At 69.9% G+C, this 49,428-nt stretch carries 40 protein-coding genes and 1 pseudogene; 22 read left to right on the top strand and 19 right to left on the bottom strand.

Annotated features, from left to right (window positions below; translation table 11 throughout):
* Nucleotides 1-73: 73 nt before the first annotated feature.
* The 5 genes from ACLQ25_RS25340 to ACLQ25_RS25320 all read right to left on the bottom strand — a co-directional run bounded on the left by ACLQ25_RS25340 (nt 74) and on the right by ACLQ25_RS25320 (nt 6,690).
* Nucleotides 74-958: a carbohydrate ABC transporter permease gene (locus ACLQ25_RS25340; protein WP_425733292.1), complete on the bottom strand. Its 885-nt coding sequence runs from the start codon at nt 956-958 to the stop codon at nt 74-76.
* Nucleotides 959-1,900: a carbohydrate ABC transporter permease gene (locus ACLQ25_RS25335; RefSeq protein ID WP_425733291.1), complete on the bottom strand. Its 942-nt coding sequence runs from the start codon at nt 1,898-1,900 to the stop codon at nt 959-961.
* 80 nt (nt 1,901-1,980) lie between these two features.
* On the bottom strand, nt 1,981-3,321 hold the full coding sequence (locus tag ACLQ25_RS25330; protein WP_425733290.1) for an ABC transporter substrate-binding protein: 1,341 nt from the start codon (nt 3,319-3,321) through the stop codon (nt 1,981-1,983).
* A gap of 104 nt (nt 3,322-3,425) precedes the next feature.
* Complete coding sequence (locus ACLQ25_RS25325; RefSeq protein ID WP_425733289.1) at nt 3,426-5,585, bottom strand: alpha/beta hydrolase; 2,160 nt, start codon at nt 5,583-5,585, stop codon at nt 3,426-3,428.
* A 91-nt stretch (nt 5,586-5,676) separates the two neighbouring features.
* Entirely contained in the window at nt 5,677-6,690 is a 1,014-nt protein-coding gene (locus tag ACLQ25_RS25320; protein ID WP_425733288.1) for a LacI family DNA-binding transcriptional regulator, read from the bottom strand.
* 487 nt (nt 6,691-7,177) lie between these two features.
* Between ACLQ25_RS25320 and ACLQ25_RS25315 the strand changes: the two genes are divergently transcribed.
* Nucleotides 7,178-8,701, top strand: a complete 1,524-nt coding sequence (locus ACLQ25_RS25315) for an alpha-N-arabinofuranosidase (protein WP_425733287.1) — start codon at nt 7,178-7,180, stop codon at nt 8,699-8,701.
* 242 nt (nt 8,702-8,943) lie between these two features.
* Here the strand turns inward: ACLQ25_RS25315 and ACLQ25_RS25310 are convergent, their stop codons facing one another.
* Together ACLQ25_RS25310 and ACLQ25_RS25305 are read right to left on the bottom strand one after the other, a co-directional pair.
* Nucleotides 8,944-10,461 (bottom strand): aldehyde dehydrogenase family protein, encoded by a 1,518-nt coding sequence (locus tag ACLQ25_RS25310; RefSeq protein ID WP_425733286.1) that lies wholly within the window; start codon nt 10,459-10,461, stop codon nt 8,944-8,946.
* Nucleotides 10,458-11,669: a fumarylacetoacetate hydrolase family protein gene (locus ACLQ25_RS25305; protein ID WP_425733285.1), complete on the bottom strand. Its 1,212-nt coding sequence runs from the start codon at nt 11,667-11,669 to the stop codon at nt 10,458-10,460. The genes ACLQ25_RS25310 and ACLQ25_RS25305 overlap by 4 nt, the downstream gene beginning before the upstream one ends.
* Before the next feature lie 218 nt (nt 11,670-11,887).
* On the opposite strand from ACLQ25_RS25305, the gene ACLQ25_RS25300 reads away from it, so the two are divergent.
* Nucleotides 11,888-12,649: an IclR family transcriptional regulator gene (locus ACLQ25_RS25300; protein ID WP_425733284.1), complete on the top strand. Its 762-nt coding sequence runs from the start codon at nt 11,888-11,890 to the stop codon at nt 12,647-12,649.
* 44 nt (nt 12,650-12,693) lie between these two features.
* Here ACLQ25_RS25300 and ACLQ25_RS25295 read toward each other — a convergent pair whose 3' ends face one another.
* Nucleotides 12,694-13,317 (bottom strand): TetR/AcrR family transcriptional regulator, encoded by a 624-nt coding sequence (locus tag ACLQ25_RS25295; RefSeq protein WP_425733283.1) that lies wholly within the window; start codon nt 13,315-13,317, stop codon nt 12,694-12,696.
* 89 nt (nt 13,318-13,406) lie between these two features.
* Here ACLQ25_RS25295 and ACLQ25_RS25290 point away from each other — a divergent pair, with 89 nt between their 5' ends.
* Entirely contained in the window at nt 13,407-13,970 is a 564-nt protein-coding gene (locus ACLQ25_RS25290; RefSeq protein WP_425733282.1) for an ester cyclase, read from the top strand.
* 74 nt (nt 13,971-14,044) lie between these two features.
* On the opposite strand, the gene ACLQ25_RS25285 is transcribed toward ACLQ25_RS25290, so the two are convergent.
* Together ACLQ25_RS25285 and ACLQ25_RS25280 are read right to left on the bottom strand one after the other, a co-directional pair.
* Nucleotides 14,045-14,515: a MarR family winged helix-turn-helix transcriptional regulator gene (locus tag ACLQ25_RS25285; RefSeq protein ID WP_425733281.1), complete on the bottom strand. Its 471-nt coding sequence runs from the start codon at nt 14,513-14,515 to the stop codon at nt 14,045-14,047.
* An 8-nt stretch (nt 14,516-14,523) separates the two neighbouring features.
* Nucleotides 14,524-15,771, bottom strand: coding sequence for an FAD-dependent oxidoreductase (locus ACLQ25_RS25280; RefSeq protein WP_425733280.1), 1,248 nt, complete (start codon nt 15,769-15,771; stop codon nt 14,524-14,526).
* 99 nt (nt 15,772-15,870) lie between these two features.
* On the opposite strand from ACLQ25_RS25280, the gene ACLQ25_RS25275 reads away from it, so the two are divergent.
* The 10 genes from ACLQ25_RS25275 to ACLQ25_RS25230 all read left to right on the top strand — a co-directional run bounded on the left by ACLQ25_RS25275 (nt 15,871) and on the right by ACLQ25_RS25230 (nt 32,205).
* Entirely contained in the window at nt 15,871-18,825 is a 2,955-nt protein-coding gene (locus ACLQ25_RS25275; RefSeq protein ID WP_425733279.1) for an ATP-binding protein, read from the top strand.
* A gap of 98 nt (nt 18,826-18,923) precedes the next feature.
* Entirely contained in the window at nt 18,924-19,067 is a 144-nt protein-coding gene (locus tag ACLQ25_RS25270) for a hypothetical protein (protein WP_425733278.1), read from the top strand.
* A 13-nt stretch (nt 19,068-19,080) separates the two neighbouring features.
* Nucleotides 19,081-25,272, top strand: a complete 6,192-nt coding sequence (locus ACLQ25_RS25265; RefSeq protein ID WP_425733277.1) for a S8 family serine peptidase — start codon at nt 19,081-19,083, stop codon at nt 25,270-25,272.
* A gap of 120 nt (nt 25,273-25,392) precedes the next feature.
* Entirely contained in the window at nt 25,393-26,010 is a 618-nt protein-coding gene (locus ACLQ25_RS25260; protein ID WP_425733276.1) for a TetR/AcrR family transcriptional regulator, read from the top strand.
* Nucleotides 26,007-26,684, top strand: a complete 678-nt coding sequence (locus ACLQ25_RS25255; protein ID WP_425733275.1) for a VC0807 family protein — start codon at nt 26,007-26,009, stop codon at nt 26,682-26,684. The genes ACLQ25_RS25260 and ACLQ25_RS25255 overlap by 4 nt, the downstream gene beginning before the upstream one ends.
* Nucleotides 26,681-27,895 carry a nucleotide disphospho-sugar-binding domain-containing protein gene (locus ACLQ25_RS25250; protein WP_425733274.1) on the top strand — a complete coding sequence of 405 codons (1,215 nt, stop codon included), beginning with the start codon at nt 26,681-26,683 and terminating at the stop codon, nt 27,893-27,895. Before ACLQ25_RS25255 ends, ACLQ25_RS25250 begins: the two co-directional genes overlap by 4 nt.
* A gap of 302 nt (nt 27,896-28,197) precedes the next feature.
* Nucleotides 28,198-29,550 (top strand): ricin-type beta-trefoil lectin domain protein, encoded by a 1,353-nt coding sequence (locus tag ACLQ25_RS25245; protein ID WP_425733273.1) that lies wholly within the window; start codon nt 28,198-28,200, stop codon nt 29,548-29,550.
* 251 nt (nt 29,551-29,801) lie between these two features.
* Complete coding sequence (locus ACLQ25_RS25240) at nt 29,802-30,404, top strand: copper chaperone PCu(A)C (protein WP_425733272.1); 603 nt, start codon at nt 29,802-29,804, stop codon at nt 30,402-30,404.
* Complete coding sequence (locus ACLQ25_RS25235) at nt 30,401-31,633, top strand: Dyp-type peroxidase (RefSeq protein ID WP_425733271.1); 1,233 nt, start codon at nt 30,401-30,403, stop codon at nt 31,631-31,633. The genes ACLQ25_RS25240 and ACLQ25_RS25235 overlap by 4 nt, the downstream gene beginning before the upstream one ends.
* 23 nt (nt 31,634-31,656) lie before the next feature.
* Nucleotides 31,657-32,205 carry a copper resistance CopC family protein gene (locus ACLQ25_RS25230; protein WP_425733270.1) on the top strand — a complete coding sequence of 183 codons (549 nt, stop codon included), beginning with the start codon at nt 31,657-31,659 and terminating at the stop codon, nt 32,203-32,205.
* A 24-nt stretch (nt 32,206-32,229) separates the two neighbouring features.
* Here ACLQ25_RS25230 and ACLQ25_RS25225 read toward each other — a convergent pair whose 3' ends face one another.
* Both ACLQ25_RS25225 and ACLQ25_RS25220 read right to left on the bottom strand, forming a co-directional pair.
* Entirely contained in the window at nt 32,230-32,697 is a 468-nt protein-coding gene (locus ACLQ25_RS25225) for a response regulator transcription factor (RefSeq protein WP_425733269.1), read from the bottom strand.
* Between the two features lie 55 nt (nt 32,698-32,752).
* Nucleotides 32,753-35,620 carry a BTAD domain-containing putative transcriptional regulator gene (locus ACLQ25_RS25220; protein WP_425733293.1) on the bottom strand — a complete coding sequence of 956 codons (2,868 nt, stop codon included), beginning with the start codon at nt 35,618-35,620 and terminating at the stop codon, nt 32,753-32,755.
* A gap of 215 nt (nt 35,621-35,835) precedes the next feature.
* Here ACLQ25_RS25220 and ACLQ25_RS25215 point away from each other — a divergent pair, with 215 nt between their 5' ends.
* Both ACLQ25_RS25215 and ACLQ25_RS25210 read left to right on the top strand, forming a co-directional pair.
* Nucleotides 35,836-36,669 (top strand): alpha/beta fold hydrolase, encoded by an 834-nt coding sequence (locus tag ACLQ25_RS25215; protein ID WP_425733268.1) that lies wholly within the window; start codon nt 35,836-35,838, stop codon nt 36,667-36,669.
* A gap of 9 nt (nt 36,670-36,678) precedes the next feature.
* Nucleotides 36,679-37,527 carry an alpha/beta fold hydrolase gene (locus ACLQ25_RS25210; protein ID WP_425733267.1) on the top strand — a complete coding sequence of 283 codons (849 nt, stop codon included), beginning with the start codon at nt 36,679-36,681 and terminating at the stop codon, nt 37,525-37,527.
* A 114-nt stretch (nt 37,528-37,641) separates the two neighbouring features.
* Here ACLQ25_RS25210 and ACLQ25_RS25205 read toward each other — a convergent pair whose 3' ends face one another.
* A complete protein-coding gene (locus ACLQ25_RS25205; protein ID WP_425733266.1) occupies nt 37,642-38,508 on the bottom strand; it encodes an alpha/beta fold hydrolase in 867 nt (288 codons plus the stop codon).
* 376 nt (nt 38,509-38,884) lie between these two features.
* Here ACLQ25_RS25205 and ACLQ25_RS25200 point away from each other — a divergent pair, with 376 nt between their 5' ends.
* The 4 genes from ACLQ25_RS25200 to ACLQ25_RS25185 all read left to right on the top strand — a co-directional run bounded on the left by ACLQ25_RS25200 (nt 38,885) and on the right by ACLQ25_RS25185 (nt 41,596).
* Nucleotides 38,885-39,274 (top strand): GntR family transcriptional regulator, encoded by a 390-nt coding sequence (locus tag ACLQ25_RS25200; RefSeq protein ID WP_355047873.1) that lies wholly within the window; start codon nt 38,885-38,887, stop codon nt 39,272-39,274.
* Entirely contained in the window at nt 39,271-40,152 is an 882-nt protein-coding gene (locus tag ACLQ25_RS25195) for an ABC transporter ATP-binding protein (RefSeq protein WP_425733265.1), read from the top strand. Before ACLQ25_RS25200 ends, ACLQ25_RS25195 begins: the two co-directional genes overlap by 4 nt.
* Nucleotides 40,149-41,165, top strand: a complete 1,017-nt coding sequence (locus tag ACLQ25_RS25190) for an ABC transporter permease subunit (RefSeq protein WP_425733264.1) — start codon at nt 40,149-40,151, stop codon at nt 41,163-41,165. The genes ACLQ25_RS25195 and ACLQ25_RS25190 overlap by 4 nt, the downstream gene beginning before the upstream one ends.
* A 98-nt stretch (nt 41,166-41,263) precedes the next feature.
* A complete protein-coding gene (locus tag ACLQ25_RS25185) occupies nt 41,264-41,596 on the top strand; it encodes a cupin domain-containing protein (RefSeq protein ID WP_425733263.1) in 333 nt (110 codons plus the stop codon).
* A 60-nt stretch (nt 41,597-41,656) separates the two neighbouring features.
* On the opposite strand, the gene ACLQ25_RS25180 is transcribed toward ACLQ25_RS25185, so the two are convergent.
* Both ACLQ25_RS25180 and ACLQ25_RS25175 read right to left on the bottom strand, forming a co-directional pair.
* Nucleotides 41,657-42,430, bottom strand: a complete 774-nt coding sequence (locus ACLQ25_RS25180) for a hypothetical protein (RefSeq protein WP_425733262.1) — start codon at nt 42,428-42,430, stop codon at nt 41,657-41,659.
* Nucleotides 42,431-42,581: 151 nt separating this feature from the next.
* Nucleotides 42,582-44,016, bottom strand: a pseudogene (locus tag ACLQ25_RS25175) (endo-1,4-beta-xylanase).
* 398 nt (nt 44,017-44,414) lie between these two features.
* On the opposite strand from ACLQ25_RS25175, the gene ACLQ25_RS25170 reads away from it, so the two are divergent.
* The 3 genes from ACLQ25_RS25170 (at nt 44,415) to ACLQ25_RS25160 (ending at nt 46,520) form a co-directional block, all read left to right on the top strand.
* Entirely contained in the window at nt 44,415-45,659 is a 1,245-nt protein-coding gene (locus ACLQ25_RS25170; protein WP_425733261.1) for a PQQ-dependent sugar dehydrogenase, read from the top strand.
* Nucleotides 45,660-45,896: 237 nt separating this feature from the next.
* A complete protein-coding gene (locus ACLQ25_RS25165; protein ID WP_425733260.1) occupies nt 45,897-46,106 on the top strand; it encodes a hypothetical protein in 210 nt (69 codons plus the stop codon).
* Between the two features lie 162 nt (nt 46,107-46,268).
* A complete protein-coding gene (locus tag ACLQ25_RS25160) occupies nt 46,269-46,520 on the top strand; it encodes a potassium transporter TrkA (protein ID WP_421471831.1) in 252 nt (83 codons plus the stop codon).
* Nucleotides 46,521-46,567: 47 nt separating this feature from the next.
* Here the strand turns inward: ACLQ25_RS25160 and ACLQ25_RS25155 are convergent, their stop codons facing one another.
* From ACLQ25_RS25155 to ACLQ25_RS25140, 4 genes are all read right to left on the bottom strand, one after another.
* Entirely contained in the window at nt 46,568-46,897 is a 330-nt protein-coding gene (locus ACLQ25_RS25155) for a TraR/DksA family transcriptional regulator (RefSeq protein ID WP_425733259.1), read from the bottom strand.
* 345 nt (nt 46,898-47,242) lie between these two features.
* Entirely contained in the window at nt 47,243-47,470 is a 228-nt protein-coding gene (locus tag ACLQ25_RS25150) for a ferredoxin (protein WP_425733258.1), read from the bottom strand.
* Nucleotides 47,467-48,696, bottom strand: coding sequence for a cytochrome P450 (locus tag ACLQ25_RS25145; RefSeq protein WP_425733257.1), 1,230 nt, complete (start codon nt 48,694-48,696; stop codon nt 47,467-47,469). Before ACLQ25_RS25145 ends, ACLQ25_RS25150 begins: the two co-directional genes overlap by 4 nt.
* 279 nt (nt 48,697-48,975) lie before the next feature.
* The gene (locus tag ACLQ25_RS25140; RefSeq protein ID WP_425733256.1) at nt 48,976-49,290 is read right to left on the bottom strand and encodes a hypothetical protein; all 315 of its coding nucleotides are present in this window, start codon (nt 49,288-49,290) and stop codon (nt 48,976-48,978) included.
* Nucleotides 49,291-49,428: the final 138 nt, after the last annotated feature.

Raw genomic sequence — 49,428 nt, 5'->3', positions numbered from 1 at the left:
CAACTGGCACACCGGCCAACCGGTCATGCGATCCCTGACCGCCTACGACCACTGACCCCTTGGAATCGATCATCTAGCGAAGGCCGCCGACGGACAGGCCGCCGCGCCAGTGCCGTTGGAGGCTGAAGAACGCGATGACCAGTGGGATCACGGACACCAGTGAGCCCAGGATGATGAGGCTCCACAGCGAGGTGCCGCCCGAGTTGTTCGCCGAGGCGATCCCCTGCCAGAGGCCGAGACCGACGGTCACCGGAAACAGCCGGTTGTCCGAGAGCATGGCCAGCGGCAGGAAGTAGTTGTTCCAGGACGCCACGGCGGACAGGAGCAGCACGGTGACCACCGCGGGACGCATCAGCGGAAGCGCGATCTGCAGGAACGTACGCACCTCCCCCGCGCCGTCGACCCGCGCCGCGTCGAGCAGCTCGTCCGGCACCGCGTCGCGCGCGTACACGTGCATCAGGTAGACGCCGAACGGGTTGAGCAGCGACGGCAGGATCACCGCCCAGACCGTGTTCGTCAGGCCGAGCCGGGAGAACATGATGAAGGTCGGGATGACCAGGGCCGTGGCCGGCACCATGAGCGCGCCGAGCACGACGGCGAAGCTGAAGCGCCGCGCGGCGAACCGGTACTTGGCGAACCCATAACCGGCCATCACCGCCAGGACCGTGGCGCCGACTCCGCCGGCGATGGCGTACAGCGTGGAGTTGAGGATCCACCGCAGGTAGATGCCACCGTCGTAGGTGAATAGCTGCCGGAGGTTGCCGACGTAGTCGATCTGGTCGGAGAACCACAGGGTGTTGCCGCCCCCGAACAGGCCCGGGGCGTCCTTGGAGCTGTTGACGATGACCCACCAGAACGGGACCAGGAAGTAGATCACCAGGAAGCCGAGGAGGATCTGCAGAGGAAGGTAGCGGTGCGGCCGGCGGACGCCGGCGCGGACGCTGGTGTGGTCGGCCATCTAGAGGAAGCTCCTCCGCTTGCGGGTGAAGAACAGGAAGGCGTACACGCAGATGAAGACGATGCCGCCGAGCGCGAACGAGATCGCCGACCCGTAGTTGAAGTTGGCGAGCGAGAACGCCTGCTGGTACGCGTACATGTTGGGGGTGAAGTCCGTCCCGATGGTGCCCGCAGCGAGGTAGCGCAGGATCTGCGGCTCGTTGAAGAACTGCAGGGTGCCGATGAGCGAGAAGACCAGGATCAGGATCAGCGCCGGGGCGATCAGCGGGATCTTGATGCGCGTCGCGATCTGCCACCGTCCGGCGCCGTCCATCCGGGCGGCCTCGTAGAGCGTCGGGTCGACGCCCTGCAACGCCGCGTACAGGATGATCATGTAGTAGCCGGCCCACTGCCAGGTGACGACGTTGAGCAGGCCGTAGAAGATCAGGTTGCCACCCAGGAAGTCGGGCGCGGTGGCGCCGAAGAGCCCGAAGATGTCGGTGAGCGGGCCGAAGCCCTTGCTGTAGAGGAACCCCCACATCACCGCCCCGATGACGGTGGGGATCGCGTACGGAAGAAAGATCATGAGGCGGGAGAAGCGCGCGAACAGCGTGGTCACCGCGTCCAGGATGAGGGCCAGCGCGAGCGCCAGGACGATCTGCAGCGGGATGGAGACGAGCGAGAAGCGGATGACGAACCAGGCTCCGGACAGGAAGCTCGGGTCGGTGAACGCCTTCACGTAGTTGTCGAAGAGGACGAAGCTGGTGCCGCCGATCAGCTTCTTCTGAAAGAGGCTGAGGTACAGCGCGTACACCAACGGCGCGATGAGGAACGCCAGGAACACGATCGCGAAGGGCCCGACGAAGAGCCACCCCATCAGGTGTTCGCGGAGGTGCACCTTGCCACGGATCTTGCGCGTCTCGCTCGGCGGACGCGGTGTGCGCTTCTCGGTCAGGACTGTCATCTGTGGTCTCCGAAGGGCGTGGACGCGGGGGGTCGTGGGTGGGCCGGCCGGCCACCGCCGGCACGACCCACCCGGAGCGGTCACTGAACGGTGAAGCCCTGCTCCTTGGCGTACTTCGCCACGTCGTCCTGGAGCTTGTCGGCGGCCTGCGAACCGCTGACGGAACCCTTGATGACCTCGCTGATCTGCTTCGTCATGGCGTCCAGGTAGTACTGGCCGAAGGGCGCGTAGGACATACCCTTGTAGGCCTCGGCGGCGGGCAGGTAGACCTCCTTGTTCGCCTGCTGGCCGCTGAAGAACGCCACCTTCAGGTCGACGAACGCGGGATCCTTGAGCGCCGTGAGGTTCAGCGGGAAGATGATCTGGTTGGTCCAGCCGTCGGTGAGCGACTCCTTGTCGGCGTAGAGCCCGTAGGCGGCCTTCGCCGCCAGCTCGGGCTTCTTCGCCTGCTTGGTCACCGAGAAGGCCGACCCACCCCAGTTCACCTGCACCGGGTTGGTCGGATCCCACTGCGGCAGCGGCGCGACCGCGAACTTGCCGGTGTCCTGGCCCTTACCGACACCCGCCCCGGTGAGGTAACCCGGCGCCCACGCCGCCGAGATGTACGTCGCGTAGTTCCCGTTGATCACGCCGGAGATGTACTCCGGGGTGAACTGGTCCTGCGTACCGACCAGGCCCTTCTTGGCGAGGCCACCCCAGTAGTCCAGCACGTCCTTGGACGCCTGGTCGTTGAGCTTCACGCCGATCGACTTCGGCTGGGCCGGATCGAAGGTGAAGGGCGACGCGCCCTTCTGGATCTGGAGCGACATCATCACGGCCGGGACGTTCGCGCCGAGGTCCCCGAACAACGGGCCGCCGGCGTCCTTCACCTTCTGCGCGGCCTGCTCGTACTCGGCCCAGGTCTTCGGCGGGGTGATCTTGTACTTGTCGAAGATGTCCTTGCGGTAGATCATGCCCATCGGGCCACCGTCGACCGGGACGCCGTAGACCGCGTCGCCCACCGACACGTCCTTCCAGGCGCCCTCGCCGTAGTTGGCCTTGACCGCGTCGTAGCCGTACTGCTTGATGTCGACGAGCGCGCCCTGGATCTGGAAGGTCGGGATCCGGTCCGCCTCGACCATGATCACGTCGGGCGCGCCGGTGCCCGCCGAGATCGCGGTCTGGAACTTGTCGTACTCGTCGCCGCCCTGACCGACGTTGGTCCAGCAGACCTGCACGTCGTCGTGCAGCTTGTTGAAGTTGTCGACGACGAGCTGGGTGTTGGGGTACCAGCCCCACATCGTCACGACCGGCACGTTCTGCTTGGTGATGGTGTTCGTGCAGTTGCTCGCATCGCTGCCGCCGTCGTCCGAGGTGCAGGCGACCAGGCCGCTCCCGGCCGCGAGCATGGCCACCGTGGCGAGTATGCGTCTTCTCTTCATTGAGATGGTTCCTTTCGGAAGGTGGCGGTGCACGGACATCCATGCGTCGGCGGCCGCCACCGGGGCGCTGGAACTCGCCCCGGTGGCGTCGCCTGGGCAGGCTCCTAGCGCTTGAACAGACGGGGCGCCAGGTCGATGAGGTTCTTCTGCCACACGTCCCAGCCGTGTGGTCCGGGGGTGACCCCGTCGAACTCGTAGCGGATACCGAGGGTGTCCAAGGTGGTCAGCCCCGCCATGAAGCTCGGGTAGACGAAGTCGGTCTGGTCACCGACGTACAGCCGCAGCATCCTGGTGCCGTTGTTGATCGCCGCGACGTCGACGCCGGCACCGCTGCCGAACCCGGCCGAGAAGGCCGCGACGTAGGCGAACTGGCCTGGATAGGCCTTCAGCACACCGAGCGCCTGCCCACCGCCCATCGACAGCCCGGCGATGGCCTGCTGGGAGGGGTCGCTGGAGACGTGGTAGCGGGACCGGGCCGTCGGCACGATGTTCTCCAACAGTTCCCGGTTGAAGTTCGACGAGTTGCCGTTGCCCATCACGACCACCATGGGCGTGAGGTCCCCGTCGAGGAACTGGTGGTCGAGGATCTGCTTGGCCCGGCCCATCTCGACCCAGTCCGTGTAGTTCTGCCCGCCACCGTGTTGGAGGTAGAGGACGGGATAGGGCTGCGCCCGTTGCGGGTCGTACCCGGGCGGGGTCCAGACCAGCGCGGTACGGTCCTGGCTGGCCACCGTGCTGGTGTAGGTCATGCTCTCGACCTTGCCGCCCTGGCCGGCCGGCACGTCGGTCAGCAGTCGGGCCGCAGGGCCCGGGACGAGGAAGGTGCTCCACATCGGCTCCGTGGTCACCTTCGTGGGGTTCGAGACGTCCTTGAACGGCACCCGATCGACGATCAGCCGGTAGTAGTAGAACCAGGGCTTCAGCGGCCCCACGGTCGCCCGCCACCGGTCGCCGTCCCGAGTCAGCGGCACGCGCAGCCAACTGCCGCCGGGCGCGATGTTGGCCCACACCGTGACGTGCTGGGCGTCCGCGAAGTCGGTGGTGGTCTCGAAGGTGACGAACCCGTCCTCGGTGACGAAGGGCGTCGGGGTGGTGCCGGCCGGCGGAGGCGAGAACTCGCCCGTCAACCGGCCGTGGCCCGGGCTCGGCCCGTGGTCCGCCACGTGCCGGAACAGCCGTGGCACGAAGTCGACGAGGTTCTCCTGCCAGGTGGTCCAGTTGCCGCCGCCGTCCGGGTTGACCCCGTCGAACTCGAACCGGACGCCGGCCCGGTCCAACGCCTTCGTCAGCCGGTAGGTGGTGTTGTAGGCCGGGTCGGTCACGTTCCCGGTGTAGAGGCGCAGCACCTTGAGGTGGTGGAGCGCCGTGGCGTCCCGGCGGTCGATCGTCGGGGCCGACGTGCCCGAGAACCAGCCGACAGAGCCGAACTGACCGGGCTTGGCGAAGGCCGCGCGGACCGCCCGCGCCGCGCCGTCGGCGACACCGGCGATGGCCTGGTGCGCCGGATCGCGCAGGACCCGGTAGTTGTCGGCGACCGCCTTGCGGAGATCCTTCAACTGCCGGTCGTCCGTGCTGTCGGCGATCACCACGACCATCGGCTGCATCGCGCCCGCCGCCGAGAGGTTGTCGAGGATCTGCTTCGTGCGACCGAGATCGAGCCAGTCGGTGGCGGCCACGCTGTCCCCCGACTCGAGGAAGAGCGCGGGATAGCCCTTGGGCTTCTTGGCCGCGTACCCGGGTGGCGTCCAGACCAGGGCCGAGCGCTGCTCGGCGCGGACCCGGTAGGTCAACGTTGCGACCGCGCCGCCGCTGCCGGCGGGCGCGTCGGCCAGCCAGCGCGCCGACTCGCCCGCGACCAGGAAGGTGCTCAGGAGCGGGTCGGACGCGACTCCCGCGCTGTTGGTCGGGTCCTTGATGGTCTTGGTGTCGTCGGCGGTCACCTGGTAGCGGTACAGCCCCGGCGTCAGCGCGCCGAGCACACCGGACCAGACGTCACCACGACGGGTCAGACCGAATTCCGCCCAGGTGGCGGACGGGCCGAAGTTGCCCTCGACGACCACCTGCGAGACGGTGCCGAGGTGCCCCTGGACGTACGCGGCCGGAACCGTGAACGAGGCGTAGCGGTCCGGGGAGACGTCCAGCCACGGCGTGTCCGCCGCCGCTGCCGGTTGCGGTGCGAGCAGGGCCGCCGCCATGGCGACGACTCCGGCGCTGAACACCGCCGAGAGCCGGCGTAGGCGCCCGTGATAACGTTCGGTTGTCACGCTCCACTCCTTTCCTGTGCCGGCAGCGGATGCGACCCGCTGACCAGCTCAACCCATCGGTGGATCTCGCCGTGCGGTGTCTTCACCTCCTTCAGTCCCTCGCCGGTCCTGCGGTCGAGCCACGGACCACGAGGTTGGTCGGAAGGACTATCTGGTGCGGCTCGTCCCACTCGCCGGTCACCAGTGACTTGAGCATCCGCGCGGCTTCGTACCCGAGCTGGTACATCGACTGGTCGACCGTGGTCAGACCCGGATCGGTCGACGCCGACTCGGGGATGTTGTCGAAGCCGACGACGGACAGGTCCTGCGGTACGGAGAGCCCCAGCTCCCTGGCGACCTCAAGGACCTTGAGCGCCATCCCGTCGCTCGCCGCGAAGATCGCCGACGGTCGGTCCGGCCGTTGCAACAGGGCGCGCGCCAACGGAGCGGCCGACTCGGGATTGAAGTCCCCCCGGCCGATCAACGTCGGGTCGACCGGGATACCGGCGGCGGCGAGCGCCGCCCGGTAGCCCTCCTCCCGGGACCATGCCGAGGCGAGGCTGTCGCGGCCGGCGATGAACCCGACGCGTCGGTGGCCCAGGTCGAGCAGGTGCTCCACAGCGGTGGTGGCGCCGGCGAGGTTGTCGGCCATGACCGAGGGCGCCGTCGCGCCGCGCACCGGGTCGATGGCCACGACCGGCGTACGGCTGCGCATCTCACCCCAGGGCGTGACGACGATGCACCCGTCGGTGAGGGTGCCCGACAGGCGGGTCAGGTGCCGCTGCTCCCAACCCTCCGAGTAGGACCCGTAGAGGTCGCTGTTGGCGTAGATGATGAGGTCGAAGCCGGAGCGGCTGAGCGCCTTCATGACCCCCTTGAGCACCTCTGCCGTGTACGACTGGAAGCTGTGCGCCACGAGGCCGAGGACATTGGTGCGGCTGCGCCGGAGGCTCGAGGCCACCAGGCTCGACTCGTAGCCGAGCTGATCGATCGCGGTGCGGACCTGAGCGATCGTGCGGGCGCTGACGCCGTAGTGCCCGTTGACGACGCGCGAAACGGTGGCGGTGGAAACGCCGGCGATCCGGGCGACATCACTCATTGTTACCGGCGCATTGGCTTCGATCATGCCGCTCTCTCTGGACTGCAATCGTTATCGGTTACGTTTCCAGGATGTTGCCAACGTAACCGACCACGATTGCGAACACAAGACCCTTTCATCCCCGCGCGAGCGCCGGCAGCGGGTCCTGACGGGATTGTGCAAGGTGGACTTCCCGGGGTGCAAAGCCGCGCCATTTCGCGCGCGGGATCCACCCGTTGACAACGGAACGGCACTCTCTGTCAGGCGCCATTCCGAAACGCGGTGTTCCCTCCGGGGAGCATGATCGGTAACGTTTACATCGGTCGCGAACGTAATCGATGATCATGGCGATGTCCAGAGCTCGCACCGACCCACCACCCCCGGGTCCCCGGCGCCGTGACACGGATCCCGACGTCGGAGGCCACCTCCGAGAGGAGCCCGCCCTGAACACCCACCTCGACGCAGCGCCGCACCCACTCCCCCACGGCGCCGCCTCGCCCGTCCGGCCTCGTCCGAGCCAGCCGGGAGGGCTGTCGTGAACACCGCACGCCTGCTCCTGGACCCGCGGCGACGTGTCGCACCGGTGCCGCGCCGGATCTTCGGCTCGTTCGTGGAGCACCTGGGCCGCTGTGTCTACGGCGGAATCTACGAGCCCGACCACCCGAGCGCCGACGCGGACGGCTTCCGGGGCGACGTCCTCGCGCTCGTCCGCGAGCTGGGCGTCACGACGGTCCGCTACCCGGGCGGCAACTTCGTCTCCTCCTATCGCTGGGAGGACGGCGTCGGCCCGGTCGAGAAGCGACCGGCCCGGCTCGACCTCGCCTGGCACAGCCTGGAGACCAACGCCTTCGGGCTGGACGAGTTCATGCGCTGGGTCGGCAAGGCGGGCGTCGATCCCATCATGGCGGTGAACCTCGGCACCCGCGGCACCGCCGAGGCTGTCGACCTGCTGGAATACGCCAACCACCGCGCGGGGAGCCACCTCGCCGACCAGCGCCGCGACAACGGCGCCGCCGAGGAGTACGGGATCCGGCTGTGGTGCCTGGGCAACGAGATGGACGGCCCGTGGCAGGTGGGCCAGCGGAGCGCGACCGAGTACGGGCGACTGGCGGCGCAGACCGCGAAGGCGATGCGCCGCTTCGATCCCGACCTCGAACTGGTCGCCTGCGGCTCGTCCCATCTAGGCATGCCGACCTTCGGGAGCTGGGAGCGCGACGTGCTGACCGAGGCGTACGACGACGTCGACCTGATCTCGCTGCACGCCTACTACCAGCCGGTCGACGACGACCTGCCCAGCTTCCTCGCCTCGGCCGAGGACATGGACAGGTACATCGACGCCGTCACGGCCATCGCGGACTCGGTCGGCGCGATCCGCCGGTCGAACAAGAAGATCATGATCGCGTTCGACGAGTGGAACGTGTGGTACCAGTCGGCCGCGCCGTCCACGCCGCCCAGCGGCGAGGACTGGCCGGTCGCGCCGCCGCTGCTGGAGGACCACTACAGCGTGGCCGACGCCGTCGTCGTCGGTGGCCTGCTCATCAGCCTGCTGCGGCACAGCGACCGGGTGACCGCGGCGTGCCAGGCCCAACTGGTCAACGTCATCGCGCCGATCATGACCGAGCCGGGAGGCTCGGCCTGGCGGCAGACCATCTTCCACCCGTTCGCCCGCACGGCCCGGCACGCCCGGGGCGTCGTGCTGGACGTACTGCGCGACGGCAGCACCACGACCACCGACCGCTACGGGGTCATCGACGCGGTCGACGCGGTCTCCACCTGGGACGACAGCGCCGCGGAGATGACCGTGTTCCTCGTCAACCGGGTCGTCGACACCCCGGCCGAGGTGACCGTCGACCTCGCCGGCGCCCAGGTGGGCGAGATCGTCGAATGCGTCACCGTGGGCGGTGCCGACCTCGATGCCAAGAACACGGCCGACGGCCCGGACCACGCCGAACCGCGCCCCAACGACACGGTCCAGGCGAGCGACCTCGGCGTCCGCCTGACTCTCGCGCCCGCGTCGTGGACCATGCTGCGGCTGCACGTCACCGACGTGACCCCGTAGGACACCCCGGCCGCGCACCCCCGGCTTTCACCAGGGGGCGCGCGGCCGGGACTTCCCCACCACAGGGAGTACGGAGAATCGCGTCGACGGTCCGACCAGGACCGATAAAATCGCGTCCGAGGAAAACGCGGTGAGCGTCTGTCGAATTAGCGCGTGGATTCCCGGTCCGCTCTTTTTCGCAACGGAATCCACGCGTCAGCAGCGGGTGCCGTCAAAATGCACCCGAGAGACCGTCGACGCAATTATTCGACCGCTGGCGTCAGCCTCCCGTCGATTCGCCGCACAATCGCGGTGTACTCGTCGCGCAACTCCTCGGGAAGCACCCACTCCGGCGCGTCCTGCCATGCCAGCGGCCGGAGAAACCGTCGGATCGACGTCGCGCCCACCGACGTGTGGACGGCGTTCGTCGACGGCCAGGGCCCACCGTGGTGCTGGGCCCAGGACACCCGGACACCGGTGGGATAGCCGTCGAAGACGATGCGACCCGTGCGGGCGGAGAGCACGTCGACCAACCCACGGACCATGTCGGCGTCGTCCTCGGTGCCACGGTGGACGGAACCGGTCAGCGACGGCGGGACGACGTGCAGCGCGGCGTCGAGGTCGGCGGTGTCGTCGTACCGGACCACGATCATGAGCGGCCCGAAACACTCGTCGGCGATCTCGGCGGTCAGCTTCGGCAGGTCGACCTCCAGGAGCCTCGGCGCGACGGCGAAGCCCGCGCCCGTCTCGACCTGCGGCTGCGCCGAGACGCGGGTGCCGGCCCGCTCGAACTCGGCCGCCCGGATCTCGTACGCGTCCCGGATCCGCTCGTTGAGCAGGACCGCGCCGCCCGAGCCGGCGACCCTCTCGCGCAGACCGTCGACGAGCTCGTCACCGCCCCGACCGGCCGGCACGAACGCCAAACCGGGTTTGGTGCAGAGCTGGCCACCCGAGGCGGTGAAGGAGGCGAACAGACCCTCGGCGATCCCCTCGGCCCGGTCGGCGGCCGCGCCGGGCAGCACGACGATCGGGTTCACGCTGCTCAGTTCGGCGTACAGGGGAATGGGATCGGGACGGTCGTCGATGGCCGCCTGGATGGCACGGGCGGCGTTGACCGAGCCCGTGAGGGCCGCCGCACGGATCGCGGGGTGCCGCACCAGCCAACGGCCGGCCTGCTCCCCGTACACGACCCCGATGACGCCATCGGGCCCGCCGAGGTCGCGGACGGCCGCTTCGATGGCGGCGGCGGACGCGTGCGAGGTCAGTGGGTGGGACGGGTGGGCCTTCAGGACCGTGGGGCAGCCGGCGGCGAGCGCGGCGGCCGTATCACCGCCCGCGACCGAGAAGGCGAACGGGAAGTTGCTGGCGCCGAAGACGGCGACCGGCCCGAGGGGTACGAGCATCCGCCGCACGTCCGGGCCCGGTCCGAGCGTCGTGTCGGCGGCGTGGTCGATGGCGGCCTCGACGTACGCCCCGTCGCGGAGCACGTCGCCGAACATCTGGAACTGGACCGCGGCCCGGGTGAGTTCCGAGTCCAGCCGCGCGTGGGCCAGCCCGGTCTCCGCCTCGGCGGCCGCGACCAGGTCGGCCCGGCGGGCCTGGAGGGAGGCGGCGATCGCGTCCAGCAGCTCCGCCCGGCCGTTCCTCCCCAGGTCGGCCAACCAGCGCGTCGCCCGGGACGCCTGGCCGGCGACCACGTCCACCCCTGACTCGTCGGTCTCGGTGAGATCCGTCGCGCGGCGCTGTCCGTCGCGCGGATCGACCGTGCTGACCACGTTCACAGCAGTCCCCTCCTTGCCAGATTGCCCATCAGGTCACGGATGCCGAAGTGCCAGGGCTCGCACTCCTGGGCGTGCCGCACCCGGTTGACCAGGGTGCCGAGCGCCGGGCAGCTGATCCGTACCACGTCGTCGACGTTGTGGGTGAAGCCCTCACCAGGGCTGCCCCGGTCCTGGATGGGCGCGAACATGGTGCCGAGCATCAGGGCGGCGCCGTCGGGATAGCGGTGGTGCGGGCCGATGAGCTGCCGCACCAGGTCCTCCGGGTCGCGCGACATGTGCGTCATCTCCGACACCGCCTCCAGCCGGAAGTCGTCCACGCCGTGGACTTCCAGGCGGACCTCGAGTTCGCGCACCCGTTCCATGCCGAACCGGTCGTCGAAGAGCCGGATCAGGGGGCCGAGGGCGCAGGAGGCGTTGTTGTCCTTCGCCAGGGGAAGCAGCAGCGCCGAGCGGCCCTCGATGTCGCGCAGGTTCACGTCGTTGCCGAGGGTGGCGCCGACGATCCGGCCACTGGACTGGACGATGAGCGTGATCTCGGGTTCCGGGTTGTTCCAGGTCGACGCGGCGAGCACGCCGACGTCGACGGCGGTGCCGACGGCGGAGAGGATCTGCCCCTTGGTGAAGATCTCGGCGTCCGGACCGATCCCCACCTCCAGGTACTGGCTCCACATGCCCTCGGCGACCAGCAGGCTCTTGAGCCGATCCGCCTCGGCCGAGCCGGGTTCGAGGTGGTGCAGGTCGACGCCGATGTCGGCGAACATCCGTTGCCGGATGTCCGCCGCGAGCGCCAGGTCGCCGCGGGCCCGCTCCTCGATGACGCGTTCGATCATCGAGATGGGGAAGGTCACGCCGGCGGCCTTGAGCGCGTGGAGGTCGACCGGGGCCAAGAGCCAGGGCTGGTCGCGGTCGCGGGTCGTGACCGCCGTGTTGGCCAGGATCTCCCCGAAGTCCCCCAGCCGCGCACCGTCGAGCCCGACCACGGTCGCGGCGGGATCGGGCAGCTCGCAGATGTCCCGGACGGTCGCAAACCGGTGGCTCAGGTCGATGACCTCACCGTCGCGGACGACCACGGGTGTGGGGCCGCCGACGGACGGATCCCAGATCCGGCCGATGAGGACGCTGCCCGCGTCGTCCGGCAACGCCTCGGCGGCGGTGCCGACCCAGTCCTCGCGTCGGGGTTCGTCGCTGATCCCGGAACGTGAGGGCACGTCGGTCGCCGTCAATTCGTCGCCCCGGCGAAGCCGATCCGAGCGCACCGCTTACCCATCGTCGCTCCACCGTTACAAGTCGGAGTCAAGTTCATAAATTGCAACGATCGTAGCGACATGTGCAACGTTGTCAAGTGGCGATTGCACATCGCGTCATCTACATTGCACATGATGCAACGAGGGCGGCGACGCCGCGCGGTGCGAGGGGAGACACAGCCTTGGCGCAATCGATCCGCCGCGCGATCGACCTCATCCGTCGATCGGCCGAACGTCCGCTGTCCCTGACGGAGGCCGCGGACGTGCTCGGCGTGCACAAGTCGACCGCCCTACGGATTCTGCACACCCTGGAGTCCGCGCGCTTCGTCCGCCGTACCGGCGCGGGCGCCTACGTGCTCGGCAGCGGGCTGATCGAGTTGGCCGACCTCGCGCTCGGCTCGATGGACCTGCGCCAGCCGGCCGCCGCGCACCTACGTGCGCTACAACGCGAGACCGGCCACACCGTGCACCTGGCGCAGCTGACCGGCGACGAGATCATCTATATCGACAAGGTGGACAGCCCGGCGTTCGACGCCGTCAAGCTCCCCTCGCGGGTCGGGCGCGCGGTGTCGATCTACGCGAGCGCCGTCGGCAAGACCATCCTGGCGTACCTGCCCCTCGCGGATCGCGAGCGGCTGCTCTCGCACGTCGTCTTCGAGAGGTTCACCGACACCACCTTCGCCGACCGCGGCGCGCTCGACGCCGAACTCGCCGACATCCAGGAACGCGGCTGGGCCGTGGACAACGGTGAGCACGACACCTACGTGATGTGCGTGGCCGCGCCGATCAGGGATTCCCGAGGGCAGGTCATCGCCGCCGTCTCGATCACGGCGATCGAGGTCATCGCGAGCCTCGACGAGCTGCGGAGCAATCTGCCGCTGCTGCTGGAGACCGCCAACCAGATCTCGTACGAGATCGGCTACCCACGGCCCTCCGCGACCTGACCGCGCCCCGCCGTCCGGTCTCGTCACTACGGAGGCGGCTCAACTCACGCCAGGTCGCCGAGCGTGGACCGGACCTCGGCGGCGAAGAGGCCCGCCGGGTTGAACGGCATGCCGGTGAAGTGCCCGGCGACCTCCAGGCTGATCACCCCGTGCACGCGGGTCCAGAAGGTCAGCGACCGGTGCATCGACTGATCTTCGCCCCCATGCGAGAAGGCATCTCGCACCGGGGCGAAGATGCGGCGGGCGAGTTCGGTGGCCTCGGCCGGAGCGGCGTAACCCGGCACCGGTGTCCCGTACAGCAGTAGGTAGCGGTGCGGATCGCTTCGGGCCCAGTCACGGATCACCGTTGCGATCGCGGCCAGCCGGTCACCTGGGGTCGCGCCGGCGCCGGCCGCGGCCTCGACCACGTGTGCCAGGTCGCGGTATGCGGCAAGGATCAGCTCGGTGAGCAGGTCGTCGCGACTGGCGAAGTACCGGTAGAGAGCCGGCGCGGTCATCCCCATCTGCTTGGCGATGGCCTTGAGCGACAGCCCCGCCGCGCCGGCCTCGGCGAGTTGCTTCCACGCGTGTGCGCGCACCTCGGCCTGGACCTGCCGCCGATAGCGCTCGCGCGGCCCGACAAGCGACTCCGCCGACTGCTCACCGGCCGTACGAGTCTGGTCCGGCATGCCATACCTCCCCTTCGCGTTGACATCAGGTTACTGCAGTTATATGGTGTAACGGAAGCGAACGACCGTCACCCCCCTGAGGAGTCACCGTGAAGCATCTCCCCGCAGCCACCATCGCCACCCTCCTGATCAGCGGCACCGCGCTCGCCGGCGGGGCCGTACCCGCTCTGGCCGGCGGCACGGCCTTCACCCACCAGCAGCCCGACGGGCACGGCACCGCCGGTCAGGCACAGCAGGTGACCCGCGCCTGGGTTCAGCTCTGGAACGGCGACTACACACTGGCCGAGCGCATCATCTCCCCGGACGTCCGGGTGAGAGCCGCGCTGCTCGACGGCGGCGACGGCAGCGCCGTCAAGGGTCCGCAGGGCATGGCCGACCTGGTCGGCCAGATCCGGTCCGCTTTCCCCGACCTGCGCTTCACCGTCGAGGTCGGCCCGATCATCGACGGTGACCACGTGGTCGTGCGATGGGTCGCCAACGGCACGTACGGCGGAGGCTTCCCCGGCGCGACCGCCGCCCCCGGCACCCAGGTGCGCTTCACCGGCACGGACACGCTGCGCATCAGGCGTGGCCTCATCACCGACTACTGGCTCAACGCCGACACTCTGCTGCTCGTCACGCAACTCAAGGTCACGGCGACCCCCGAGCAGTAGGTCACAGGTCCCCGACCGTGCGGGCGGGACACCGACGGTGCGCGCTGCGATCAACCGCAGCGCGCACCGTGGCGTCAGGGCAGATGGCGGAGGGCGTCCAACTCGGCGAGGTACATCGCCTGCATGCGGTCGTAGTGCCGGACCAGCAGCGTGACCTCCTCGACGCTGTAGCCCTCGACGAGCCGTTCGGCCCCCTCGGCGAACCGCTCGTACGGCCGCGTCAGCTCGGCCATCCGCTCCGGGCGCAGGGTGACGATCACCCGCCGCCGGTCCGCCGGGTCACGCTCGGCCGTCGCGTAACCCGCCTGCTGGAGCCGGCGCAACATGCTGGTCACCGCCCCGGTGGTGAGGTTGGTCCGCTCGGCGACCTGCCCCGCGGTAGCGGACCCGACGTCCGCCAGGTAGTCCAGGCACTCCAGGTCACTCACGGTCAGGCCCAGCCGCTCCGCGATGGCGTACCGGAACACCATGGAGAGTCGGGACATCTCCCGCCCGGCGCGCATGAGGTCGGCGATCGCGGACGCACGGGCCGGCACCTGGGACATGCCCGCAATCATGCCTCCGGCACGGTCACCCGGTGCAGCCGAGGCAACAGGCGGGTCAACACCCAGTGTGGTGCGGTCGCGCCCCCGGTGAGACGGCGCATCAGTCGGCCGGCGGTATCGACGGCGCGGAAGGCGTAAGGCACCATCTCGTCCTGGTAGGCGGCGATCGCCTCCTCCACCGCCCGACCGGTCGCCCGGGCCTCGAGCAGCCTGCGGCCGAGCAGGGCCGCGTCACGGAGCGCGGTGTTACCGCCGTGGGCGCCGAACGGTGGCATGACGTGTACGGCGTCGCCCATCATCGTCGCCCGGGGCACCGCCCACCGCTGCGGGCGTCGGCCGGTGGCGAAGAGGTTGAGCACAGTGGCGTCCAACTCGGCCGTGGCGACCAGCCGTCGGACGAGCGGGTGGAAGCCCGTGCTCATTCCGGCAGCCAGTCGCCAGAGCGCCAGCAGGTCGCCGCGGACGCCGATGGGCACCTCCTCCTGCGGTAGCAGCAGTCCCCACATCACGTAGTCGTCGCCGGTGGGCGCGTAGCTGCCCGGGGCCAGACGCGCGAACGCCTCCCGTGGCCTCTCGCCGAACCGCATGGAGGTGAAGAAGAAGGCGAGGCCGGGTCGATCGGCGATGGACAGGACTCCGCTGTCGCGCAGCGCGTCCGGGATCATGCTCTCCCCGTTGCGGCGCAGGGGCGACCGGCCGTAGATGCCCGCCATCGGCGCGCTCGCCGGGGCCGCGTCGGGCATTAGCTGCGCCCGCAGCGCCGAGCCCACGCCGTCCGCGCCCACGACGACGGTCGCCGCGACGGCCCCGCCGTCGGAGAACCGCAGTCGCAGCCCGGCCGGGCCGCCGCTGTCCACGGCGACGGCCTCCTTGCCGTAGTGGATCCGCCCGTCGAGCCCGGTCTGCAGGATCGAGCGCAGCGTCAACCGATCGACCTGACGGGTCGCGTACGGCTCGTCCTTGAAGGCGATGGTGAACGCGTCCCGGAGTCGGCTGTCGGTGAAGCGGAGGTGTCCGCCGGGCTCGTCGCCGGTGGCCAGCGCCAGGTTGTACAGCGGACGGGGCAGGCTCTCGCGCAACGCCGCCAACCCGTACCGGTCGAGGATGATCCGGTAGCCCTGTCGCCGGACGAAGGGGCCGGGGTCCCGCTCGTAGACGTGCGCGTCGATGCCGGCTCGCGTCAGGTACTGGGCGAGGCAGAGACCGGAGAGGCCGCCGCCGGCGATAACCACCGAGAAGTCCGTCGATATGCCCATGCCGTTATCTTAATGACTAAGATGATTTCCGCAAGGTCGCCCGAGACCACCGGCGGCGATGGTCTTGTGTCCACGCGTCGAAAAGCGAGATCATCACGCATGCTCGACCCCGCAAACGAGGACGACGGGACCGCACCAACCGTCTCCACCCCGCGCTTCGTGGGTCGTGACCGAGAGCTGGCGGCACTCCGGGGCGCCCTGGCCCGGCCACCGGCGATCGTGCTGGTGGAGGGCGAGGCGGGCATCGGCAAGAGCCGGCTGCTACGCGAGTGGCTCTCCGCCCCGGCCCGGCGCACCGCGCTGGTGTCGGTGTGCCCACCGCTGCGCGAGTCGCTCACGTTGGGGCCGATCGTCGACGCGTTCCGGGGCTTCGACAGTCCGGTGTCGCGGCTGCGGCTCACCGCGCTCGCGGGCGCGCTCCGGCCCCTCTTCCCCGAATGGTCCGCGAGCCTCCCGCCCGCGCTGCCGCCCCTGGACGACGCGAAGGCAGCCCGGCACCGACTGTTCCGCGCCCTGGACGAGCTGATGCGGGCGCTGCGGGTCGACGTCCTCGTCCTCGAGGACGCGCACTGGGCCGACGAGGTGACGCTGGAATTCCTGCTGTTCGTCATCTCCCGACAGCACTCGGACGGTCCGAGTCTCGTCATCTCCTACCGGCCCGAGGAGGTCGGCGACGGATCGCTGTTGCTGCGGCTGACGTCCCGGCTGCCCGCTGGCGTGACGCAGTTGAGGATCGCCCTCGCGCCCATGCGATCCGACGACACGGCGGCACTGGTGTCCTCCATGCTGGACGGCAATCCGATCTCGCAGGAGTTCACGACGTTCATGCACGAACGGACCGGCGGCGTCCCGCTGGCACTGGAAGAGTCGGTCCGTCTCATGTGCGATCGGGCCGATCTCGTCTTCCGCGACGGCCAGTGGGTCCGGCTGAAGCTGCGCGAGCTACAGGTGCCGCCGACGGTGCGCGACTCAACCCGGGAGCGGGTGAGCCGCCTGTCGCCCACGGCGCAGCAGGCGTTGCGCGCCGCGGCGACGTTGGCGGAACGGTCCTTAGCGGCGACGATCGCGATGACCGCGGGCCTGTCTCCGACCGAGTGCCGGACCGCCATCGCGGAGGCGGCCAGCGCCGGTGTCCTGGACGGAGACGACCGCGGCAGGTGGCGCTTCCGGCACGTGCTGGCCGCCACCGCGGTCTACGAGTCGATCCCGCTGACCGACCGCAGACACGTTCACCTGCTGGCCGGGCGCGCCCTGGAGCACCTGCACCCGCCGCCCGTGGCGCGCCTCGCCCACCACTTCCGGGAGGCCGGCGAGACCCCGTCCTGGGCGCGGTACGCCGAACAGGGCGCCGAGTTGGCCATCGCCTCGGGCGACCACACCAAGGCGGTCGACATGCTTGTCGACCTGCTGTCGTGGGCCGTGCTGCCGCCGGTGGACCGGGCGCGGGTCGCCCGCATCGCCGGAGTCGCCGCACTGGGCCGCCGGGAGAAGGTCGACCAGGTCTACCACCGGGTTATCCGTACCCTGCGCTCGGTGCTGGAGACCCCCGGCCTCTCCGCCCGGCAGCAGGCCGAGATCCGCAATCCCCTGGGTCGGCTCCTCATCACCGGGGGTGAGGCGCAGGCCGCCCTTCGCGAGCTGGAGCAGGCGGTCGCCAACCTCGACCACGACCCGGTCGAGGCGGCTCGGGCGATGACCTACCTCGGCTGGGCGTACGCGGGACCGTGGCCGGCGTCCACCCATCGGCGATGGCTCGACCGCGCCGCCGACCTCACCGCCCAGATCGACTCCCCCGCCGAGAAGCTGAACCTGGCCGGGAACCGCGCCGCGGCGTTGCTCATGCTGGGCGAGGAGGAGGCCTGGGAGGTCGTCGCCGACCTGCCTCTCGGTGGCTCGACCTCGGCAGAGCGTCTCGACGTGGCCCGCATCCACACGAATGTCGGCACCGGCGCGCTGATCTGGGGCCGGTACGCCGACGCCGAGGAACACCTCGACCTGGCCGTGAGCCTCGCCGAGGTCGAGCAGGCGTCCCGGTTGCAGCACAACGTCCGACTCGAACAGGCCAACCTGGCGTGGCTCACCGGTCGGTGGGACGGCCTCACGGAGACGAGCGCGGCACTCGCCGACGCCGACCGGGACCGGCCGGCACACTACCTGGGCAGTATTCGCCTCGCCGCCCGCCTGGCGGCCGCAGCCGGACGGCGGCGTGTCGCGGAGGAGCAGTTCCGGCTCGTCCTCGAGGAGTCCGCCCGCCTCGGCGCGGCCGACGACACGATGGAGGCCGCCGCGGCGCTGGCCAGGTTGTGGCTGACGGACGGCAACAGCGGCCGAGCCCTGCGGATCACGAACGAGCCGATGGAGACCGTCCGGCGAAAGGGCGTCTGGGTCTGGGCGACCGACCTCGTCCCCGCCCGGATCGAGGCGCACCTCGCCGCCGGTGACCTGACGGCCGCGACACGCCTGACCGACCAGTTCGCCAGAGGACTGCGTGGCCGTACGGCGCCCGCGCCGCGCGCCGCGCTCACCGTGTGTCGTGCCCTGCTGCTCGCCGCGACCGGGGAGCACGCGCGCGCGGCGACGGCGTGGGACCGCGCGGCGCGTGCCTGGAGCGCGTTGCCGCGCCCCTACGACGCGATGCGCGCCCGCGAGCGCCAAGCCGAGGCGATCATCGCGCAGGGCCGGACCGGGCAGGGCGGCGAGCTGCTGGCGGCACAGTACGAGCGGCTGTTCCGGCTCGGCGCCCGCGGCGACGCGGACCGTGTCGCGCAGCGGCTTCGCGAACACGGCGCCGAGGTCCCGCGACTGTGGCGCGGCGGCCGACGCGGGTACGGGGACCAGCTCTCCCCCCGCGAGCTCGACGTGGTCCAACTGGTCGTCGCCGGCAAGACGAACCGGGAGATCAGCCGGATCCTGGCCAAGTCGCCGGCCACGGTGGACCAGCAGCTACGCGCGGCGATGCGCAAGCTGAAGGTGAGCAGCCGGACCGCGCTCGCGGTCAAGGCGGTGGAGGCCGGTGTGTTCGCCGAGGACGAATCCCTCGACAACGCATCGTGAATTTTGACGTATCCGCCGGATAGCTAAGGCCACCCGGCTCATCGAGCATGAGTCCATGATCCATAGCCCATGGGCGATGAATGCCTGAGCGTCCCGTCGTGCCTGACGACCCCACCCTCGAACACCAGCCGCCACCCGAGCGGCTCGGCGAATCGCGCGTCACCCCGCGCGACGCCTCCGACGTACGCGACGCCGACGGTGCCGTCGACCACGAGAGCCACGACCCCTACCAACCCCTGTAGGCGAAGGACCCCGATGAGATTCAAAGCCCTCGCGGCAACGCTGGCCGCAGCGGTCAGCCTGAGCATGCTCCAGCCGATACCGGCGTCCGCCGCCGAGCCGGATCCCGGCACGGCGGCCAGGAAGATCGCGCCGAGCCTGAAGGACCGTTTCCGCGCGCAGCCGGCCTCCGACTTCTGGATCACGTTCGACACGAAGCCCGACCTCGGGCCGGCGAAGAAGATCGCCGACTGGACCGCCCGTGGTCAGTTCGTCTACGACGCGCTGACCACGGCGTCGAAGAGCTCCCTGGCCTCCGTCTCCACCGAACTCGACCGGGCCGGGGTCAAGTACACCCCCTACCCGATCGCCAACGCCGTACTCGTCAAGGGCGGCACCGAGAAGCTCGCTCTCGACGTGGCCGCGCGGGCGCAGGTCGCCGAGATCCACGCCACGCCGCAGGTCGCCCTGGTAGAGCCCGTGGAGAAGGAGCTCCCCGCTGACCAGGCTGCCCGACCCGCCGCCCCGAAGGCCGGCGCGGACGACGCCATCACGTGGGGTCTCGAGGCCATCCACGCCCCGCAGGCATGGGCCATGGGCGCCAGCGGCGCGGGTATCACCGTCTCCAACCTCGACTCGGGCGTCCAGTTCGACCACCCCGCCCTGTCGCGTCAGTACCGTGGCGCGAAGCCGGACGGCACCGTCGACCACAACTACAACTGGATGGCCACCCGGGGATCGTGCTCGGCCGCGCCGTGCGACGACAACGGGCACGGCACGCACACCATGGGCACCATGGTCGGCGTCGACGGCACCGACCACGTCGGCGTCGCCCCGGACGCGCAGTGGATCGCGACGAACGGCTGCTGCGAGAGCACCGGTGTCGAGTCGCTGCTGCGCTCCGGCTGGTGGCTGCTCGCCCCGACCGACCTCCAGGGCAACAACCCCGACCCGTCCAAGCGCCCCCACGTCGTCAACAACTCGTGGGGCCAGACCGTCGAACACGACTTCGACGACTTCTTCCAGGCCATCGACGAGGCCTGGACCGCCGCCGGCATCTTCAGCACCTGGTCGTCGGGCAACACCTCGCCGTACGCGGCCTGTGACACGGTCTCCTCGCCGGGTTCCGCGGCGACCGCCTACTCCGTCGGCGCCTACTCGGAGGACGGCACGCTCGCGTCGTTCTCCCGCAAGGGCGCGGGTGAGGGCGGTCGGATCAAGCCCGAGATCTCCGCGCCGGGTGTCAACGTCCGCTCGTCCTACCCGAACAACAGCTACGTCGAGATGGCCGGTACGTCGATGGCGGCACCGCACGTCGCCGGCGCGGTCGCGGCGCTCTGGAGCTACGACCCGACCCTGATCGGGCAGGTCGACGAGACCCGTCGCCTGCTCGCCGAGTCGGCCACCGACGTCGACGACACCGAGTGCGGCGGCACCGCCGAGCTCAACAACAAGTACGGCGAGGGCCGGCTCGACCTCGTCCGCCTGCTCGAGCTCGCGCCCCGCAAGGGTGGCACCCTCACCGGTGTCGTGACCGCCAACGGCGCCCCGGTCCCCGCCGCAGAGGTGACGATCAGCGGGCCGTTCAGCCGGTCGATCGGCACCGACAAGGACGGCCGCTTCACGACGAACCTGCCGGTCGGCGAGTACCAGCTCACCACCAAGGTGTTCGGCTACCTGACCGCGACCGCCACCGTCACTGTCACCCTCGGGCAGGACACCTCCGTCACGCTGCCGCTCACGGCCGCCGCGAGGCACGACATCAGCGGCCGGGTCGTGGACGACAAGAAGCGGCCCGTGCCGAACGCGGACGTCGCGATCCGGGACACGCCGCTGAAGCCGGTACGCACGGACGCCAACGGCGCGTTCACGATCACCGGTGTCCCCGAGGGCGCGTACAAGCTGGCCGTCACCCCCAACGCCTGCTTCTCGCCGAAGACGCTCCCGCTGACCGTGGGAGCACAGAACGAGTCGCCCGAGATCCCGGTCGGGCTCGTCGTCGACAAGGGCGGCTACAGCTGCGCCGTCACCGAGGGCGAGTACCTGCGCGGCACCGAGCCGGTCACGTTCGGCAGCGGTGTGTGGGCGACGGTGAAGCTGCCGTTCCCGATCGCGCTCTACAACGGCAGCCACGACACCCTCGGCGTCGGCCTGCGCGGCATCATCTCTCCCGACGGCAGCACCAGCCCCGGCTACGGCGGCGCGGGCGCCTTCCCGTTCTACATGGAGAGCCCCGTCGAGTTCGCCCCCGGCGGTGGTGTCTTCACGGCCGCCACGAAGGTCGACGGTGAGGACGCGTTCGTCGTCGAGTACCGCAACGCCAAGCTCTGGGCCTACCCCATCCGCTCGGAGTACACGGAACCGGTCAACTTCTCGGCCACGTTCACCCGCTCGGGCACGATGATCTTCGGGTACGGCGACGGCGTCGGATCCGACGATCCGGTGACCGCCGGCGCGAACGGCGTCACCGGCATCCAGGGTTGGGCCGGCGTCGACGGCATCCGGTTCTCCGATCACTCCCCGGTGCTGCGCGACGGGATGATCGTCACCTACGACCTGCCGGACTTCGGGTACCTCGACGCGACTGTCGTGGACAAGAACGACGGCCTGCCGGTGGCGGGCGCCAAGGTCTCCTTCAGCACCAGGGACGGCCTCGTCGAGGCCGTCACGACCAACGGGACCGGTATCGTGCACCGCCAGCTTCCGCTGGGCGACTACACCATGACGGTCGAGGTGCCGAACTACACGGCCGGGTCGTACCCGTTCTCGCTCGACAAGCTCTACGCGCAGGCGAAGATCGACGCGCGCCTGACCACGGGTGTCGCCGGCCTGAAGGCCGACGGCCTCGAAACGCTGTTGGGTACCGACCAGAACGGCGTCGGCTCGCTGACGCTGACCAACACCGGCTCCGCCCCGCTCACGTACGACCTGGGCGAGGCCGCGCGGCACCCCGAGCTCGACGCCACCGGCGCCACCGCGCGTACCGGCACGGGCGCGGCAACCACGATCGACCTCGCCGGCTGGAAGGCCGGTGCGAGCGGTATGAAGCCGTCCAGCACCGACAGCAAGGCCGCCACGTCGAGCACCGCGGAGGCCCAGGCGGCAGCCAAGGTCGGCGCGACCTCCGGCGGAGACGTCATCACCCGGATCAAGATCCCCGGCGCGATCGAGGACAAGGAGCCCACCGGCGTCGGGTACGACGGCGACGTCTGGGTCCACGACTACAACGCGCGGACCAACACGGCCTACACGGTGACCGGCAAGAAGACACCGAAGGTCTTCGACGCGGCGTGGAACCCCGACTACCGGGCCTTCGACATGGCCCTGGACACCAAGACCGGTGACATGTGCCAGATGGAGGACAGCCCGGCCAGCTCCATCCACTGCTTCAACCGGGACACCGGCAAGGAGACGAGGCAGATCAAGGGCGACTTCGTCACCTCGCAGCTGACCGGTCTGGCCTACAACCCGGCCAAGGACGTCTTCTACGTCGGGGGCCGGCGGAACGGCAAGATCGGAACCGTGGCCGGTACGTCGCACGACAACCCGGGCGCGCTCCTGTCCTTCTGCACCCCGCCGCTGTCCGAGATCATCGGCCTGGCCTACAACCAGGCGTCGGACACCATCTGGTACACCGACCTCACCTCGAACCGGCCCACCCGCCTGCTGCAGGTCGACCCCGACGACTGCTCCCTGGTGAACGCGTGGTGGTTCCCGGGCCAGAAGGCGAACCAGGGCGGCGGCCTCGAGACCGACTCGTCCGGAGCGCTGTGGGCGGTCGATCAGGTCGCCGACGACGTCGTCCTCGTCGACGTCGAGGACGATCTGCTCACCGACCTGCCGTGGCTGTCGCTCTCCTCGACCGGCGGCACCCTCGCCCCCGGCCAGTCGACGACCGTCCAGGTCTCGATCTCGTCGAAGGACGCCAAGCCCGGTGTCCTCGGCGCGAACATCGTCGTGCGGTCCGACTCCGGACGCCAGTCCAAGACGTACGTGCCGGTGACGCTCACGACCACGAAGTACCAGGTCGGCGTCAACGCCGGCGGCGCTACGCGCACCGACGGCACCGGCTACACCTGGTCCGCCGACCAGCCGGCGAGCAAGAAGGCATGGGGCTACGAGGGCAAGACGAAGGTCACCTCCACGAAGGCCCCGATCGCCGGCACGACGGACGACCTCCTGTTCCAGTCGCAGCGCACCACGCCGGAGAAGCAGTTGTTCTACCGCTTCCCGGACGCGCCCAAGGGCACCTACGCGATCGACTTCGGCTTCGCCGAGATCGAGAAGGCGCCGAAGGGCAAGCGGGTGTTCGACGTCCTCGTGAACGGGACGCTGACGAACTACGCGTACGACCCGGCCGCCGCCGTGGGGCCGAACACCGCCGACTGGCGTACCGCAGTCGTCCAGCACGACGGCGGTCCGCTGACGGTGGAGTTGCGGGGCTCGAAGGGCCTGAAGGCCCCGAGCATCGCCGCGCTGCGGGTGACGCTCGACCCGCGGGCGGACGCGGCGGAGCCGGATCCCCAGCCCGAACAGCCGGAGCCCGGCCCGGTGCCGGTGGCGCCCGCCGGTCGCTCGTACTCGATGAAGGTGACCGAGGGGCTCTACCGCCAGGGCACCCAGGAGTCCGGGTGGTACGGCGACGACCTCTGTGGCCCGTTGTGGTTCAGCTCCGACTACCTGCAGCCGTTCTACGACACGGCCTGGGACGGCGTGTGCGTCACGACGAACGGCACGCTCGTCTTCGACCGCGCCTCCACGTCGGGGAGCAACACGGCGCTGCCGTCGCCGTACCCGATCGACGCGATCTACCCGTTCTGGGACGACCTCGTGGTCGACGACGAGGCGGGTATCTACTTCGGCACGACCGAGGTGGACGGGGTGGCAGCGCAGGTCATCGAATGGCGCAACGTCGCCTTCTTCGCTGACCCGAGCGCCCGGGTGAGCTTCTCGGTCACCCTGATCGCCGACGGACGGATCCAGATCGGGTACGGCGACGGCGTCGGCGGCGACAACCCCCTCACCAAGGGGTCGTCGGCGACGGTCGGTGTGGAGAGCCTGAACCGCAACCCCGCGGGCCAGTACTCCTTCAACGAGCCCGTCCTGAAGGCCGGCCTGGGGCTGGAGTACACGCTCCCGGCCTCCGGCACGATCGAGGGCACGGTCACCGACAAGAACGACGGCAAGCCAATCGAGGGCGCGGTCGTCACGCTCAAGGGGCCGGCCGGTGAACGGGTCATCACCACCGACGTGAAGGGCCGGTGGAAGGCCCAGGCGCTGGTCGGCGGGAACACGGTGCAGGTGGAGGCGCCGAACTACGTCACCGCCAGCCACCCCGTGACCATCGCCAAGAAGGACCAGGCCGAGGTGGTCGACACGGCGTTGACCACGGGCATCGCCACCGTCGCGGCTGCTGACCTCGACTGGCTCCTGGACAAGGGCCAGAAGGCGACGGCCGATGTGACCGTCACCAACACCGGCTCCGCACCGCTTGAGGTGCGGGTCAGCGAGCAGAAGCGCACCGATGACGGTGGGCACGAGGCTGCCGACCTGCCGTGGCTGACCCTCACGGGCCCGGCCGCGACCGGCCCGGTCACGCTCGCGGCCGGCACGTCGACCACGGTCACGGTGACGGCCGACAACGCCGGCATCAAGCCCGGCGTACTCGTCGGGGACGTGCTCGTGGCGTCCACCGCCGGCAAGGGTGAGAGCCAGCTCAAGCCGGTCCGCCTGGCGACGTCGGCCTACTGGAAGGGCGTCGACGCGGGCGGGTCCGGGTACGTCGACGCCGCGGGCTTCTTCTGGGCGCCCGACCAGGCGCTCGGCTCGCGGCAGTGGGGCTACGTGGGTGGTAAGGCGCACACCACCAAGGCCGACATCGCCGGTACGACGGACGACGCGCTGTTCCGCACCCAGCGGACCGGCGACACGTTCAGCTACGTGTTCAAGAACGCCCCCGCCGGCACGTACCGGATCGGCCTCGACTTCGCCGAGCTCGAGAAGGTCAAGGTCGGCAAGCGCGCCTTCGACGTGCTCGCCAACGGCGAGGTCGTGCTGTACGACCATGACGTGCAGGCGAAGGTGGGCGCGTTGGCCGTCGACACGAACACGGTCACGGTCGAGCACACCGGTGGCGATCTGACGATCCAGTTCACCCGGGAGAAGGGCGAGGGCGACCCGATCCTCAACGCCCTGAAGGTGCAGGAGGACCCGCGCCTGAAGAGTTAGCCGCTCACTGGTCAGAGCCTCCCCGGCGACGTCGCCGGGGAGGCTCTGCCGTTTTCCGCACGCGCCGCACCGATCCTTACGCGCTTGACGGGAAGCCGGCCTTCTGCTGAACTTTTATCTATGCAGATAACACCGGAGGTCGATCGAAAGACGCAGATTCTGGAGGCGTTCGTCGAGCTGCTGGCCGAACACGGCTACGCGGGGGCGACGTTCGCGCGGATCGTCGAGACGGCGCGACTCAGCAGCACACGGCTCATCACATACCACTACGACACCAAGCAGGAGTTGGTCGCCGCGGCGTTGCGCCACATCGTCGACCGGGCGCAACAGGTCATGGTCCCGGCCATCGAGGCTGAGTCGACGGCACGTGGCAAGCTCGCCGCGTACCTACGCTCGAACTTCCGCTTTCTGGGCGAACGACCGGCGTACGCCCGCGCGGCCGTCGAGATCGTCCGCAACCTGCCCAGGGACACGGCGGGTGCGGATGTTCGCGAGGACGTACCGGTGATGCTGCTGGCGCACCTGTTCATCGCCGGCCAGGAGTCCGGGGAACTGCGCACGTTCGACCCGGTGGTGATGGCGGTGACGGTCCGCGCCGCCGTCGACGCCGCTGTCGAGCGGTTCGCCAGCGGTGGAGGGTTGGACCTGGCCGCCTACGCGGAGGAGTTGTGCGCGCTCTTCGATCGCGCGATCGCCGTGGACCCCGCCGCACGTGATCTCGGCGAGGTGCTCCCGTGAGGCCGGCCAGGAACGCCGACCAACAGGTGGTGGCCGGTGCCGAGGCGACGCGTACGAGCCAGAGCGCGCGCCGCGCTCTGGTCGGACGAGTCGTCGTCGACGTCGTCCTGCCCCTGGTCGCCTACTACGCGCTTCGCGCCCTGGGCGCCGGCGTGCTGGCGGCCACCCTCGCCGCCGGGGCGGTTCCCGCGGCGAACGCCGCCCTGGTCGCCGCACGCAGCCGGCGGATCGACGTCGCGGGCCTTGTCGTCGTCAGCCTCTTCCTGGTGGGAGGCGCGCTGAGCGTGGTCACCGGGGACGCGCGGCTGCTGTACGTCAAGGACGGCTGGCTCACCGGTCTGCTCGGCGCGTGGGTGCTGCTGTCGCTGGCCATGAAGCGACCGTTCATGCTCCACCTCGGCACGGCCATCGCCACGGCAAAGGTCGGTGATGCTGGCGCTGCGGCGTGGCAGCGGCGCTGGACCGACGATCCCATCTTCCGGCGCCGCCTGCGCCTGGTGAGCGTGGTGGTCGGCGTCGTGCTGATGCTGGACGCCGTGGTCCGCGTCGCCATCGCGTCAGTGATCGACCTCGACGCGGTCGCGACGGTCACCAACGTGCAGTACGTTGTCATGCTCGCCGGCCTGCTGTCCTGGTTCTTCTGGTACACCGCCCGGCACGGGCTGCGCGCGTGAGCACGAAGGCCGGTGCGCACGTCGCCGTCCTCGCCGTCGGGGCCACTGGTCACCTGTTGCCCGTCCTCGACGTCATCGAGGAGTTGCGGGCCCGCGGGCACCGGGTCACCTGTTTCGCCCCGGACGTCGCGGCACCCGCTGCGCGACGTGCCGGCGCGGACGTCGTGACGTACGAGTCCACGCTTGTCACGCGCCCGTCGTCGGCGGTGCCACCGGCCGATTTCGCGGTGTGGCTCCCGTTCGTGCTCGTGGCGGAGGCAGCCGCCGTCGTACCGCAGATCATCCCCGTCCTGCGCGGCGACGTTCCCGACGTCCTGCTCTACGATCGGGCCGCGCATCCGGCCGGCCGCGCGCTGGCGCAGTTGCTGAATCGGCCGGCGGTGGCGATGTTCCCGTCCTTCGCACAGGGGCCGGCGTGGTCCTTGGCCGCAGCCACCGGGCAGACGAGCGTCCTCGACCCCGCACATCCCGCCTTCACCCCGTTGCAGGACCAGCTCGACCAGTTCTCCGCTCGCTGGGGACTGGAGCGCGGCACCGTACGCGACCTGGCCGAGGCACGCGAGCGGCGATCGATCGCGTTTCTCCCGCGCTGGTTTCAGTGGAACGGGGAGGGCTTCGGCTCGGACCACCACTTCGTCGGACCGTGCCTGCGCGCGCGGCTCGGCACCGGACCGGCAGTGCACGAGCGCGTCGTGTACGTGAGCGCGGGCACCGCGGCGGCCGAGCCCGAGGCGCTACGGCCACTGATCCGAGCGGCGGCCGCCGCGGCGCCCAACCGCCGGGTGCTCGTGTCCACCGGCGGGCTCCCGATCGCCGCTCTCGGGACGCTGCCCGACCGGGTCGAAGCCCACGAGCACGTCGACCAGCTCGCGGCGTTGGCGCAGGCCGACCTGTTCGTCACGCACGCCGGGATGGGCAGCGTCATGGAGTCCCTATGGTTCGGCGTCCCGATGGTGTGCGCGCCGCGTACCAGCGAACAGCATGTCGTCGCGGCACGGGTCGAGGCTCTCGGTCTCGGAGTGAACATGTCGAACGGTGCTGGTCCGAGCAGCGACGTCGAGGCCGGCATCCGCGACCTCACGCACGATCCGACGATCCGTGAACGTCTGCGTACCGCGTCGGCGACGGTGCGGGCGGCGGGCGGGCGGCGGGCGGCGGCGGACGCGGTGGAGATGGCCGTCGCCTCCGACGGGGATCCGGTCCACGCCTGACCGGAAGCGGATCCTCAGACATTGACACTCCTAATCGCGTGATCTAGCGTCGAGTCGAATCGGTTCGACCGCGGATCTGGTGCTCCGGCACCCTCCGACGGTCGGTCGCGTGGTGTTCGGGCGAACGTTGTGGGCCACCGACGATTCGACGACCACCCTGTCCCGCACGGGCCGCAGGATTCGGTGGCGTTGAGCCGGCCCTCGTCACGGCACACCCCGCGCCGCGCATGGATCTCGTGCTGAGCAGCCGGGGTGTCGGACGGCAGACGGATGTTCATCCACCTGAACAAGGAGATCCAGCTGTGCCACTTCGCAGACTGTCCGCCCCCTGGATCGGGGCAGCCATGGCGGTCCTGGTTCTGATCGCCATCGGAACCTACGTCGTCACGACTGTCACTCCGGCAGCCGCGGCCAGCACCGCCGGCTGCGGCAAGGCGCCGGGACTGACCAGCGGCACCCACACCATCCAGAGCGGCGGGAAGAGCCGGAGCTTCATCCTTCGGCTACCAGACAGCTACAACAACACGTACGCCCACCGGCTGGCCTTCGGTTTCCACTGGTTGGGCGGCACCGCCAGCCAGGTCGCGTCGGGCGGAACCGACGGCGCGCCGTGGGCCTACTACGGCATGCTCTCCCAGGCGAACAACACCACGATCTTCGTCGCCCCGCAAGGCCTCAACAACGGCTGGGGCAACGCCAACGGTGAGGACGTCACCTTCACCGACGACATGGTCCGCGTGATCGAGAACGCCCTCTGTGTCGACACGACGCAACTCTTCTCCGTCGGGTTCAGCTACGGCGGCGCGATGAGCTACTCGTTGGCGTGTTCCCGACCGACGGTGTTCCGCGCGGTCGCTGCCATCGCGGCCCCGGGAGCGATCAGCGGATGCAGCGGCGGCACGCAACCCGTGGCGTACCTGGGGATCCACGGCATCAACGACAACATCGCGAACGGTCGGGCGTTGCGTGACAGGTTCGTCCGCAACAACGGATGCGCCGCGCAGAACCCACCCGAGCCCGCGGCCGGCAGCCGGACCCACATCACCACCGCCTACTCCTGCCAGCCCGGATATCCGGTGCTCTGGGCCGCGTTCGACGGCGGCCACCAGCAGGGCCCGGTGGACGGGTGTGCGGGCTGCGAGAGCGGCGCGCGGAGCTGGGTCAAGCAGGAGGTGTGGAACTTCTTCGCGCAGTTCGGCGGCGGCGCGCCGCCCACCACTCCCCCGCCGTCGACTCCTCCGCCGTCCACCCCGCCGCCCAGCCAGCAGAGCGTGCTGATCGTGGGCAGCCAGTCGGGCCGCTGCGTCGACATTCCCAACTCGAGCACGACAAACGGCGCCCGCGCACAGCTGTACGACTGCCACGGTGGCGCCAACCAGCGATGGACGCGGACCGCCACCCGCACGCTGACCGTCTACGGCAACAAGTGCCTGGACGCCAGCGGCGGCGGTAGCAGCAACGGCACCGCGGTCATCATCTGGGACTGCAACGGCCAGCCGAACCAACAGTGGAACGTCAACTCCAACGGCACCATCACCTCCGCGCAGTCGGGGCTCTGCCTCGACGCCGTCAGTTCCGGCACGGCCAACGGGACGCAGCTGCACCTCTGGGCCTGCCACGGTGGCGCCAACCAGCAGTGGAGCACGCGCACCTAGGGGCATCGCCCATCAGATGTCGACGACGCGCCGCCCGGGTTCTGTCCCGGGCGGCGCGTTTCGTTCGGGTCCAATCGCGCGGCCGAACGAGTGGCCGTCGGATGCTCGTACACCGGGTTCCGCGGTTGTGACGCCCCGCGCAGGATGCGCTGCGTCGCGGACACCGACCCACGACGGCGCTGGCGCGCACCGGAACTTTCCTGCTGCGGCGACCGACCAACGAGCAGCAGCAACCATCGGAGGACGAATTCATGCGCACCACCAGCCTTTTCGGAACACATCGACGCTCGGCCGTCGCTCTCGCCGTCGCCGCCGCGCTCCTGGTCACCGGCGCCACCGGATGCGGGTCGTCCGACTCGTCGTCGGCCGCGCCGCCGAGCCCGTCGGTGTCGGCCGACGCCCCTGCCGGCGTGGTCACGGTCCGTGACCCATGGGTGAAGGCGGCCGACAAGGGCATGACGGCGGCCTTCGGCACCCTCGTCAACGACGGGGACACCGACGTCACGCTGACCGGCGTCGCGACCTCCGCCTCCCCCATGGAGCTGCACGAGATGGCCATGAAGGACGGCAAGATGGTCATGCAGCAGAAGCAGGGCGGCATCGTCATCAAGGCCAGGAGCAGCCATGCCTTGGAGCCCGGCGGCGACCACCTGATGCTCATGAACCTCGCCCGGCCCGTGCGGGCCGGGGACCAACTGGCGGTCACCCTCACCTTCGCCGACGGCAGGACCCAGCAGTTCACCGCCGTGGCCAAGCCCTTCACCGGCGCTCAGGAGAGTTACGCGCCGGGGCACGGCGAGCCCACGCCGGGCATGAGCGCGACGCCGGAGATGAGCATGAGCCCGGCATCGTGACCGGCACTTCGCCGGTCCGCCCGGTGAGCAGGCGCGGTCTGCTCACCGGTGGGACACTGGCCGCCGGAGGAGCCCTCACGGGTGCCGCCGCCTACGCCACGACCCGTACCGGAGGAGGTGGGCGGCAGGCGGCCGACGCGACGCCGGTGGCGAGCGTCGGAAGCCTGGTCGAGCCCTTCTACGGGCCCCGACAGGCCGGGGTGGCGACCGAACCGCAGGCCCACGCGTCGTTCGTGGCCCTCACCCTGCAAGCCGGCGTCGACCGGGCCGCGTTGGGCCGGATGCTGCGGCTGCTCACCGACGACGCGGCCCGACTCACCCAGGGGCAACCGGCCCTGGCCGACACCGAGGCCGAACTCGGACTCCTTCCCGCCCGCCTGACCGTGACGTTCGGTTTCGGACCGGGCCTCTACCGCGCCGCGGGTATCGACGACCGGCGACCGGCCTCGGTCACCGACCTGCCCGCGTTCCGCGTCGACCGGCTCCAACCGGCCTGGTCCGGCGGCGACCTGCTCCTTCAGTTCTGCGCCGACGACGCGGTCACGGTCGCGCACGCCCAGCGGGTGCTGCTCAAGGACAGCCGGCCGTTCGCCACCGTCCGATGGGTCCAGCAGGGCTTTCGTCGTAGTCCGGGAGTCGAGCCGAGCGGCCAGACCCAACGCAACCTTTTCGGCCAACTCGACGGCACCGCCAACCCCCGCCCCGGCACGCCCCTGGACTCGGCGGTCTTCGTACCCGACGGCCCGGCTTGGCTGCGCGACAGCACCACCCTCGTCGTCCGACGCATCAGCATGAACCTGGAGACCTGGGACCTGCTGGGCCGCGCCGACCGCGAACTCGCCGTCGGTCGACGCCTCGACACCGGCGCCCCGCTCACCGGCAGCGCCGAACACGACGAACCCGACTTCGCGGCGACCGGCCCCGACGGGCTCACCGTCATCCCCGACTTCTCCCACCTGACCCGCGCGCACGTCACGGACGACCGGCTCAAGATCCTGCGCCGGCCCTACAACTACGACGGCCTTCCCAACGCCGACGGCCACGCCGACGCCGGGCTGATCTTCACCTCGTACCAGGCCGACATCGCCCGGCAGTTCCTGCCGATCCAACGCCGGCTGGCGGACCGGGACCTGCTCAACGAATGGACCACCCCGATCGGATCCGCCGTCTTCGCCGTCCCACCCGGCTGCCCGCCGGGCGGCTGGATCGGCGAGCAGGTGCTGGGATGAGCCGCGTCAACCGGAGTCCTGTCATGACCCCAGCGCCGTCGGGGCCCATCGCTGTACGGCTCGTCGCGGCGGTGCTCGCCGTCGTCGTGGCAACGCTCGTCCCGGCCACCCCGGCGTGGGCGCACAACACCCTGCGGTCGGCGGCACCGGTCCAGGAGTCGACCCTGTCCAGCGCGCCCACCGAGATCGTGCTCGAATTCGGCCAGCGGCTCGACCCCGCGTTCGCCACCATCGTGCTGACCGACGCCGCCCGGCGGAAGGTTCCCACCGGCGACGCGGTGGTCAGCGGGGCGAAGGGATCGATCCAGGTCACCGGGGCGCTGCCCAACGGGACGTACACCGTCGCGTACCGGGTCGTCTCCACCGACGGGCACCCGGCGCAGGGTTCGTACCCGTTCACGGTCGCCGACCCGGACTCCAGCGCCGCGCCGATCGTCAGCTCGGTGACCGACGCCGCGTCCGCGCGGGACGAGCGCGGCCTCGGCGCCGCCGTCCTCGTGGCCGGAGCGGCGCTCGCCGCCCTCGTCCTGGCGGGCGCCGGGCTGCTGTGGCGGCGCAGGAGGCATCGCTGATCGGGCCGCTCCCACCTGGTCCAGTCAGAGACGAGGGCGATCGGCCAGTTCGCGGCGTGAGGTGATGTCGAGCTTGCGAAAGATCTTGCGGAGGTGATAGTCCACCGTGCTCGGGCTGATGAACAGTTGTGCCGCCACCTCCCGGTTGGACGCGCCGTCCGAGACCCGGCGTGCGATGTCGCGCTCCTGAATGGTCAGGCGGCGGCTCTGGGCGAAGCGATCGGTCGTGCGGCGGTGGCTCAGCTTGCCGCGCAGTTCGCGGCGGGACGCGACGTTCAGCCGGTGGAACACTCCGCGCAGATGGTGTTTGACGGTGTGGGGGCTGATGACCAGGTGTCTCGCGATCTCGATGTTGGTGGAGCCGGCCGCCACCAGCAGGGCGATCTGTTCCTGTCGGGGGGTCAGTGCCGCACCCGGAAGAACGCGGGCAGAGTCGGCTACGGGGCAGTGCATCGTGCTCCTCGGGCGAGGGTTCGGGATCTCGACGACCATCCGAACGCACCGCTGTGCGCGACGAGTGCAGACTGAGTGCTCGCGCCCTACCCGCTCACGACGCGTCGCTCATCAGACTCAGCCGGGCCCGGACGTAGGCGACCATGGTTCGGTACGTCTCGGCGTCCTCGATGCCGGCGAAATCGATGAGTTCCCGGAAGCCGTTGTCGGCGATCAGGCCCTCGAACCGCTGGCAGCCCTGTTCCGCGCGGGTCCGGTCGTCGAGGTCGAACGCGGCACGCGCGAGGATCGCCGCGACGGCGCAGCGGGGACCGCTCGACTCACTGACGCTCTCCGCCAGTCCCCACTCCGAGATCGTCACCGCCCGCTCAAGCTGGCCGAGTTTCCAGGACGATTCCGCGAGGAGCTGCGCGTAGCGGACGTTCAGGTGATCGAGGTGCTGCACCATCGCGATGGCCAACCCCTCGTCCGCGATCCGTACGCCGTCGTCGAAGCGACCCGAACCGACGCGCGCTCGCGCGAGTGTCAGCAGCGAGACGGCGAGCAGTTCCTGACGCTCCGTCTGCCGAGCGAGAGCCACCGAGCGTTCGCCGTACGCGTTGGCGGCGTCGTGGTCGCCCCGCGACGACGAGAGCACGGCCAGGTTTCGCAGGACGTCGGCCTGCCCGGCGAGGTCTCCGGCGCCTTCGAAGATGGACAGGGCTCGACGGAGGTATTCGTCGGCCGATGGCAGCGGGGCGAAGACCTCACCGATAGTACGAAGAAGCTCGGCCTCCATCAGCGGCTCGCCGAGTGCGCCGGCCAGGTCGAGGATCGCGAGTACGGTCGGTGTCCGGCCCGCGGGGATGGAGTTGCTGCCCGGCGCCGAGGCCGCGAGGACCATTGCCGCCGCGTCGCGCGCCAGGCCGTGGGCGAGGGCCAGATCGATCGTCGCCCACAGCGCTGGCCGCTCGCGTGCGTACCAGGCGGCGGCCTGGGACACACTGTCGAACGTCTCGGGCGTCACGTCCGGTGGCGTCCCGGTGGCGGTGCCAACCGGCTGCCGGTGGTGCCTCGCGTACGCGGCCCGGGCCGAGTGCAGGTAGTGCATGACGAGACGCCGCTCGTACTCCGGTCGCTCTCGATCCTCGTCGAGAAGCTCACCCGCGTAGGCCCGCAGCAGGTCGTGCAGGAAATACCGCCCGGACTGCGCCTCGTCGAGCAGGTTCGCGGTCACCAGTTCCGTGAGCAGCGTCCGGGCCCTCGTCCGGCTGACCCCGGCGACGCTCACCATCGACTCCAGCGAGACCCCCGGACCCGGATGGACGGCGAGAGCACGGAACACCTGCGCTGCCGATGGATCGAGAGCGCGGTACGACCATGAGAACACCGACCGGACATCGTCTGACGGGTCCGCGCTGGACAACGCGTCGAGTCTGGCTGACGGGGCCGAGACGGCGCTGACGACAGCGCTCAATGGCAGGGCCGGGTTGAGCGCCACGCGGGCGGCGACGATCGCCAGTGCGAGCGGCAGCCCGGCACAGAGGCTGATGACCTTGTCCAGCGAAGCCGGGTCCATGGTGGCGCGGCGGGTGCCGAGACGGTTGGTCAGAAGCTGCCGGGACTCGGCCCCGGTCAGCCGGTCGACCTGCAGGTAACGTGCCCCCTCCCGGGTGACCAGGCTCGTCATCCGGTGGCGGCTGGTCACGATGACCAGACAGCCTCGGGAGGCCGGCAGCAGCGGACGGACCTGATCGGAGTCGCGGGCGTTGTCGAGGAGGACCAGAACGCGACGACCGGCGAGGCGACTGCGATAACGAGCCGCCTGGGCGTCGACGTTCTCCTGCGGTGACGAGACCGCCGGCTCGCCCAGTGACGCGAGCAGCGTGGCGAGCGCCTCCTGCGGTGACATGACCCGTCCGTCCGGGTCCAGGCCCCTCAGGTCGAGGAACAACTGGCCATCGGGAAACTCGTTGGCGATCTGGTGGGCCCAGTGCACGGCGAGGGCGGTCTTGCCGATGCCGCCCATACCGCCGAGCACGGTGATCACGATCGTCGCGTCGCTGAACGCGTCGGAGAGCAGGCCGTCGAGCACTGCGGCCAGGTCGTTCCGTCGGACGAAGCCCGCGACCGGCGGCGGCAGCTGGGCGGGCCGGGGAGCCTCCAGCGGACGCAGCTCGTCCTGCGAGCTTCCGCCGCTGGCGAGCAGCTCCCGATACGCCTCCCGCAGTTCGGGCCCCGCGTCCACCCCCAGTTCCTCGGCGAGACGTTGACGCGTCCGCTCGAAGACCTGCACCGCTTCCGCCCGGTGGCCGGTGGCCACGTACGCGCGCATCAGGCACGCCTGCAGCGCCTCGTCCAGCGGCGCCGCGGCGGCCACGCTCACCAGCGGGGTCAGCGCGGCGTCGGCCATGCCATGGGCCATCGCGGCTTCGCTGGCCGCGAGCGCCACCGCGACGCGCTCCCGTTCGATGGCCACGAACTCCGGTGAACGCAACGCCTCGGTCGGAAGGTCGGTGAACGCGGGGCTGCGGCCGAGTTCCAGGGCGGTCAGGTATTCCCGCACGCCGGACACCGCATCCCCACCCGCCAGCGCCTCGCGAGCCCGCCGGGCCAGCTCGCGATACATGGCCAGATCGGATGCCACGGTCGCGAGGATCAGCCGGTAGCCCGTACCGGCCGGTAGGAGGTAACGACCGGTCTCGCGGACGTCCAGGTCCGGTTCCAGGATCCGGCGGAGGTTCCCGACGTGCCGGTGGATCTGGTTGGCGGCACTGGCCGGAGGTCGGTCGTCCCAGACGCTGTCGACGATGCTGTCGAGGCTGACCGCGTCACCGCCGGCCGCGAGGAGCTTGGCGAGGATGACCCGCTGGCGGACCGGGCCGAGATCGACGTCCGAGCCATCCCGCCGGCAGCCCAGACCGCCGAAGACCTTGAACTCGCAGTGGGACGGCGGCCCGTCCGAGAGCCTGCGGTCGGGCATGGTCACGATTGACATCCTAGAGACGAAGGGGTGGCGGCTTCGCTTTTCGGCCCAAGCCTGCGACTCCTCCCGGGCCCGCCGCATCGCCCAACGCTCGTTGTCTTTCGGGTGGCCGACGAAGCCGGGGACTATGTGATTCGGGTGATTCCGAAACGCCGCCACATCCGTACCTTCGGCAGGGTTCCCAGCGCGGAACGTAAGCCCAAGGAGTGTGCATGCCCCATGTCAGCGTTGGCTCAGAGGGAGCCAACCCGATCGACATCCATTACGAGGACCACGGCGCCGGCACGCCGGTCGTGCTCAGCCACAGCTACCCGCTGAGCGGGCAGGCCTGGGAGAAGCAGGTCGCCGCACTGCTCGCCGCCGGGTACCGCGTCATCACGTACGACCGGCGCGGTTGGGGCGATTCCAGCCAGCCCGCCGGTGGATACGACTACGACACGTTCGCCAGCGATCTGTTCGTGCTCCTCACGACACTGGACGTCCGCGACGCCATTCTCGTGGGTCACTCGATGGGAACCGGTGACGTCGCCCGGTACCTGGGTCGCTACGGCACCGAACGGGTCGCGAAGGCCGTGCTGATGTCGCCGATTCCGCCGTTCCTGCTGAAGACGGACGACAATCCCGAAGGCGCGCCGCAGGCGTTGTTCGATGGGTTCATCCAGGCCGCGCGGGCGGATCGGAACGGGTGGCTCAAGCAGTTCCTGGAGAACTTCTACAACTTCGACGTGTACGGCGGATCACTGGTCAGCGACGAGGCGTTCCAGGCCAGTCTGGCCGTGGCCGAGGCCGGGTCCCCGGTCGCCGCGGTGGCGTGTATCCCCACCTGGCTCACCGACTTCCGCGACGACCTGGCCAAGGTTGACGTGCCGGTACTCGTGATCCAGGGCGACCAGGACCGCGTGCTGCCCATCGGGGTGACCGGCCAGCGGGTTCCCGCCTTCGTCGGGGATGCCCGGTTGCTCGTCATCGAGGGCGGGCCGCACGCCATCGCCTGGACCCACGCCGATCAGGTCAACGCCGCCCTGCTCGATTTCGTTCAGCAGTAAGGAGAAACCGTGAAATTGCGCTTCCGGCGCCGCCTCGTCTCCGTAGGCGTGGCCATCGGTGCCCTCACCCTGACCGGGGTCGGTATCGGCACCGCGCAGGCCTCGACGACCCACGTCACGCAGTCGCGCCCGGCCGCGGCCAAGCCGACGGTCGTGCTCGTGCACGGCGCGTGGGCGGACGGGTCGAGCTGGGACAAGGTGACCGCCAAGCTCCAGCACGACGGCTACCGGGTGGTCGTACCGCCGAACCTGCTGTCGGGCGTGGCGAAGGACGCCGCGAGTCTTCGCGCGTACCTGGACACCATCAGCGGGCCGATCGTCCTCGTCGGGCACTCCTACGGCGGCATGGTGATCACGAACGCCGCCCTGGGCGACGAGCAGGTCAAGGCCCTGGTGTACGTCGACGCGTACATCCCCGACCAGCACGACACCGTCTTTTCGCTGACCTCGGCCGTGCCGGGCTCGGTCTTCGGGGGCGACACGTCCGCCGTCTTCGACCAGGTCGCGATCCCCGCTGAACCCGGGAACGTCAACCTGTACGTGAAGCCGTCGGTCTTCGGTACGGCGTTCGCCGGCAAGAGCATTCCCGCCAAGGACGTGGCGGTGCTGGCCGCCCGGCAGCGTCCGCTGGCCTTCAGCGCTCTGATCGAGGAGTCCGGCGAGCCGGCGTGGAAGACGATCCCCTCGTGGTCGGTGATCGGCAAGCAGGACGCCGTCATCCCTGCCGCCGAGCAGGTCGTCATGTCCGAGCGGGCCAAGGCGCACAGCATCCAGATCAACGCCCCCCACCTGTCCATGGTCACCGACCCGGGTGCGGTCACCAACCAGATCGAGGCTGCCGCCAAGGCGACCAACTGACACGGCGGCCGGCCGTGGCACCGCACAGCGCGATGCCACGGCCGGTCGGGAAGTGGTCGCGTGGGCTGGTCCAGCCCACGCGGCCACTGCTGCTGCCGATGTCACGAGACCTCGTCAGGCGGTCGTCCGGGCCGCCTCCAGAATGACCCTGGTGACCTGGTCGGGGTGCGAGATCAGGCCCAGGTGACCGGCGTCGATCCGGGTGATGTCGGCCCCCGCCCGCTTCGCCATCTCCTCCTGGCGAGCCGGCGGAATGACCAGGTCCTCGGTGCCGACCACCGCCCACGCGGGGATCGTCTTCCACGCCGGCTCGGTGGCCGGCTCGCCCAGGGCGTTGCTGGCCAGGGCGGTCTGGGTCACCGCGAGCACCTCCGCCTGCCGCCGGGGCAGACCGTTGGCGAAGCCCTTGATGAACACCTTCGGCAGGACGTACGTGTCGGCCGCACCCTCCGGGGCACCGGGGAACGGCACCAGCTTGAATTCGCTCGTGGGGTCGGTCAGGGCCGGCTCGAGGATCGAGCCGGAGCCCGCGGTGAGGTCCTCCACGGTCTCCCCCTCGTCCGGGGCGTAGGCGTCCACGAACACGAGCGCCTTGACGTTCCGGTTGCCGGTGGCGGCTTCAGTGATCACGAAGCCACCGTACGAGTGGCCGGCGAGCACGATCGGACCTTCGATGGTGGACAGGAAGTCCTTCAGGTAGCCGCTGTCGATCGACGGCCCTCGGCCGGGTTGCGGCGCGACCTGGACGTCGAAACCGCGCGCCTGGAGTCTGCGGATCTCCCCATTCCAGCTCGAGCCGTCGGCCCAGGCGCCGTGCACCAGGACGATCGTCGGTCTGGTGCGGTGCCCCTCGTCGGGGGTTGGTTGCACACCGCCGTCCGCGAACACGCTTGTGGTGCTTGAGCCGAGCACCGTCACCAGAGTTGCGGCGGCGAGCGCTGCGGCGATGACCTTCGGCCGACGTAGCGAGATTCCGAGCATGTCTGTTCTCCCTCGTTGGTCAGTGGATGCCGAACGCGGGCAGATATGCGTGGCTGCCGACGCGACCCAGCCGAGGGCTGAAACCCGTCGGGAGCACCGCCGAGCGGCACGTGACTGATGACGGCCCGCCTCGACCGCTGCGACATGCCGCATGATCGCCCGACCTCACCGTACTCACAGTGGGGCGAATTCCTGGGCAAAACAGGAGAGTCGCTCAGATTTAGCAATGCCGACGGAGACGGCACCAAAGGGGCAGCCTTTCCCGCCCATCGGGTGGTCGGTCGAGATCCCCACGGCGCGAGGTTCGGGTCTTCGCTAGCGAAGAGACCATCCTTAGACCTATTCTGCTAGTCAACTAGTGGAATGGGGTGGCGAGGTGATCGAGTTTCACCTGGACTCGCGGTCCGGGGTTGCGCCGTACATGCAGCTCATCCGACAGGTGCGGCACGCGCTCCGGCTCGGGGTCCTGAACGAAGGCGACAAGCTGCCCACCGTCAAGGAGGTGGTGGCCCGGGTCGCGATCAACCCGAACACGGTGTCCAAGGCGTACCGCGAGTTGGAGTACGAGGGCCTGGTCGTGGCCCGGCCCGGGCTGGGCACGTTCGTCACCCGCACGCTGGGCGCCGACTCGCTGGACAAGCACGAGCCGCTGCGGCAGGACCTGACGCGATGGCTGAACGAGGCCCGGGATGCGGGCCTGGACGACGAGAGCATCGAGGCGCTCTTCCTCAGCAGCTTTCGGGTCTTTTCGGAGGCCCGAGCATGACTAGCGCGCTGATCGCGGAAGGTCTGAGCAAGCGGTACGGCCGGCGTTTCGCGTTGAAGGAGTGCACTCTCGACATTCCGTCCGGTCACGTCGTGGGTCTGGTCGGACCCAACGGCGCAGGCAAGTCCACTCTGCTGCAACTGGCCTGTGGGTTGCTCCGTCCGACCTCGGGGCGGATCGAGGTACTCGGCACGCGGCCGGTCAGCGGTTCGGCGCAGGTCGGGTTCGTCGCCCAGGACACCCCGGTCTATCCCAACCTGTCCGTCGCGGACCACCTACGGATGGGCGCCCACCTCAACCCGTCCTGGGACGCAGGGCTCGCCGAGCGGCGGATCGCCCAGATCGGACTGGACCCGGCGCAGAAGGCGGGCAAACTGTCCGGCGGCCAGCGCGCCCAGTTGGCCCTGACCATCGCCGCGGCGAAGCGGCCCCATCTGCTGCTGCTCGACGAGCCGGTGGCGGCACTCGATCCGCTCGCCCGGCGCACTTTCCTGCAGGGGTTGATGGAGTTGGCCGCCGACGAGGACATGAGCATCGTGATGTCCTCGCATCTGGTCGCCGACCTGGAGCGGGTCTGCGACCACCTGATCGTGCTGGTCGCCTCGCGGGTCCAGGTGGCGGGCGACGTGGACGACCTGCTCGCCACCCACCACCGCCTGGTCGGGCAACGGCGTGAGACCACCGACCTGGGCGCGGGGCACGCCTTGATCGAGCAGAGCCACACCGAGGTGCAGTCGACCCTGGTGGTACGCAGCACCGCGCCGATCGTCGACCCGTCGTGGCAGGTCGACCGGCTGGACCTGGAGGACATCGTGCTGGCGTACATGAGCGGAGCCACCGGCGGCCGGTCGGATCGGGTCCTGGAGGGACAGAGATGATCTGGATGACCTGGCGGCAGTTCCGGACGCCGGCCCTGGCCACCGGCACCCTGTTGCTGGTGCTCCTGGGCAGTCTGGCGCTGACCTGGGCGGAGGTGCGAGAGCTGGCCACGCAGACCGGATACACCGGCTGCCAGGGTGACGCCTGCCTGTCCGCCGGCGAAGCCTTCCTCCGGGCGCTACAACCGGGATGGGCGAGCGAGTTCCACATCGCCGCCATCGGGGCGTTGTACCTACTGCCCGCCCTGGTGGGCATCTTCTGGGGTGCGCCGCTGGTGGCCCGGGAGCTGGAGTCCGGCACGTACCGCATGGTTTTCAGCCAGTCCGTCAGCCGGGGCCGCTGGTTGCTGGTCAAGCTCGCGGTCGGCGGCGGCGCCGCCGCTCTCGGCGCCGGCCTACTCAGCCTGACGCTGACCGAGTGGGCGCAGCCGATCGACGGTGCCTCGGCCGACCGGATGAATCCGCTGGTGTTCGCGGCCCGGGGAATCGTGCCGATCGGCTACGCGACGCTGGCCTTCGTGGTCGGTGTCGCCACCGGGCTGCTGCTACGGCGAACCCTCGGCGCGATGGCGGTGACCCTGTTGCTGGTGGTCGGTCTCCAGGTCGCCGCGCCGTTCGTGGTACGCCCCTGGCTGGCTCAGCCGGTCACCACGGTCAGCCCTCTGGAGGTGGACGGTGAGTACGGGATCTCGATGAGCCCCGACACCGGGCGGATGACGCTTCACGTCGAGCCCGATCGCAGGGGCGACTGGATCGTGTCGAGCACCACGATCACCTCGACCGGCGCGGAGTTCAGCGGTCCGGCCGACACGACCCAGTGCGGCCCGGAGGCGCCCCGCGACCGTGAGACGTGCCCGAGGTGGCTGGAGAAGCAGAACCTCAGCCTGAAGGTGTCCTACGTGCCCGGATCGAAGTTCTGGAACCTGCAATGGCGGGAGTTCGGCATCCTGATCGCGTTGACCGTCGCGCTGTCCCTGCTGTCGCTCTGGTGGGTACGCCGCCGACTGGTGTGACGGCACGGCCGGTGGGGGCGGGCGGAGCGACTGCCCCCACCGGCCCGGCGCTGGGAAACGCCTCCACCGAGGTACGAGACGTCCCTTAGGTTTCGGCAATGCAGATCATCGAAAGGGCGGGCCGGTGGACCACGGCCGGCGGAGCCGTCAACGACTGGGTCGAACACCTGAGGGTTCCGGACCTGTCGGTGGGAACGTACTGCATCCCGGCCGGCGGCCTCGACGATCAGAGCCCGCACACCGAGGATGAGATCTACGTGGTCACCGCCGGGCGGGCCCGGATCGTGACCCCGGACGGCGCAGCCGAGGTGGCCCCGGGTTCGGTGATCTTCGTGCCGGCCGGCGAGGAGCACCATTTCGACGAGGTGACCGAGGACCTGGCGCTGCTGGTGGTGTTCGGCCCGGCGTACGGCTCGCGCGCTCCAGATTGACACACGCCCTCGTTCTGCCGGGGTGCGGCAGCAGAGCCGCACCCCGGCAGGGACGTCAGCTCAGCAGCCGAGCCGCTTGGTCGACAGGGCGATGTCGTCGATCCAGAGGTCGAACTCACCCGGCGTCGTGCCGCCCTGGTAGAGCTGCCAGCCGATCTTCACCGTGTCGACGGTCGGCAGGACGAAGGGAACGTCGTTACCGCCGTGGTCGTTCGTGGAGGCGGTCAGCTCCGGGTTCGCCACGCCGTCGATCCACACGGCGACGCGGTTGTCCGCGGCGTCGACCTTCCATTCGAAACACTGCCAGGTGTCCTCGACGACCGGGGCGGACTCCCGCCAGTTGGTCCAGTCGCCGGTGGGACCGCCGTCGGCGCCGATGCCCCAGAACGTTCCGGGCACCGTGGGCGCGTACTGGCCACCGATCGGACGTACGACCTCCGCGCTACCGCTACCGGTCGCCTCGACCAGCGTGAAGTGCGCCCAGTCCGGGGCGGTGGGGAAGGCGTCGACGCGCAGGCGCATCCGGCCGTAGAAGCGGTTGCCCGGCGCGGCGAAGTCGTCGACGCGCAGGAAGGCACGTCCGTTGTCGACCGTGTGGACGTGCAGCACCTGGTTGCCCCGGCGAGCACGCTCGACAGTGAGCGTGCCGTGGCGGGTGTCGACGCCCCAGTTCACCGTGCTGGCCCCGCCGGCGGGCAGTCGCTCGAAGTCCTCACAGAAGAGCAGGCCACGGGGGCACGAGGGCCGGGACACACTCGACGCCCCGGCCGGAGCGCTGCCGACTGTGGTGCCGAGAATCAGGGCGGCGCTGAACACCGCGAGAAATCTGCGCATGGTCGTTCTCCCTATCGACGAGGTGCGGTACGCGAGGACGGTCACTTCGGTCGCGTACCGGTCCGACCACGACGGCGCCCGGGCCCGGAGCCGGTGGCTCCGGACCCGGTCAGCGTCCCGACGCGGAGGGATCGGTACGCGTCGTCGGTCGTCAACTGGTGCAGGAGAGACCACTGGGTGCGGTGCTGCTGCTGCCGTTGACCAGGAAACCGAAGGTGGTCGAGGCGTTCGCGCCGAGAGACCCGTTGTAGTCGGCGTTACGGACGCTGACCGTCCCGCTGGTGCCGGTGTTGATGCCATTCCAGACATTGGCGATGCTCTGCCCGCTGGCCAGCGTCAGCCGTACGGTCCAGCCGCTGAGGGTGGCGGAGCCGTTGTTGGCGACCGTGACCTCGCCCTGGAAGCCACCGTTCCAGCTGTTGACCATCCGGTACGTCGCGCTACAGGCACCCGTCGGCGGAGGCGTCGTCGGCGGAGGCGTCGTCGGCGGAGGCGTCGTCGGCGGAGGCGTCGTCGGCGGAGGCGTCGCCCGGCACGGTGGTGGAGGCGGCGTTGAGCGCGTTGAGGACGGCGGTGTACGCCGCCTTGGGGTTGCTGTTGCGGTCGAAGAGCAGCGGGTTCTCGCTGCCGCGCCACGAGTCACTGTCCCGGATGCCCCACGTCGTGATGCCGACGCAGCGGGGGACGTTCATGCAGGCCTGGGTGAGGCCCTGGTACTGGCTGGTCGAGGCGTTGGTGACGTCGGCCTCGGTCAACGCCACGTCGACCCCGAGGGCGGCGAAGCTGGACAGGGTCTGCTGGAAGTTGCCGGGCAGCGAACTGCCGCCGGTGAAGTGGGTCTGGAGGCCCACGCAGTCGACCGGCACGCCCCGGGACTTGAAGTCCCTGATCATGTTGTAGACGCCCTGCGTCTTGGCGTACGTCCAGTTCTCGATGTTGTAGTCGTTGTAGCAGAGCTTCACGCTCGGGTCCGCTGCGCGCGCGGTCCGGAACGCGACCTCGATCCAGTCGTTCCCGGTGGACTGCAGGTTCGACGACCGCCGACTGCCGTTTTCGGCGAAGGCCTCGTTCACCACGTCCCAGTACGCGAACTTGCCCTTGTAGTGGGCCATGACCCCGTTGATGTGGCTGATCATCGCGTTGCGCAGGGCGCTGCCGCTCAGGCTCCCCCAGAACCTCGGCTGCTGGGCGTGCCACGCCAGGGTGTGACCACGGAACCGCATGCCGCGCTGGGTGGCCCAGTTGTAGATCGCGTCACCGCGATCGAAGTTGAACTGGCCCGGGTTGGGCTCGGTCGCGTCGGGCTTCATCTCGTTGACGGCCGTCATCATGTCGAACTCACGGCTCGCGATGTTCAGGAAGCCCGAGTCGTTGAGACGGTCCGCCCCCATGGCGGCGCCGAAGTACCGGCCGCTGCGCTCGGCGGCGGCCTTCAGGGTGGTACCGGGTGATCCGGGGAGGTCGGCGCGGGCGAAGGTCGCCACGGCCATCGAGGACACGGTGATCGCCAGGGCGCAGGCACCACCCAGGAGCAGTCTGGCGGGGCCTCTGGTCCGGCGCTTTGGTCGAGCGGGTACGTCGTTCATCTGTGCACTTCTCCTCGGTGTTTCGTCTGGTCCGTTGCCGACTCTGGGCACGGAACCGAGGAGCACCGCACGGCCGACGACCGGAGCACCGCGCTCGCCACTGGACCAGCACGCCGCAGGTGACGCCGAGCCGGCGTCTACCCCGCCGCGCCCGAAATCGGTGGCCACCGCCGGCTGCCCGGCCCGCCCGGTGGATGGCGAACACTCCGCGCCGCACGCCCCTGCGGAGTAACACTGCCCTGCCGCGATGCTATATCGAATCAGTTCGATCTGGACAGCCGGCGACCGACGACGGTGGCGCGCACGACGGAGGACCAGCCGGTTTGGCATCGACCTACATCGATGTAGTGTGGAAACGCTCCCACACCACCACCACCCACCTGATCGAGGAGCCGAACATGCAGCGACGGCGACAACGTCCGGCCACCATGCTGGCCGGCCTGCTCATCCTGACCCTGTCCGTGCTTCTGTCACCACCCGCGTCGGTGGCCAGCACCGCGGCGACCGGCACATCCCACGCCCGCGCGACGCCACTCACCGAGCTGACCGTGGTGTCCGAGCGGGTGGCGTTCGGACTGCAGCGCCCGATCGCGATCACCGGCCTGCCGGACGGTCGAATGTTGATCGCGGAAAAGAACGGCACCGTCCGCGCGTACCACCCCGCCACCGGCCTGGCGGCCGATCCAGTGCTCGACCTGACCGCCCGGATCGACACGTCCGACAACGAGCGCGGCCTTCTCGGCATCACGCCCGCACCGAACTTCGCGCGCACCGGAATCCTCTACGTGGCCTACACGAGCCTGCCGGCCGGAGCGCTGACCCTGGCGCGGGTGCCGCTCGGCGCCCCCGACCGCCTACAGGTGCTGCTCACGCAGGAGCACGCCGAGTTCGGCAACCACAACGGCGGACAGGTGGCCTTCGGCCGCGACGGCTACCTGTACTGGTCCACCGGCGACGGCGGAAACGCGAACGACCCGTTCAAGAGCGGCCAGAACCTCGGCACCCTGCTCGGCAAAATCGTACGGATCGACGTCAACCGCAGCTGCGGGGGCAAGCCCTACTGCGTACCCGTGGACAACCCCTTCGTCCGCACGGCGGGCGCGCGGCCGGAGATCTGGGTCTACGGGCTGCGCAATCCGTGGAAGTTCTCCATCGACCCGGTCGACAACTCCCTCTGGATCGGCGACGTCGGCCAGGGCCTGATCGAGGAGATCAACCACATCCGACCGTCGCAGCGCGGCGCGAACCTCGGCTGGTCCTGCAAGGAGGGCACGCCGGTCTTCGACCAGACGCAGTGCCGACCGGGCGTACGGCTCACCGACCCGGTCGTCGAGTACGAGCACTACCTGACGGAGAACTGCTCCATCATCGGCGGCCTGGTGTACCGGGGGTCCGTCACCCCGGAGGCGCGGGGGACCTACATCGCGAGCGACTACTGCTCGACCCGCGCGTTCGCCGTGCGTCCCAAGTCCACGGGTGGCTACGAGTCCGCCGAGATCGGCACCTTCCCCACCCAGCCGACGGCGTTCGGTGCGGACGTGAACGGTGAGCTGTACGTGCTCAGCGACCTCCCGGGCTGGCTGAGCAAGGTGCGGTTCGAGCGGGTCCAGCCCACCCCGACCGCCGGGGTGGCCAACCGCTGAGCCTCGACTGGAACCAGCACCGGTGACACGCCGTGGGCGGCCACGCACCCGTGGCCGCCCACCGCGGCACGGGACACCGGCTGTCGTCCCCGACCAGCGGTACGTCATCGCCAGCAGCGGCCGAGCGAGCGCGACCCGGCAGGCCGACGATGTCCGCCAGTTCACCGACCGCATCACCCGGGACGGTCACCCAACGCGAATGTGGTCCACACTCTGGGCGACGGCTATGGTTGGGGCATGCACGACAGACGCGGCCCCCGGCGCGTCGGCGAGCGTACGCCGCAGCCGACATTGCTTGTGCTTGCCGTGCTCGTGCTGGTGCTCTCGGCCACCCGCTCGATCGGGTTGTGCATCGTCTTCCGTTCCGCGCGGCGGGCGACCCCCGGCTGCGTGCCCGCCTGGTCGGCGGATCGCGCTCCACCGCGCCACGCGCTGGGCCTCGCCTGATCCACCCGCCCCGGCTCGCGCCGACCCCATGGCGTGTCCAGTTCGCCGCCATGACCGGCCCGGGCCACCACCGAGCCCACCGCACTTCGCCCGGCCACGCTCGCCGGCCTGCGCGCCGCCGAGCCGCTACGCGGATGCGCCGCCCTGCCCGCTGGAGTTCCCATGATTGTCGAACTGACCCCGCTGCCCGGTATCGGGGTACGCCGCATGTTCACCACCGCTGACGGTCGTCGAGTGGGCGTGGTCACGCACCACCCGGGCGGGCGACGAGATCTCGTCTACGAGTCCCCCGACGACCCCGACGCCACCTGCTCGCTCACCCTGACGCGCTCCGAGGCCGTGACGCTTGCCGGACTCCTGGGAATCCTCGACGTCCTGGACATCGTCACCGTGACGGAGCCGTCTCCCGCGTGACGGCCGGTGGCTGCCGTACCGCTACGGCACGGCAGCCACACCGCCCGTCAGCCGTTCTGCTTCGCCTGGCAGGACACGCAGAACTGCGCGTGCGGAAGGATTTCGAGCCGCTCGACCGGGATGTTCTGGCGGCACTTCGCGCAGGTCCCGTAGGTGCCGGCGCTGATGCGGCTCAGCGCACCGGTGATCTGCTCGATGTTGCGCCGGGTGGCCACCAGCAGCGCGGCCCGGTTGTGGGCCTCGCTCGGGTCGCCGGTGTCCGCGTTGAGCTCGGTCAGTTCCCGCAGCCGAGCCGTCTGCGTGGCGAAGTCTTCCGCCAGCGATGCCCGCAGATCAGCCAGCCAACGCTGGTCGACAGCTCGTTGATCGAGGCTCATGGTCCTACCTCTGCTTTCGAAGGGTAAAAAGAAAGGGCCGAAGCTGGATAGCTTCGCCCTGGCGGTCGTTTTGGTGATGCAACGATTCCGCGGGGGGCCTCGGCCGGTTCGCGCCGGGCTCGTCAGCCACGACATGGGCGCAATGCGCGGCACGCGGACAACCGGCACCCGCATATCGACCGTCCGGTACGCCGCCAACGCCACGTGGGCAGCCCCGATCGCCGCCACACGGGTGACGGCAGGAGAGCGGAACGTAACCGAGGACATGTCTCCACCATAGGCGGCGACCGCGGCGATGCCAACGCCGGACGAACCGCCGACCTCACGCGCGGTGTGGGTGACGGGTCAGTCCTCCGGGGCGATCAGCCGGTCGTCGGTGACGTCGCGGACGATGATCGCCTCCACCGGGCACGAGTTGGCGGCGTCGAGGACGACCTCGGCCGGGGAGACGACGCCGGCCAGCGGCGCGGACACGCCGTCAACCAGGCGAAAATGCTCGGGCGCGGTGCCGGCGCAGATACTCGTGCCGATGCAACGAGCCGGGTCCACCCCGACCCGCCAGGCGGTGCTCACCACGCCACCGGCATGCTGAGCAGGCCCCGTACCAACATGCCGCGCTTCCACTTCAGCTCTGCCTCCGGTACGGCGAGCCGCAGGCCGGGCAGACGGGTGACGAAGGTGCTGACGGCGACCTGCAACTCCATGCGGGCCAACTGCGCGCCGACGCAGTGGTGTACGCCGTGCCCGAAGCCCAGGTGCGGTTTCGGCTCGCGATCGAAGTCCAGCCGGTCCGGGTCGGCGAAGACCGTGCCGTCCCGGTTCGCCGACGACAGTGAACCGAGTACCGGTTCACCGGCTCGGACCAGCACCCCGCCGACCTCGACGTCCTCCTTGGCGTACCGGGCGAAGGAGGAACCGACGCCGAGCGGCACGTACCGCAGAAGTTCCTCGACCGCGGCCGGCACCAGCGACGGATCGGACCGCAGCCGCGCGAGCTGGTCCGGGTTTTGCAGCAGGACGTAGACGAAGTTGGGGATCTGGGTCACCGTCGTCTCGTGACCGGCCGCGAGCAGCCCGGCGGCCAGTTCCACAAGTTCGGTCTCGCTGAGCCGATCCTGGTTCTCGTCGCGGGCCCGCACCAGCGCGCCGAGCAGGTCGTCGATCCCCGGGTCGCGACGGCGCTCGGCGACCAGGCCACCGATGTAGCCCCAGAGATTGTTCAGGTACTCCTGGATCGTCTCCAGAGGCAGTGAGGTGGTCGAGACGATCGCCTCGGACCAGATGTGGAAACGGTCGCGGTCGGCGTACGGAACGCCGAGCAGCTCACAGATCACCTGGATCGGCAGCGGCGTGGCGACGTGCTCCACCAGGTCGGCCGGCGGACCGAGCCGGAGCATGTCGTCGACCAGCGTGTCGGCGATCTCCTGGGTTCGGGGGCGCAGCGCCTCTACCCGACGTGCCGTGAACGCCTTGGCCACCAGCCGACGCAGCCGGGTGTGATCGGGCGGATCCATGGTCAGCATGCCGCTGTACTGCTGGCGCGGCGTGAGCCGGGGCTCGTCACGTTCGACGGCTGGCGCGCGGCCGAACCGCACGTCGCCGAGGACCGTACGGACGTCCTCGTACCGGGTGGCGAGCCACGCCTCCTCCCCGTACGGGAGCTGCACCCGGGTCATCGGCTCGTGCTCGCGCAGCTCTCCGTAGGTCCGGTCGACGACGAGGCCGTCGGGCACACTGAACGGGTACGACCGCACGGGCGGAACGGTTCGACTCTCGGTGCTCTGCGCGCTCTCGGTCATCCGGATTCCCTTCGTCGAGACGGCGTGATCCGCAGGCCGGCGCCACATTCGCGGCGGCTTCAGTTCGCCTACGCGTAGGGCATGAGTCAGCACACCCCTACGCATCGTGACGTTTCAATCTCGGATCGTAGCGAGAGACGTCGATGATCGCCATGGAGACCGATCCGCGTCCGTACCCGACAGCCGTTCTCGTAACGGATCGCTCGCGGGCCCTCTCGAGACGGCCGCCGAGCCAGCGCTCAAGCAGGCCTCGTCACAGCACCGCCACCGGTTCGACGCCTACAGGAGGTTGTGCTTACGGGCGAAGTCCGGGAACTCCGCTCCGGAGCAGGGCAGACGAGCACCGGTTGCTCTCAGTGCCTCGATGAGGTTCCCCGCAGCCGTCGGCGTCTGCTTGCCGTCCCGGCAGGCCCTCGCGAGAAGCCAGATGGTGCCGTGGACGCGGGCCTTGTCAGCGCGGGCGACCTGCGTTGCGTTCCTGTCGTCGGTGATGGCCACGCCTGCTCGCAGTTCGGCGGCCGCGAGCACGGACGCTTCCCCCAGGTCGCGCTCACCCGAACCGAGCCGCGCCGCCCACTTCGTGAAGCACCGCACCTCGTCGAGCGTGTCGAGTTGAGCAGTGGCCAGCCAGTCCGCATCGCAAGCGACGACTAGTTCCAACGCCGTTCAGTTAGGCGGTGGGTGTGGTCGTCAAGGGTCCGGGCTGATGATGTTGATACTGGTGGTGGCCTG

Origin of the sequence: Micromonospora sp. DT44, assembly GCF_049841635.1 — a bacterium.
GTDB lineage: Bacteria > Actinomycetota > Actinomycetes > Mycobacteriales > Micromonosporaceae > Micromonospora.
The sequence above is the reverse complement of the archived record's forward strand: the minus strand, read 5'-3'. Positions and strand labels throughout refer to the sequence as shown.

Bases quoted from the DNA above. Each gene is read 5' to 3' on its own strand.
- ACLQ25_RS25340 (WP_425733292.1), bottom strand. From the start codon at position 958: ATGGCCGACCACACCAGCGTCCGCGCCGGCGTCCGCCGGCCGCACCGC.
- ACLQ25_RS25335 (WP_425733291.1), bottom strand. From the start codon at position 1,900: ATGACAGTCCTGACCGAGAAGCGCACACCGCGTCCGCCGAGCGAGACG.
- ACLQ25_RS25330 (WP_425733290.1), bottom strand. From the start codon at position 3,321: ATGAAGAGAAGACGCATACTCGCCACGGTGGCCATGCTCGCGGCCGGG.
- ACLQ25_RS25320 (WP_425733288.1), bottom strand. From the start codon at position 6,690: ATGATCGAAGCCAATGCGCCGGTAACAATGAGTGATGTCGCCCGGATC.
- ACLQ25_RS25295 (WP_425733283.1), bottom strand. From the start codon at position 13,317: ATGCCGGACCAGACTCGTACGGCCGGTGAGCAGTCGGCGGAGTCGCTT.
- ACLQ25_RS25285 (WP_425733281.1), bottom strand. From the start codon at position 14,515: ATGTCCCAGGTGCCGGCCCGTGCGTCCGCGATCGCCGACCTCATGCGC.
- ACLQ25_RS25280 (WP_425733280.1), bottom strand. From the start codon at position 15,771: ATGGGCATATCGACGGACTTCTCGGTGGTTATCGCCGGCGGCGGCCTC.
- ACLQ25_RS25275 (WP_425733279.1), top strand. From the start codon at position 15,871: ATGCTCGACCCCGCAAACGAGGACGACGGGACCGCACCAACCGTCTCC.
- ACLQ25_RS25265 (WP_425733277.1), top strand. From the start codon at position 19,081: ATGAGATTCAAAGCCCTCGCGGCAACGCTGGCCGCAGCGGTCAGCCTG.
- ACLQ25_RS25260 (WP_425733276.1), top strand. From the start codon at position 25,393: ATGCAGATAACACCGGAGGTCGATCGAAAGACGCAGATTCTGGAGGCG.
- ACLQ25_RS25240 (WP_425733272.1), top strand. From the start codon at position 29,802: ATGCGCACCACCAGCCTTTTCGGAACACATCGACGCTCGGCCGTCGCT.
- ACLQ25_RS25230 (WP_425733270.1), top strand. From the start codon at position 31,657: ATGACCCCAGCGCCGTCGGGGCCCATCGCTGTACGGCTCGTCGCGGCG.
- ACLQ25_RS25225 (WP_425733269.1), bottom strand. From the start codon at position 32,697: ATGGTCGTCGAGATCCCGAACCCTCGCCCGAGGAGCACGATGCACTGC.
- ACLQ25_RS25220 (WP_425733293.1), bottom strand. From the start codon at position 35,620: ATGCCCGACCGCAGGCTCTCGGACGGGCCGCCGTCCCACTGCGAGTTC.
- ACLQ25_RS25215 (WP_425733268.1), top strand. From the start codon at position 35,836: ATGCCCCATGTCAGCGTTGGCTCAGAGGGAGCCAACCCGATCGACATC.
- ACLQ25_RS25205 (WP_425733266.1), bottom strand. From the start codon at position 38,508: ATGCTCGGAATCTCGCTACGTCGGCCGAAGGTCATCGCCGCAGCGCTC.
- ACLQ25_RS25195 (WP_425733265.1), top strand. From the start codon at position 39,271: ATGACTAGCGCGCTGATCGCGGAAGGTCTGAGCAAGCGGTACGGCCGG.
- ACLQ25_RS25190 (WP_425733264.1), top strand. From the start codon at position 40,149: ATGATCTGGATGACCTGGCGGCAGTTCCGGACGCCGGCCCTGGCCACC.
- ACLQ25_RS25185 (WP_425733263.1), top strand. From the start codon at position 41,264: ATGCAGATCATCGAAAGGGCGGGCCGGTGGACCACGGCCGGCGGAGCC.
- ACLQ25_RS25180 (WP_425733262.1), bottom strand. From the start codon at position 42,430: ATGCGCAGATTTCTCGCGGTGTTCAGCGCCGCCCTGATTCTCGGCACC.
- ACLQ25_RS25170 (WP_425733261.1), top strand. From the start codon at position 44,415: ATGCAGCGACGGCGACAACGTCCGGCCACCATGCTGGCCGGCCTGCTC.
- ACLQ25_RS25165 (WP_425733260.1), top strand. From the start codon at position 45,897: ATGCACGACAGACGCGGCCCCCGGCGCGTCGGCGAGCGTACGCCGCAG.
- ACLQ25_RS25160 (WP_421471831.1), top strand. From the start codon at position 46,269: ATGATTGTCGAACTGACCCCGCTGCCCGGTATCGGGGTACGCCGCATG.
- ACLQ25_RS25155 (WP_425733259.1), bottom strand. From the start codon at position 46,897: ATGAGCCTCGATCAACGAGCTGTCGACCAGCGTTGGCTGGCTGATCTG.
- ACLQ25_RS25145 (WP_425733257.1), bottom strand. From the start codon at position 48,696: ATGACCGAGAGCGCGCAGAGCACCGAGAGTCGAACCGTTCCGCCCGTG.